Genomic DNA, 41724 nt, shown 5'->3' on the forward strand with positions numbered 1-41724 from the left:
GTCTGCGCCTCGACGCCCTGCGCCGCATCGACCACCAGCAGCGCGCCTTCGCAGGCGGCGAGGCTGCGGCTGACTTCGTAGGCAAAGTCGACGTGGCCGGGGGTGTCCATCAGGTTGAGCTGATAGGTCTTGCCGTCCTTGCCGGTATAGTCGAGCCGCACGGTCTGCGCCTTGATGGTGATCCCGCGCTCGCGCTCGATGTCCATGTTGTCGAGCACCTGCTCGCTCATCTCGCGCTCGGAGAGGCCGCCGGTGTACTGGATCAACCGGTCGGCCAGCGTCGACTTGCCGTGGTCAATGTGGGCTATAATCGAAAAATTACGGATCAGCGAAAGGTCGGTCATCCGCGCCCGTTAGCAGTGTGCGGGCCCCGAGTCATCAGGGCCGTCCGGGAGGGGGTTGACACAGTTGACACTGTCCTGAGGAATAATTGCATTCGATCAGTGGAGCGTTTTTGATCGAGCAGTCCGATCAAAGCCGATTGAGCCCTGGGCGGCAGCGAGAGGGGCCTGGCGAAGCAGAAATTCATCAGCGGAGGATAACAGGGCGCGGCCAATGTAGGACAGTGCTTTGGCGCACAGGGAACGGGGCGGATGCCGCATGGACCCGCCCCGCCCCGGTGCATCAGAAGTCCATCGGCGGCGCCGCGACGGCCTTCTCGTCCTTCGGCAGCTCGGCAATGAGCGCCTCGGTGGTGATCAGCAGGCTGGCGACCGAAGCCGCATCCTGCAACGCGGTGCGCACGACCTTGGCCGGATCGATCACGCCCGCCTTGACGAGGTCTTCATAGGTACCGGTGGCGGCATTGAAGCCCCAGTTGTAGTCGGTGCTCTCGAGCAGCTTGCCGACGATGTAGGAACCGTCCTCGCCCGCGTTATCGGCAATCTGGCGCGTCGGCGCGCGCAGTGCGCGGCGCACGATGTCGATGCCGGACTGCTGGTCGTCGTTGGCGGGCTTGAGGTCGTTCAGCTTCTGCGTTGCGCGCAGCAGTGCGATGCCGCCTCCCGGCAGGATGCCTTCCTCGACCGCCGCGCGGGTGGCGTGGAGCGCATCATCGACACGGTCCTTCTTCTCCTTGACCTCGACCTCGGTCGCCCCGCCGACGCGGATGACGGCCACGCCGCCGGCGAGCTTGGCCACACGCTCCTGCAGCTTCTCGCGGTCGTAGTCGCTGGTCGTTGTCTCGATCTGGGCGCGGATCTGCGAGACGCGCGCGTCGATCTCGCTGCGCGCGCCGGCGCCATCGACAACGGTGGTGTTGTCCTTGTCGATGATGACCTTCTTGGCGCGGCCGAGCATGCCGACGGTGACGTTCTCGAGCTTGGTGCCGAGTTCCTCGCTGACGACATTGCCCGCGGTGAGGATCGCGATATCCTCCAGCATCGCCTTGCGGCGATCACCGAAGCCCGGCGCCTTGACCGCGGCGACCTTGAGCCCGCCGCGCAGCTTGTTGACGACGAGCGTCGCCAGCGCCTCGCCTTCCACGTCCTCGGCAATGATGAGGAGCGGACGGCCCGACTGCACGACCTGCTCAAGCAGCGGGATCAGCGCCTGAAGGTTGGAGAGCTTCTTTTCGTGGATGAGGATGAAGGGATCATCCAACTCGACCTTCAGCTTCTCCGCATTGGTGACAAAATAGGGCGAGAGATAACCGCGATCGAACTGCATGCCTTCGACCGTCTCGAGTTCGGTCGCAAGGCTCTTCGCTTCCTCGACGGTGATCACGCCCTCGTTGCCGACCTTTTCCATCGCTTCGGCAAGGATGCGGCCGACTTCCTCGTCGCCGTTCGCGGAGATCGTCGCGACTTGCGCAATCTCGCTGTTGGCCGAGACCTTCTTGGCATGCGCCTCCAGATCGGCGACGACGGCCTTCACGGCCATGTCGATGCCGCGCTTCACGTCCATCGGGTTCATGCCCGCGCCGACCGCCTTGGCGCCTTCGCGCACGATCGCCTGCGCCAGCACGGTGGCGGTGGTGGTGCCGTCACCGGCCTTGTCGTTCTGCTTGTTCGCAACCTCGCGCAGCATCTGCGCGCCCATGTTCTCGAATTTGTCCTTGAGCTCCACTTCCTTGGCGACAGTGACGCCATCCTTGGTGATGCGCGGCGCGCCGAAGCTCTTTTCGATCACCACGTTGCGCCCCTTGGGGCCGAGCGTGACCTTGACCGCATTGGCCAGCGTATCGATGCCGCGCAGCATCCGCTCGCGCGCTTCGCCGGCAAACTTGACTTCCTTGGCAGCCATTGTGGCCTACCTCCTCTCGGATGGGTTGGACGAAAAGGCGCCTGATCAGGCCGCCTTCTTGAGCTCCGCTGCGGCTTCGATCACGCCGAGGATGTCGCTCTCCTTCATGATGAGCAGGTCCTCGCCATTGATCTTGACCTCGGTCCCGGACCACTTGCCGAACAGGATCCGGTCGCCTTCCTTGACGGTGAGCGCGATAAGTTCGCCAGCCTCGTTGCGAGCACCGGCGCCGACAGCGATGACTTCGCCCTCCTGCGGCTTTTCCTTTGCGGTATCGGGAATGATGATGCCGCCGGCCGTCTTTTCCTCGGCCTCGATGCGGCGGACCAGCACGCGGTCGTGCAAGGGTCGGAAATGCATGCATAACCTCCAGTTGCAAAACAATGTGATGAACGCCTCCCCCGCATGACCGGCAGGAGGCCCCCAAGAGCTAGGTGCGGGGAAAATCGGCTTCAAGGGGCAGCCGCAAATTATTGGCACTCGCCCTACTTAAGTGCCAATATTTCAGATACTTGACGGATGCTTCCGAGTGAGGAAGACTGCCATCTGTCCGGTGCGTGCCGGGGGATGGCCGGGCCGGACCCTTGGATGAAGGGAGCACCTGCCTTGCCTGCCACGCCGCAACTTCCCGCCGTGCCCAGCCCGGATGGAGGCCTGCGCCTCCGCCTCCTCGGCTATGGGCTGACCACCGCCGAAATCACCTACTACCGCCCCGATCATCCGTGGCTGCTCCAGCTCTATGCATGGCAGGAATACGACGAAGCCCCGGACTTTCCGGTGCTCTTCGATTTCCTCGCGTTCTGGCGGCGCGACCTGGGCGCGAAGATCCATTCGGTGCGGATCGCGCATGACCAGCTGATCCGCCCGGCGGAGTGGCGCGCGGTGGACGGGGTGATCGAGCTGCCCGCGCGGCACTAGAGCCGCAAAACTCGTGGACGCCGCCGCAGTCGCCATCTAGCCATGGCGGTCTGTTCCCTGCTGCGGAGACGGCACGCGATGGCCCCTGCCCCCATGTTGACCCGCCGCGCGGCGCTGGCCGGAAGCGCTGCGAGTGCCGCCCTGCTCGGCGCGCCAGCACTGGCGACGACGCCTTTGGTGCGTCGGCCCAACGTGCTCTACATCATGGCCGACGACATGGGGTTCGCGGACCTCTCATGCTATGGCCGCACCGATTACGCCACGCCGCGGATCGATGCGCTGGCGCGCGAGGGGCTGCGGTTTACCAGCGCTTATGCCAACAGCTGCGTATGCACCGCGACACGCGTGGCGCTGATCACCGGGCGCTATCAGTACCGCCTCCCCATCGGGCTGGAGGAGCCGCTGGCCGGGCGCGACGATGTGGGGCTGCCGCCGGGCGAGCCGACGCTGCCCGCGCAGATGAAGGCGGCAGGCTATGCCACATCGCTTATCGGCAAGTGGCATCTGGGGAGCCTCCCCGCGTTCGACCCGCTGAAGAGCGGCTATGACCGCTTCTGGGGCATCCGCAGTGGCGGCGTCGATTATTACACGCACAAGGGGACCGACGGGAAACTCGACCTGTGGGACGGGCCGACGCCGGTGGACAAGGCTGAGTACCTGACCGACCTCTTGGCCGAGCAGGCCATTGCCGGGATCACGGCGGGGGCGCAGCAGGCCAAGCCGTGGTTCATGAGCCTGCACTTCACCGCGCCGCACTGGCCGTGGGAAGCGCCGGGCGATCTGGCGGAAGCGCGGCGGCTGGAAGCTTCGCCCGATCGCGAGGCGCTGATGCATTATGACGGTGGCGCGCTGGAGACTTATGCGAAGATGGTCGGGCGGCTCGACTATCAGGTCGGTCGCGTGCTCGATGCGCTGGCGGCTTCGGGGCAAGCGGACAACACCATCGTCGTCTTCACCAGCGACAACGGCGGCGAGCGGTTTTCCAGCACCTGGCCGTTCAGCGGGCGCAAGACCGAACTGCTTGAAGGCGGCCTGCGCATCCCCGCGATTGTGCGCTGGCCGGGGGTGACAAAGCCCGGCTCCACCAGCGACGCGCAAGTGATCTCGATGGACTGGCTGCCGACCTTTCTGGCGGCGGCAGGCGCGGCGCCCGATGCCGCGCGCGCGCCGGACGGGATCGATATCCGGCCCGCGCTGACCGGCGGCGTGCTACCCGAACGCGCGCTGTTCTGGCGCTACAAGAACCATGGCCAGCAGGCCGTGCGGCGCGGCCGATGGAAGTACCTCAAGATCGGCGAGCAGAGCTACCTGTTCGACGTGGTGGCCGATCCGATGGAACGCGCGAACCTGAAAGCGCGCGAGCCGGAGGTGTTCAAGGCGCTGGCGGCGGCGTGGGCGGCGTGGGACAAGACGATGCTGCCGCTCGATCCCAAATCCTACACGCATGGGATCACCGCGAAGAACCTCGCGGACCACTATGGGGTGGTAGACTAGGCCGCTCCCTGCGCCGCCTTTGCCGCAACGAAGCCGGGGCGCGCGGTGGCCCGATCCCAATAGGCCGCGATTTCCGGGCTGAACTTGTAATCGAGCCCCAGGTCCTTCGCGAGGAGCAGCGCGTAGACGGTGCACAGATCCGCCATGGTGAAGCGCCCGGCGCAAAGCCATTCGCGGCCATCGGACAGCGCGCGGGTGAGGTGCTTGAGGCGCGAGAAGAACCACTGCGTGTAATCGTCGGCGGCCTGCTGCAGGCGGCGCTCTTCGGGTTCGAGACGGGTGTAGCGCAGGATGATGGTCTGCGGGAACGTGAGCGTCGCCTCGCTGCGGTGGAGCCAATCGAGCCAGAGGCCGTAGTCGCGCTCATCCGGGGTGACGGCCAGCGGCGTGGGGCCGTAGCGTGTGGCGAGATACTGCGGGATCGCGCTGGATTCCGTCATCCGCGTGGTGCCGTCGACCAGGAGCGGGATCGTGCCGAGCGGGTTCTGCTCGAGGTATTCGGGCGCAAGGAACCGCGGGGGGAACGGCAGCGTGTGCAGCTTGTAGGCGAGGCCCATTTCCTCCAGCGCCCAGAGCGCGCGGAACGAGCGGGCATCGCGGCAGTGGTAGAGTTCGATCATGGCCCTAGATCAGCCCCCGGCTGATCAGGCATTCCTGCACGGCGCGTTCGCCCATGTCGATCGCGGTGTTGGTGAAGGCGCTGCCGGAGGCATCGGCATTGGCGATGGCGATGCGGCCAAAGGTCTGGCGGCCGATCACGTGGGGGCGCAGTTCATCGGGCACATCGGGATCGCCGAGTGTGTCGTAAGTATAGGCATAGCCGTGCGGCCAGCGGTTGACGGTGATTGCGGCGATATCGCGCGCGGCATTGAATCCGGCGCCGCCCAGCATGCGCTGTAGCTGGCTGCGGATCTCGCGCTCGATCGTGGTGTAGTCCTCGGCCAGCATGGCAGCGCGGCCAAGGCGGTTCTGCTCCTTGCGCGGGAGGCCGGGCTGGTTCGGGTTGCGGGTCATGTGGATCACCACCGGCTCGTCGGGCGTGAGCGCGCTCTTGTACCCTCCGATATCCATCGGCGTATCGAGCGAGGCGCCGATATGGTAGCCGTTGGGCGCAGAGATCGACTTGACGCCGAGCTTGGCCCAGGGGCGCCAGTGCTTCAGCAGCACGTTGGTATACTGCATCGGCACCTTCGAGGCATAGTGCAGCGCGTCCTTCTGTGTCTGCGGCAGATCGGGGACGATGAACGGGATCACCATGTTGAAGCAGGCCATGATGCAGTTGGCCCCCGTCACCGCCACGCGCTTGCCATCCTTCACGTAGACCACCCGCACGGCCTTCTCGGTCTGGCGCGCGGGCTTGCCGATATGTTCGGCGCGGATCACCATGCTGGAGAGGCGGATGCGCGTGGGGTTCGCCGGATTATCAAGCGCGGCGTAGCGCGCGGGCGCGAGGACAACGCTTTCCTGATCGAGCTTGTCTGAAGGAAACACGCCCGGCACCAGCCGGCTGACGAGCAGGCGCGCGACGGTCGCGTTGCCATCGGGCCAGTGGAAATGCTGCGCTTCGGCGGTGATCTGCTGCGGCAGGTCCATCCCCGCAAAGCCCGGCATGCGCCCGCCGAGCGCGGCTTCCCACGCAGGCAGCGTATCGACGCGCTTGTTGTTGCGGAAGTAGTGGCCGGCAAAGAACGGCAGGCTGGCGGGCAGCACGCCCACGTGCTTCACGAGGTAATCCTGATAGCTGATATGGCGCAGATACTCCGCGCGCGCCTCGGGCGACATGTCCGGCAGGTAGTTCTTCTTCTCGGTGTAGAGCCGGGTGAGGTCCGCCCGCACCGCGCCCGTCAGCGGGGCTTCGGCGAAGAACTGCGGCCACGGCTTCTTGCCGGTGCCGGTGACGAGCTTGTCGGCAAGGAAGTGCTCCTTGTCGAAGAAGGTGGCCGAGCCGAGCCCGTCGTAAGCCTTGGTTTCGTAGCGGTGATAACTCGTCAGATCGACGCCGAGATCGGCCAGCAGCTTCTTCGAGGTGAAGCTGTAGGGGAACGGCGATTCGATGCTCATCGTGCCGCCATAGGCAAGGATCTTGCGGCCTTCGTACGTGAACTCGTTGCGCTTGGCGTGGCCGCCGAAATCGTCGTGGTTGTCGATGATGAGGATCTTGCGATCATCCCCCAGCGCCTGCCGGTAGAAATAGGCTGCAGCGAGGCCCGAAATGCCGCCGCCAACGATGACGAGATCATAGTGCTCGCCGCTGTCATCCGCCGCGAGGGTGCCGTTGAAATCGCCGTCGCGCGCCATGTGCGCGGCTTCGAACGAGCCGGGATATTGGCCGCGCAGGCCGGTCAGGCTTGGCGGATAATCGGCAGAGCCAGTCGGCGCCGCCGCTGGTGCCGCTTCGGCCATCGCCTTGGGCGCCGCTGCCAGAGCCGCGCTTGCCGCGACGCCGCCGATGAAATCACGCCGCGCGATCGGCAGATGGAGCCCGAGTTCCTTGTCCGACCATTCGCCCATGCCTGCGTCTCCCGATCCTGTCTGGCGCCTTGCCATGATTTGTAATCGCAAAGTGGCCTTGCGCAATCGCGCAATTTGCGGCCTCTTCTGAGGAACCTCGACAGGAGACCACCGATGTTGCGTCCGCTGCTTGCCGCCACCCTTTTCGCCGTTGCCGCACCCGTTGCGGCGCAGACTGCCGTATCGCCCGCCGATACCTGCCGCAACGATCCCAAGTTCCGCGAGCAGGATTTCACGCTGGGCAGCTGGGACGTCTACACCGGCGAGAAGAAGACCGACGAAGTGACGATGACGCTGATCCTCAACGATTGCGTGATCGAGGAGCACTGGAAGAAGACCGACGGCAGACCCACCGGCAATGGCATCGGCCTGTTCAACTATTCGCGGCTGCTGGGATCGTGGGGCTATACCTGGGCGACCGACGACGGCGCGGCGACGGTGTTTCGCGGCAACCTCGTGAAGCCGGGCGAGATGCGTTACGTAACGGAAAAGCCGCTGCCCGGCGGAAAAGTGCGGCTGCGGCACTGGACGCTCTATGCGATGCCGGATGGCACGGTCCGCGAGCTGGCCATCGGCACCGAGGATGGCGGCAAGACCTGGACGACCGATTACGACCTCAAGTGGGTGCGGAAGAAGTAGCGTCGCTCTTCAGCGCCCCGTGAAGAACGGGAGCGGCGCCCCTGCCCCCGCGTCGAACGCCTGCCAATCCTCGCCCAGCGCGGTGAGGGCGCTGGCGGCGATCTGGTTCTGGCCGAGGCAGGCGCTGCCCAGCGGCGCATCGTGCACGCCGGGACCAATCGCGGCGAACCAGATTTGTTCGGAGCCCGGGAAACCGGCGGGATCGGGAATGGTGAAGCCGGCGGGATCGAGCCGCACCGATTCGGCGCTGCCATGTTCGGTCCAGGCCGCGCCCGGTGCACTGCCGCGGCCATGGTCGGTCGTCACGATCAGCGTGGTCTTGCCGCGATAGGCGGGATCGGCCTCCACCAGCCGCCACAGTTCGGCGAGGAAATCGTCGTTGCGGTTCATCGCGCTCAGCGTGTCGTCATAGCGGCCCATGTGGGCGAATTCGTCAGTATCGCCGAGGCCCACATAAAGCACGCGCGGCTTCTGCACGCGCAAGGCATCGAGCGCGGCGCGCATCGTCAGCGTCTCGGTGGGGTAGCGGCCGGCGAAGCCCGGATTGACCGGCACGCCGCTGCGCTGGTCGTTGATGATGAAGGGGAAGACGTCCCAGTTGCCGAAGGCAAGCACCTTGCCCACGAAACCGGGGCGGCGGGCCAGCCATTCGAAGAACGTAACGTTACGGTTCAGGACCTTGTCGTTGCTGGTGATCGCGGGGTCGGCGCGGCCGGTGAAAATCTCGTTGTAGCCGGGGTAGGAGAACCACATCGCATTGGTGACGGCCATGCACTGGGCTTCATCGCGGTTGCCGACAAGAATGCCGCCCTTCGCTGGCAGACTGTGGAGGAACGGCATGAGCGCCCCGCCTGCGGCCCCCTTCTTCGCGCCGGGCCCGCTGATCCACGCCTTCTCGATGACGTCCTTCATGTCGGGATGGGTGAAGCGCTTGTCGTCCACCAGCGCCTTGTCCGGCCCGCGAAACACATCCTGCCAGCGCGTGCCGTCCATGGTGACGAGGATCAGGCGCTGATCCGCAGCGGGCGCCTCGGCGCGGGCGAGCGCGGGGAGGAGCAGCAGCGCAAGCGCCATAAGCGAACGGATCATCACCCTATCTCCCATCAGAAGCGCCGCCCCACGCGAAAGCTCACAAAGCGGGGGCGCAGCGGGTAGACCACCACCGAGCCGGGTCCGCAAATCGAAATAGCGCAAGTTGCCGTGCGGCTCTGCTGCGCGCGCTTGTCGCCAAGGTTTTCCACGGTGAGCGAAGCGGACCAGGTATCGCGGCTGATGCCGGCCGAGATGTCGACGGTGGAATAGCTGGGCTGGAAGCCGATCAGGCGCGCCTCGTCCACATCGAGCGAGGGGGAGACGCTGGACTGATGGAAGGCTGCGGCCTGCAGGAAATAGTCGAACTTGCCGAGGGTAAACTCGTAGCGCACCAGCCCGGAAAGCTTGAAGCGCGGGCTGCCGGCAAAGCGCGTTCCGGCCGGCGCGCGCAGGGAATTGGGATTGCCCGAGGCGCTGGGGATCGTGCAATCGAACGCGGCATTGGTGTATCTGCACAAGTCCGTGGTGATCACGGCATCGGCATACGTGCCCGAGACCTGGAACGAGAGCCCTTGCGCGGGGCGGACGGTAAGATCGGCCTCGATACCCTTTGATCGCGCGCGGCCGGCGTTGACGATATCGGTGATGCCGTTCTGATCGCTGGTGACGGCAAACTGCGCCTGGCTGAGCTTTTCGAGGAACAGCGCGCCGTTGAACAGCACTTTGCCGCCGAGCCAGCTCGTCTTCCAGCCGATCTCGTAATTGGTGAGCTGCTCCACCGCATAGGCCGGCGCGGTGGGGCGCCGGTTGATGCCGCCGGGGCGGAAGCCGGTGGACCATGTGGCATAGAGCAATTTGCCGGGCGCCGCCTTCCAGCTGAGGTTGAGCTTGTGGCGCACGCCCGAGCCGGTGGCCTTGGCGTTGATGTTGTCGCAGGGGCGCTGCGTTCCATACGAACCGATGGTGCCGGGGAAGCACAGCGCTTCGCCCACCGCGCTGCGAGTGCCATTGAAGCCGAAGAAGCCGATCACGTCGTTATCGTACTTGTAGGCGCGCAGGCCGCCAGTGAGCGTCAGCGTGGGCACGATGTCAAACGCGGCTTCGGCAAAGGCGGCATAGTCGCGGTCGGTGCGCAGCTGGATATTGGCGTAGTTCACCCCCGGCAGGCCGGTGACCGACTGCGCATCGGCAAGGTTCGGCACAGTATAGAGATTGCGCCAGTTGTTGGTCTGGCGCTGGTAGAACAGGCCCGCAACGATCCGCAGCCGGTCGGTCGAGGGCGAGGCGATGCGCAGTTCGTGGCTCTGCTTTGTGAAGCGCTCGTCCTGGCTGACGATCTGCGCCGGATTGATCAGGTCGCCAGCGTTGTTCCTGAAATTGTTGCCGAAATAATCGGGCGAGCTGGCATAGTAGCTATCGTAGAGATAGGCATAGTCCGAATAATCGGAGGTATAGGCCGCCTTGCGTTCGAACCAGGCTCCGGCATAGGTCAGATCGAACGAGCCGAGCTTGCCTTCGATGGCGAGGCTGGCCTGATACCACTCGTCCTTCTGCGCTTCGGGGAAGAACCGGGTGGTCTTGAGATCGCCGACCGAGGGCTTGAAGGCAAACGTGCCGTTCGACGTCTGGCGCTGGCCCATGAGGCCAGCCGTGGCCGTCCAGTTGTCGTCAAGATCGACTTTGAGCGCGGCGCGGCCGCCATAGGCCTCGATCGAGTTCTGGTCCTTGCCGACGAGCGCCGCGTTATCGCGCACCACGCCAGAGGTGGGATAGGTCACGCCCTGCGGCGCGCGCACATTGTCGATATAGCCGCCGTCATACTGGTAGAAGCCGACGACACGCAGCGCCACGCGGCTGGAGAGCGGGATGTTGAGATAGCTTTCGGCGATGCCACCGGCCTTGCCATGCGCAACGGTGTTGGCGGTAAGGTCGACCGAGCCCGAGAAGGCCTTGGTATCGGGCTTGTTGGTGATGATGCGCAAGGTGCCCGCCTCGCTGCTCGCGCCGAACAGCGTGCCCTGCGGGCCGGACAGCGCCTCGACCCGCGCGATATCATAAATGTGGACGTCGACAGTGGAGCCGATCGTGGTGACGGGCTGCTCGTCGAGATAGACGCCCACCGTGGGGAGCGAGCCGGTCGAGAGGCGGTTGCCGTTGGAAAGCCCGCGGAAATAGACTTCCGCCTGACCCGGACCATAGCTCGTGTAAGACAGGCTCGGCAGGAACTTGGCGTAATCGTTGAACGTGCGCACATTGCGCTCGGCAAGCGCTTCGGTGGTGAGCGCGACGATCGAAAGCGGCACGTCCTGCAGCTTCTCGCTCCGCTTCTGCGCGGTGACGACGATCTCGCCCGGCGCGTCCAATGCGGCGGACCCTTCCGATGCCGGTTGGTCCGCCACTTGCGCGTGGAGCGGCTCCGCCGCCGCCAGCGCGATGATGGAAACGTGCCCTGCCCAGATCTTCCCTTTGCTCATCCGCGATTGCCCCCGCCTGATCCGCGTGGTCTATCTACCCGCGATGACGGCGGGATTACAGTCCGCTGTTGCGCTGGCACGGGCTGATGGACATTCCCGCACGGTAGTGGGATCACGGCGGCGCAGAGGGAGATCGCAGCATGAGGACAGGACCCATCCGCGCTGCCGCGCTGGCAGCGGCACTCGCCATCGCGCCGCACGCCGCGCAGGCGGCCAGTGCCCCCGGGTCTGCAGCCACGCCGACCGCGGAGCAGCTCGCCTTCCGCAACTTGTTCCGCGAACTGGTCGAGACCGACACATCGGTCGCCACCGGCAGCTGCACGGCGCTCGCCGGGAAGATCGCCGCGCGGTTCCGGGCTGCGGGGTTCGCCGAGGATCAGCTTACCCCGTTTGCGGACCCTGCCTTTCCGCTCGATGGCGGTCTGGTCGTCACGGTGCGGGGGACGTCGGCCAAGGCAAAGCCGATGCTGCTGCTTGGCCATATCGACGTCGTCAATGCGCGGCGCGAGGACTGGGTGCGCGATCCCTTCACGTTCATCGAGGAAGGCGGATACTTCTACGGGCGCGGCACGAGCGACATGAAAGTGCTCGACGCGATCTGGATCGACACACTGATCCGCATGAAGGCCGAAGGTTTCAAGCCCGGGCGCACGATCAAGCTGGCGCTCACCTGCGGCGAGGAATCGGGCGCGCGGATGAACGGGGCCAAGTGGCTGGCCGAAAACCGGCCCGATCTGATCGCTGCCGCGTTCGCGCTCAACGAAGGCGGCGGCGGGGAGACCGATGGCCACGGCAAAGTGCTCAGCCAGTCGATGCAGACCGGCGAGAAGGCCAACCGCAATTACGAGCTGCAGGCGACCAACCCCGGCGGGCACAGCTCGGTGCCGGTGGACGACAACGCGATCTATGAACTGGCTGATGCGCTGGCGCGGGTGCGCGCGCTGAAGTTCCCGGTCCATTTCAACGATACCACGCGCAGCTATTTCGCCAAGGTCGGCGCGGCGCGCGGGGATGCCCTGGGAGCGGCGATGGTGCGCCTCGCCGCCGATCCGTCGGACCATGCGGCGGAGGCGATCGTGGCGGCGGACCGTACGCTGAATTCGATGCTGCGCACCACCTGCGTTGCCACGCTGCTGGAAGGAGGCCATGCGGCCAATGCCCTGCCGCAGCGCGCCAAGGCCAATATCAACTGCCGCATCGTGCCCGGCGAGGATGGCGATACGACCCGCGCCGCGCTCACCAAGGCCATCGGCGATGCGCGGATGACCGTCACGCCGGTCGGCCGGGTGCGCCCGCTCGCCGTGCCCCCGCCGCTCGATCCGCGGATCATGGGGCCGGCGGAAAAGCTCGTCGCGCGCTACTATCCCGGCGTGCCGCTGGTGCCCGCGATGATGACCGGCGCGACGGATGCGACCTATCTCGGCCCGCTGGGTATCCCGACTTATGGCGTGCCCGGCCCGCTCGGCGATCCCGACGGCAACGGCCTTCACGGCCTCAACGAGCGGCATTCGGTGCAATCAGCCTACGTCGCGCGCGATTTCCTGCACGACCTCGTCAAGGTCTACGCCGCGCAGGATTAGGGCCGCACCAGCAGATTGCCGGTGTGCCCGCCCGCGAAAAGCAGCAGCAGCGCCTCGGCAAAGTGGTCGATGCCTTCGACGACGTGCTCGGGCAGATCGACCTTACCCTCCTGCATCAGCGCGGCGATCTCCGCCTTCGCCTCGGGGAAGCGCGCGGCGTGGTGCGTCACGACGAACCCGCGCATTGTGGCATTGCGTTCGGCGAGCTTGAGGTAGTTCCTCGGCCCGCGGACGTTGCCGAGGTCCGAATACTGCGAGATCGCGCCGCAGATTGCGATGCGTGAATTGGCGGGCGCAAGGTTGGCGAGCGCGATGTCGAGGATCTCGCCGCCGACATTGTCGAAGAACACGTCGATCCCGGCGGGCGCCGCAGCCGCCACTTCGGCAGCGACATCGCCGTTCTTGTAGTCGATGGCGACATCGGCGCCGAGCTTTTCGGTAAGGTAGCGGCACTTGTCCGGTCCGCCGGCAATGCCGATCACCCGCGCGCCGCGCGCCTTGGCGAGCATCACCACCATCGAGCCGACCGCGCCCGCAGCGCCCGAGACGAGCACGGTTTCGGCTGCCTTCACCTCTGCCACCGCGATCAGGCCGACCCACGCGGTAAGGCCAGTGGTGAGGCCGAGCGGGCCGACATAGTCTACAGGCTTGAGGCTGTTCGACAGATCGAGCTTGGTGAGCGCGGCAGCCGGCGCCAGCGCAAGGGTCTGCGCGGCCAGCATGCCATAGACCCAATCGCCAACCGCGAGCGCCGGATCGGCGCTTTCCACCACTTGCCCCACGCCCAGCGCGCGGATCGTGGAGCCCAGCGGTGCGGTCTCGTGGAAGCTGCCCGGGGTCAGCGTGGTGCGGATCCACGCGTCCATCGAAAGCGTATCGACTTTCACCACCACATGCCCGGCAGGCACCTCGGCAATCTCTATATCCTCGATGCCGAAATCTTCGAGGAGCGGCATCCCTTCGCGGTACTGCCGGATGAAGACGCGGCGGTTGGTGTGCGGCATGGGAAGCTCCGTGGTGCGGGGACGTTGTAACCCTGAGCTAGGTGGCGGGCGCAGCCATAACCATTGCCATTTTGACTAGCAGGGCCCGGCAGCGCAGACTGGGCGCGAGGCTGCAACAGGGAACCATGATCATGCGCGCGAGAACAATCTGGCTGGGGATCGCCATCACGGCCCTGGCAACGGGAACCGCAGCGGCGCAATCGGCGCAGGATGCGGGCGACTTGCTGAAACGCATTCTCGGCACGGGAACGGCTGCTCCTGCTGCCACGAGCCCGGAAACGACGACCCCGACAACGACGACCCCGCCTTTGACAACCGCCGCGCCGCCGCCGGGCGTTTCCAGCAGCGAGGCATCGGGCGGGCTGAAGCTGGCGCTGGGCAAGGCGGCGGAGCGGGTGGTCGCGCAGCTCGGCAGACCGGGCGGCTTTGCCAATGATCCGCGCGTGCGCATCGGTCTGCCCGGACCGCTCGGCCGGTTGAACGGACTGCTCGGGACGCTCGACCGTGCCGGCGTCGGCGGCGGGCTTTCGGCCAAGCTCAACGCGGCGGCGGAAGGTGCGGTGGGCAAGGCACTGCCGCTCCTGAAAACCGCGATTACGCGCATGACGGTGACCGATGCGCTGGGGATCGTAACCGGCGGCGACACCTCCGCCACCGACTATTTCCGCCGCACGATGGGACCAGACCTGCAAACCGCGATGACCCCGGTCGTCTCCAGATCGCTGTCGGGGGTGAAGGCGTTTCAGGCGCTCGACCGCTTCACCGCGAAGAACAGCCTGATCGCCGGGCAGTTCGGCGCGCGGGACCTGACGGGTTACGTCACCGAGAAGGCGAGCGACGGGGTGTTTCTATATCTCGGCGAGCAGGAGCGCGAGATCCGGCGCAATCCGCTGGGAACCGGCAGCAAGCTGATTGGCAAGATCTTCGGGCGCGGAGTCTAGGGCCAGTCCCAACCATAAACCCTTCGTCATTCCCGCGAAGGCGGGAATCCAGGGCGCTGCAGCCTCAGCGCCGCGTTGTGGGCTCTGGACACCCGCCTGCGCGGGGGTGACGAAGTGTGGGTGGTTCCGCGCGAAGTCTTCGCGCTCCTTTATCAGCCCACTTTGCGCTGGTTCGCGAGCGGATCGGGCGGCGGCAGGGTGGACTTGATCGCCACGGCGGCGATGCGGCCATCATCGTCAAGCCGCAGCGGCTGCGAGAATTCGACGCCCATGCGGTCGTCGCTCGCCCAGCGGCAGGTGGCGGTGACGGTGTGGCCATCCGAAAGCTGGATGCGGAAGATCGTGCCCGGCGGAACGTTCCACAGCCCCTCGATCAGCGCGCCTGTGAGCGACATGTTGCGCACCGTGCCGTTGTAGCGGTGGCCGCCGTGATCGAGCACCACGCGGCGGAGCATGGCCTGCCGCGTGGCGCGGGCCGAGCGGGGGCCGCGGGCAATCGCCATGAGGCCTGTGGCAAGGCGGGTCTGCGTGGCGGGCGCGGACAGCGGGCGTTCGTAGATATAGCCTTGCACGTGGCTGCAGCCGAGCATGCGCACGAGATCGAGCTCGTCGAGGGTTTCCACTCCCTCAGCCGTCGTTTCCATGCCGAGCGCCTCGGCAAGGCTGACGATCGAGGCAATGATCGCCCCGTTGCGGCTGCCCTGCTGCGTTGCGCCGCGCACGAAGGACTGGTCGATCTTGATCTTGTCGAACGGCGCCCGCTTCAGATAGCCGAGCGAGGAATAGCCGGTGCCGAAATCATCGAACGCGAGGCGCACGCCGATGCCCTTGAGCGAGCGGAACATCGCCTCGGTCGCCTTGTCATCGCCAAGGAAAACGCTTTCGGTGATTTCGAGCTCGAGCCGGTCGGGATCGACACCGGCCGAGGCCAGCGCGCTGGTGACCATCGAAGGCAGCGCCGGATTGGCAAACTGCAGCGGCGAAACGTTGACCGCGACGCGCACGTCATCCGGCCACTTGGCCAGATCCTGACAGGCGGTGCGCAGGGCCCATTCGCCGATCGAGACGATCAGCCCCGCATCTTCCGCGATCGGAACGAACTTGCCGGGCGAAATGAAGCCGTGCTGCGGGTGGTTCCAGCGCAAGAGAGCCTCGAAGCCGGTGATCCGCTCGGTCGCGGTCTGCACGACCGGCTGATAGTAGAGCTCGAGATTGCCGTGGGTGATCGCGTCGCGCAGGTCTTCCTCGAGCTGGCGGCGCTCCTCTGCATCGCTGTGCAGATCGGCGGCGTAGAAGTGATAGCGCCCGCGCCCGGCGTCCTTGGCGGCATAGAGCGCCAGGTCGGCGTTGCGGATCAGCGCTTCGCTGGTGACGCCATCGTCCGGCGCGAGCGCGATGCCGAGCGAGGCGCCGATCATCACGCGGCTGCCTTCGATGGAATAGGCCTGGCTGAGCTGTTCAATGATGCGTTCGGCCAAATGGGCGAGCTGTTCGCGCGCGATCTTGCCGGCAAGGATCACCTGGAACTCGTCGCCGCCAAGACGGCCGACGCGGCCCACAGTGCCGATGATGCGTTCAAGCCGCTGCGCAACCTGCTTGAGCAGCGCATCGCCCGCAGGATGGCCGAGCGTATCGTTGACCTGCTTGAACCGGTCGAGATCGAGGAGGAACACGGCGCAGGCGCGGTGCTGCTCGTTGGGCGCGGTGAGGATCTTCTCCAGCGTCTGCGACATCTGGAAGCGGTTCGAGAGGCCGGTCAGCGAATCGAAATGCGCCAGACGCGAAGCGTGCTCCTGTGAGCGGCGCTTTTCGGTAAGATCGGTGCCCGAGCCGCGAAAGCCCTGGAAATTGTTGAAGGCATCGTAAGTCGGACGGCCCGTGACCGACCACCAGCGCTCCTCGTCATAGACCGCAGCGCGCACCGCCAGTTCGCTGAAGCTGGAGCGGGCCGAGAGGTGGAAGGCCAGCGTGCGTTCGCCCTCCCCCGAGTGCTCGGACAGGTTGAACAGCTCCGCAAAGGGACGGCCGATGCAGTTCTCCACTTTCTTGCCCAGCACTTCGGCAACCGGGCGGGAGATATAGGTGATGAGGCCGCGCCGGTCGGTTTCCCAGAACCAGCCCTGCCCGGTCTCCTCGTAATCGGCGAGAATCTCCTCGGCGCGGGTCTGGATGCGCACGCCTTCCTCGACCGCAATGCGCACCTTCAGGTCGATCTCGCGCTGGCGCAGATAGGCCGCAACCGCGATCACACCGCCGATCACCAGCGAGAGAATGCCGCCGGCAAAACTCGTGACCCAGGTGACGCCCGACCAGATCGCCACTTCAGCGGTAAGCATTCCGGCTAGCCGGCCCGATTCGGTGACAGTGGCCAGCAGCGAGATGGTGACGAGCAGCGCCAGCGCTTGCACCCAGGGGACAACGCCGCTGCTTGCCCACATACCGATGGCATAGCCATAGATGAACAGCGGAATGCCGATCGAGGCGCCCATCAGCGCCATGCGCACCGCAGTCGAGTGATCGCGGCTTTCCTCGTAGTTCGACGTGAAGCGGGCGACGAACAGGAGCGCGGAGGCAAGCAGCGCGAGAACCGGCGCGATGATCGGGCGAATCGAGAAGTTCGCGACCGCGAGGCCGAACACGCCCAGCACCATGGGCAGCGCCATATGCGGCCATTCGCGCGCAATCAGGCCGCGGCCCGGCCCGGTGCCGAACAGGAACGCAGCACCGGCAACATCGGCCCGACTCACCGGCGCCGTCGGCACACGCTCGCGGCGGCGCTGCGTGCGCGCGAAATCGCGCGCGGCGCGCGTCGGTTCGGCCTGCGAAGCGGCATTGTCCCCGGGCGTTTGGCTCATCATGTGTCAATTGCGCTTAACTGCTTTGAGAAACCGTTAAGCGGATTCCCATTGCGGACCTTTTTTCCGCAGATTTCCTTAGGTTTGCTTTTGCTCGTCATGCCCAGATGCTAGGGGGCGCGCCAAGCCTTTGTTTTCCATGAAGCCCAAGGATTTCGCGTGGCCACGACTGCCAACTTCACGATGATCGGCGTCGCCGGACGGCGCTTGCGGGTGGGCCAATGGCATGTCCAGCCGGCGGCGCGCGGCACCTCTGCGCGGCCGGCACTGCGGCCCCTCGTGATCCTCAGCGGCATCGGCATGAACATGGAAATGCTCGAGCCGATCGCCAGCCGCCTGCCCGGCCGCCGCATCGTGAGCTTCGACATGCCGGGCATCGGCCAGTCGCCCGATCCGATCTTCCCTTACACCATCCCGCACATGGCGCTGACGCTGGCCGCACTGCTCGATCGGCTGCGGATCGATTCGGTCGACCTGCTCGGCATCAGCTGGGGCGGCGCGGTGGTGCAGCAGTTCGCCTTCCAGCACCGCGCGCGGACCGGCAAGCTGGTGCTCGCCGCGACTTCGGCGGGCGGGACGATGATCCCGGGCAATACCTCGCTGCTGGGTCAGATGTTTGATCCGATGGCATATTCTGTCGAGAAGACGCTGCGCCGCAACCTTGCCATGGTCTACAACGGCGGCGGCGCGGATCGGGTCTCGCTCAATGCCGCAACCGCGCCCTCGCCGCTCGGCTGGAGCTGCCAGATGGCGGCCTTCGCGGGCTGGAGCAGTGCGCCGTTCCTGCCGCTGCTGAGCATGCCGGTCATGGTCATGGGCGATGAGGACGACCAGCTCATCCCGCCCGCCAACCTGCATTTCCTTCACAACGCGATTCCCGGCAGCAGGCTGGAGATGAGCGACGGCGGCGGGCACTTGTTCATGCTCGCGCGCCCCGATGCCTTCATCGAAAAGCTGACCGGATTTCTCGACGCGTAACCGCGCGGCACCGCAGGCGTTGACCCCGGCGTGATCCTCTGACTTAATCGGGCAGTTAAACGTGACGGCCCTCCGCGATGAGTCGGCTGCACGGGGATAGAGGAGCCTGCTGATGCCGACCTATGACCTGATTGTCCGGGGAGGAACCATCGTGGACGGTACGGGCCGGCCGCGCTTTACCGGCGATGTTGCCGTTCAAGGCGGCCTGATCGCCGCGGTTGGCAAAGTGAGCGGCACCGCCAAGCGCGAGATCGACGCGACGGGCAAGGTCGTCGCACCGGGCTGGGTCGACATCCACACGCACTATGACGGGCAGGCCACCTGGGATCAGGAAATGGCGCCAAGCTCGTGGCACGGCGTGACCACCGTCGTCATGGGCAACTGCGGCGTGGGCTTCGCGCCCGCTGCGCCCGACCGGCACGAGTGGCTGATCGGTCTGATGGAAGGCGTCGAGGACATTCCCGGCACCGCGCTCGCCGAGGGGCTCAAGTGGGACTGGGAGACCTTCCCCGAATACCTCGACGCGCTCGAGCGCCTGCCGCGCAGCGTGGACGTGGCGACCCATGTCCCGCACGGCGCGGTGCGCGCCTACGTGCTGGGTGACCGCGAAAAGCCGGGCGCCATTCCGACTGACGAAGACATTGAAAAAATGTCTAAAATTGTCGAGGAAGGGGTCCGCGCAGGGGCGCTCGGCTTCTCGACCAGCCGCACGGTGATCCACAAGAGCGTAGATGGAGAAGTTGTCCCCGGCACCACCGCCACCGCAGAGGAACTGATCCGCATCGGCCGCGCGATGGGCCGCGTCGGCCACGGCGTGTTCGAAATGGCGAGCGACATGAAGCGCGAATGGGACGAGTTCGGCTGGATGGGCGCGCTGAGCCGCGAGACCGGCCTTCCCGTCACGTTCGCCGCGCTGCAATCCATTGCCAAGGAACTGCCGCTGTCCGAGCAGATCGAGGAAATGACGCGGCAGAACGCAGCGGGCGCCAACATCGTCGCGCAGATCGCGCTGCGCGGCAACGGTATCGTGATGAACTGGCGCGGGACGGTGCATCCCTTCATGTTCCGCCCGACCTGGGCCACGCTCGCGGCGATGCCGCGGGAAGACCAGCTCGCGCACCTCGCCGATCCGGTGTTCAAGAAAATCATCCTCTCGGAAACGAACGTCTATCCCGAGAGCGACATCGTCCACCTCTATCGCGTGATCGGCGAAGGCTGGGCGAACCAGTACGAAATGGACGAAGGCTTCGACTACGAGCCGCAAGCGGACGCCAGCATCGCGGCACGCGCGGCGGCCAGGGGTGTTTCAGCGGAAAGCTATGCCTACGACCTGATGCTGGCGGACGGCGGCACCGGCTTCATCTATCTGCCGATCCTCAACTATGCCGACGGCAACCTCGATTTCCTCGAGGAACTGCAGGCGCGCGACGACTGCGTGAACTCGCTTTCCGATGGCGGCGCGCATTGCGGGACGATCTGCGATGCGGCCTCGCCCACCTTCATGCTCCAGCACTGGGTGCGCGATCGCAAGCGTGGTCAGCGGCTGAGCCTTGAGCAGGCGGTGAAGCGCCAGTGCCACGATACCGCGCGGCTCTATGGCATGAACGACCGCGGTGTGATCGCGCCGGGCGCGCTGGCCGATATCAACGTGATCGACATGGAGGCGCTGAAGCTGGGCAAGCCGTGGCTGGCGTTCGACCTGCCGGCGGGCGGCAAGCGCCTGCTGCAGAAGGCGGACGGCTATCTCTACACGATCAAATCGGGCGAAGTGACGTTCGAGAATGGCACCTGGACGGGCGCGGTGCCCGGCGTACTGGTGCGCGGGCCGCAACAGGCCGAAATGCTGGAGGCCGCAGAATGAGCAATGCCGCGATCCGTATCGGCGCCCCCGCGACACTCGACAGCCTTCATCTGGACCAGTTGCCCGATTGCGGCGATCCCGGCCCGGGCGAAATCCGCGTGCGGCTGCGCGCCTCCTCGCTCAACTTCCATGACTTCGCGGTGGTGACAGGCATGATGCCCGCCGCCGCAGGGCGCATTCCGATGTCGGACGGCGCGGGTGAAGTCGTGGCGGTGGGCGAAGGCGTGACGGCCTATGCGCCGGGCGACCTCGTTGTCTCGACCTTCTTCACCAACTGGGACGATGGCATGCCGCCGGCAACGGCTTTCACCACGGTGCCCGGCGACGGCATCGACGGCTATGCCCGCGAGGAAATCGTCGCACCGGCGGGCTGGTTCACGCGGGTGCCCAAGGGCTATTCGGCGGCAGAGGCGGCCACGCTGACCTGCGCGGGCCTCACCGCATGGCGAGCGCTGTTTGCCGATGGTTCGGTCAAGCCCGGCTCGACCGTGCTGGTGCAAGGGACCGGCGGCGTCTCGGTCTTCGCGCTGCAGTTCGCCAAGGCGGCCGGTGCACGGGTGATCGCGACAAGCTCCTCAGACGCCAAGCTGGAGCGCATGCGCGCGCTCGGTGCCGACGAACTGATCAACTACAAGGAAGTCCCCGATTGGGGCGTCAAGGCGCTGGAGCTGACCGGCGGACAGGGCGTCGACTGCGTGGTCGAAATCGGCGGCGCGGGCACGCTCGATCAATCGATGACGGCGTCGCGGGTGGGCGGCCACGTCGCGATGATCGGCGTGCTGGCGGGGTTTGCCGGGCCGGTTCAGACCGCGATGCTGATGTTCAAGAACCTGCGCGTGCAGGGCCTCACCGTGGGATCACGCGCGATGCAGCTCGACATGATCGCCGGGATCGAGGCGAACGGCATCAAGCCGGTGATCGACAGCCACTTCCCGCTGGCGGGTCTTGCCGATGCCTTCCGCCATCAGGCGAGCAATACCCACTTCGGCAAGATCGTCGTCGATATCTGAAGGTCAGGCGGCATAACGCAAGGGCTCTGCGCCGCCCATATTCGGTTGCGCCAACGCGAAGCGGCCGACGAGCGCGGCCATGCGGTCCGCCTCGCCCGCCAGGTTGCGCGAGGCGGCGGTCGCTTCCTCGACCATCGCCGCGTTCTGCTGGGTCATGACGTCAAGCTCCCGCACGGTCTCGCGGACCTGACCGATGTTGGTGGCCTGCGCGCTAGCGGCGGTTGCAATATTGCTCGCAAGGCCCGCGATCTCGCCGACCTTGCCGACAATCCGCGCAAAGGTATCGCCGGTCTGACCGACGAGCGCGACGCCGCGTTCGACCTGCACCGAGCTCTGGCCGATCAGCGTCTTGATATCGAGCGCAGCCTCCGCCGAGCGCTGGGCGAGCGCACGCACTTCGTTGGCTACGACGGCGAACCCGCGTCCAGCATCCCCCGCGCGGGCGGCTTCGACCCCGGCGTTGAGCGCGAGGAGGTTGGTCTGGAAGGCAATGCCATCGATCACTGCGATGATCTTGCCGATTTCCTGCGCGGAATCGTGGATGTCGGTCATCGCCTGAACCGCTTCTTCAACCACGCCGCCACCAGCCTGCGCGTCACCATGCGCGGCCTGGACAGAATCGTGAAGGTGCGCTGCGTCGTCGGCTGTACTGCCAACGCTGGCCGCGAGCGCAGTCATCGCCGCAGAGGCTTCCTCAAGGCTGGCGGCTTGCTGTTCGGTGCGACGGGCAAGGTCGTCCGAGGCCTGCCGGATCTCCTGCGCGCCGACGTCCACGGCGCGCGAGGTCTGCGTGACATCGCCGAGCGCCGTGCCGACCTGACCGCGCATTGTCTCGAAATCATTGTAGATTGCCGCAAATTCAGGCGGAAGCTTCTCTAGCGGGGTGCTGAAATCGCCATCGGTCATGCGCTGGAGTGCCGCGCCGAGAGCCTCGATCACCGTGCTGCGGCGCTCCTCCTCGACCGCAAAATAGGTCGCGACCGCAATTTCCATGTCAAGCAGCGCCATCTTGACGAGCGTGGCAATGCGCTTTGCCTTGCCGCCCGAAAGCGGGCCGGCCATTGCGGTGATGACCGGTTCGAGCACGCTGGCATAGGCGCCGATGTACCACTGCGGGGAAAGACCGATGCGCGCGTGGACCTTGCCGACGCGTTCGGCACGCTCGAAGTACTCGGCATTGGCGCCGCCGGTGAAGAGAGCCTGCCAATGGGCAATCTGCTTGGCCTTGGCCGAGCCCATGGCCGCTCTCGAAGCAAAGAACCCTGCGGTTTCCGGTGTGGCCGAGATCTGTTCGTAGAGCTTGTCGAGCGCTGCGGGACCGGCACTTGCAACCACTTTCCCAATGCCGGGGAAGCGGGCCTTATCGTCTGCTTTGATCGAAAAGAAGGCCAGCTTCTTTGCGACGTCACGGTTATCCATCGACGTGATCCCATTCGTTTACGTCCGAATCGGATAGACCAGCAACAATTCGTAACCGAGAAATCGTCGATAAGCGTCAATCCCTAGGAGCGCGCAAACGGCGCGACCGGGGACCAGAAAAATCAGCACGCATTTCAACGATATCCGAGCCGCTTGGCAGCGTGCCGGCACAAACATGCCCTTTGGGGCAATTGACCACGCTCCCTGCAAGCAGCCGGTTCGCAGCAGCGGCGTGATACGAGCCGCACCGCCCGCAGTATCAGTGCGGATCAGACCCGCATCGGCATCAGGACATAGAGCGCAGCCGACTTGTCGTCCTTGCGGATGAGCGTCGGTGCGCCGGCGTCGGCGAGGTGGAGTTCCACCATGTCGCCGTCGATCTGGCTGAGGATGTCCTTGAGGTAATTGGCGTTGAAGCCGATCTCGAAGCCCGCCGCGCGGTATTCGGCGGCGATTTCTTCGGCGGCGGTGCCGTTCTCCGGGCTGGTGACCGAAAGCGTGACCTTGTCGTTTTCGAGCGCCATCTTGACCGCGCGGGTCTTTTCCGTGGCGATCGTGGCGACGCGGTCCACACCTTCGAAGAAGCTGCGCGGATCGAGGCGAAGCAGCTTGTCGTTGCCGGTCGGGATCACGCGGCTGTAGTCCGGGAAGGTGCCGTCGATCAGCTTGCTGGTGAGCACGACGCCGTGTTCGCCGCCGAGCGTGAAGCGCACCTTGCTGGCCGAGAGGTCGATCAGCACAGCGGTATCGAGCACGTCTTCAAGCAGCTTGCGCAGTTCGCCCACGCATTTGCGCGGCACGATCACATCCGGCATGCCCTCGGCGCCATCGGGCCGGGGGATCGTGTAGCGCGCGAGGCGGTGGCCGTCGGTCGCGGCGGCCTTGAGCACCGGCTGGGCTTCGTCCGCGACGTGCAGGAAGATGCCGTTAAGGTAGTAGCGGGTTTCCTCGGTCGAGATCGCGAAGCGGGTGCGGTCGATCAGTTCGGCGAGAATGCGCGCAGGCACTTCGAAGCTCGTCGGCAGATCGCCTTCGACGATCACCGGGAAATCATCGCGCGGCAGCGTGGGCAGCTGGAAGCGGCTGCGCCCGGCCTTGACGACCATGCGGCCTTCGGAAGCATCAAGGCTGACCTGGCTGCCATCGGGCAGCTTGCGCGCGATATCGAACAGGAGATGCGCGGAAACGGTGATCGCGCCGGGGCGCTCCACCTCACGCGCGGGCATCGTCTCGATGATCTGGAGATCGAGGTCGGTCGCCATGAGGCGGACCGAACCATCGGGCGAAGCCTCGATCAGCACGTTCGAGAGGATAGGGATGGTATTGCGCCGCTCCACCACCGATTGCACATGGGACAGGCAGCGTAGCAAGGTCGCGCGTTCGATCGTGGCCTTCATTCTCGTCTCGTGTCCCCCGCCCTTGCGGTTCCCGGCAAGGGACCGTTGAGGGCTGTGTAGCTGGCGTCCCCGCGCGCATGGAATCGCTGGCGAAGACGGGTTGTTACTGGACTATCTTCCTTAACGCACGCCCCGCCACGGGCAAGCGCAAGCCGCCTTCGCAGCGGCGAAGCTGTGCATAAATGCAGCGAAAACGGCGCGGTTGCCTCGCAGGGTCAATCGAGCACGCGAAGCGCGTCGAACATCTGCGCGGTGGCGGCGATCCATGCGGTAATCAGGCCCCAGCCGACGGGCGTTACCTTGGCCGGATCCTGCCCCGCCTCGGCCAGCGCGGTGGAGACGCGGCGCAAGTCTCCCTGGGTCACTTGCGTCGCGGGATTGTTGGCATTGCCGGGACCGATATCGAGCGCCTTGTCGATCAGTTCGGATGGCAGCCCTTCCGCCTTGAGCTTCGCATCGAGCCCATCACGCGCCATCCGGCCGTGCACATAGCCGAAATAGGCATCGCGCTGCTTGTCATTGAGGAACTGGTCCGCAGCGCAGCGATCGACCAGGGCATGAAGCGTGTCCATCGCCGGCTTGCTGCGTGCCTCGTCAAGCGTGAGCATGCTGTCGGCCAGCTGCGCGTCGAGCCCTTCGGGCGCCGCGATCACTGCGCAGGCCAGCGCCTGCGGTGGGCGCGCCTGCGCGGAAAAGGGGATGGCGGCTAGCGCCAGCAGGAGCGCGGCGCGCCGCATCACGATCAGGACAGCATCGCCATGCCGCCATTCACGTGCAGCGTCTGCCCGGTGACATAGCCCGCATCGCGGCTGGCGAGATAGGCGACCGCCGCGCCGATGTCCCCGCCCTCGCCCATGCGGCCCATCGGGATGCGGGCGTTGAGCGCATCCTTCTGCGCATCGGGGAGCACGTCGGTCATCGCGGTGCGGATGAAGCCGGGAGCGACGCAGTTCACGGTGATGCCGCGCGTGGCGAGTTCCTGCGCGAGGCTCTTCGACATGCCGACAAGGCCCGCCTTGGCGGCGGCATAGTTTACCTGTCCCGGATTGCCGGTCGCGCCGACAACGCTGGTGATCGTGATGATCCGCCCGAAGCGCGCCTTCATCATCGGCTTGGAGGCAGCGCGCATGAGGCGGAAGGCGGCCTCGAGATTGACCTTGATGACCGCATCCCATTCCTCGTCCTTCATCCGCATCGCGAGATTGTCGCGCGTGATGCCGGCGTTGTTGACGAGGATATCGACCTTCCCGAGCGTATCGATCGCGGCGGGCACGAGATGCTCGACCTGCTCGGTGTTCGAGAGATCGCAGGTGATCTCGACGTGGTCGTGCCCATACGTGTCGTTCAATTCCTCGCGGAAGGAACGCAGCTTGGAGGGGTTGGTGCCGGACAGCGCAAGCCGCGCGCCCTGCCGAGCCAGCGAATGGCTGATCGCCGAGCCGATGCCACCGGCAGCGCCGGTGACGAGGGCGGTCATGCCGGTCAGATCGAAGAGGCGGTGTTCCATGGCTTAGAGCTCCTTCGCGAAGGCTTCGATATCGGCCATGCCGACCACGCTGGCAACCGCTACATCAGCGACCGAACGGTTGATCATCGGGCCGACGACCTTGCCGCCAAGCTCGACGAAGTGCTCGACCCCCGCTGCACCCAGCGCGATCATGCTTTCGCGCCAGCGCACGCGGCCTGTGACCTGCTCGACGAGGAGGCGGCGGACTTCTTCGGGGTCCGTTACCGGCGCGGCGGTGACATTGGCCATGAGGGTGACGCGCAGCGCGCCCGGGGGGGTGCGCTCCAGCGCTTCGGCCATTGCATCGGCGGCGGGCTGCATCAGCGGGCAGTGGAACGGCGCCGAAACGGGGAGCGCGATGCCGCGCTTGATGCCGTGCTCCTTGACCATCGCAATCGCGCGCTCGATCGCGGACTTGTGGCCGGAGAGGACGACCTGCCCCGGATCGTTGTCGTTGGCGACGGTGCAGACTTCACCCTCGGCGGCAGTGGCGGCAAGCGCGGTCGCCTTCTCGATATCGGCGCCAAGCAGCGCGCACATCGCGCCTTCGCCCACCGGTACGGCAGCCTGCATGGCGGACCCGCGCAGGCGCAGCAGGCGGGCGGTGTCGGCAAGGCTGAAGGCGCCTGCAGCACAGAGCGCGGTATACTCGCCAAGGCTGTGGCCGGCGACGAACTGCGCCTTGTCGGCCAGCACAAGGCCGCATTCCTTCTCGAGCACGCGCAGCACGGCCACGGCGTTGGCCATGATCGCCGGCTGGGCATTGGCGGTGAGCGTCAGTTCATCTTCCGGTCCCTCGGTCATCAACGCGAAGAGCTTCTGGCCGAGCGCGTCATCGACTTCCTCGAAAACCTCACGCGCGGCAGCGCTGGCGGCGGCGAGCTCTGCGCCCATGCCCAGCTTCTGGCTGCCCTGCCCCGGAAAAACGAATGCCCGCATCAACACACTCCTGCTGTGAAGCAGCGCGCCTAGTGATTCGCGGGAGGCGCCTCAAGCCCGAATGCGACAATCTTGTTATCAACATCGTGCCCGATATCGGCGCGGCCGAGCCAGGGAATGCCGCTGCGGGCGCACCAGTCGCGCGCGATCGCCTCCTCGTCGGCGCCGAAGGGGACGTCGTTTTCGGGCACATCGCCGACGCGGCCGAGCCGAAGACCGGCAATGCCGCGAAGCTGCGCGGTGACGTGGAAGAACAGCCGGTCCACCGCGTAGAGATGCTCGGAGACTTCCTCGACCATCACGACATGGCCGGAAAGATCGGGTAGCAGCGGCGTGCCGCAGAGCATCGCAAGCGTGGTGAGATTGAACGCGGCGCGGGGGCGATCGTCCTGCACCGGCTCCGTGCCCGAGCGGTCTCCGGCAAGCCAGCGCAGGCTGCGCAGCACAGCCTCCGCACCGCCCTCGCGGCGGATGTCGCCCGGCATGGGGGCGTGGACCGGCTGGCCGACGCGCGCGCGGTAGAGCGCGGCGAGAAGGTAGCCGGTATCGGAATAGCCGAGGTATGCCTTGCCGCGCGCGGCTGGGGCCAGCGCTGCGACGGCGTCTGCGGCGATGCGGTTCGAGCCGTAACCGCCGCGCGCGAACCAGACGGCATCGAAGGCGGGATCATTGGCGCATTCGAGGAACGCCTCCAGCCGCTGCGCATCGGTGCCGGCGAAATGGCCATGCTCGAGGAAACACTGCGGGTGGAACACGAGTTCGAGACCGGGCATTTCGCCCGCGAGCGCGTCCACCGCCGCCGCATCCTGTGGCGTGATCGAGCGGGCAGGCGCGCAGATGGCGATCCGGGGCATGCGCCTTCCTAACCCGGTTGCGCTGCGCCGCAAGGGCGCATACCGCTTGCCGTCATGAGCATGGACCTTACCGCACACCCCTGGTTCTTCTGCGGCATCGGCGGATCGGGCATGCTGCCGCTTGCGCTGATCCTGCAAGGCAAGGGCGCGCAGATCGCGGGATCGGACCGCAGCCGCGATCAGGGGCGCACGCCGGAAAAGTTCGCCTGGCTGGAAAGCCTGGGCTTCGTGCTGCACCCGCAGGATGGCAGCGGGATCACTTCGGCCGAGCAGATCCTCGTCGCCTCGGCGGCGGTGGAGGATACCGTGCCCGAAATGGTGCGTGCGGCCGAACTGGGCTGCCGCCGCATGCGCCGGGCGGACCTGCTTTCCACGCTGTTCAACGCGGCGCCCACCAGCATCGCGGTGGGCGGCACCAGCGGCAAATCGACCGTGACGGGCATGCTGGGGTGGATCCTCACCGCCTGCGGGCGCGATCCCACGATCATGAACGGCGCGGTGATGAAGAACTTTGCGGGGCCCGATGCGCCCTTTGCCAGCGCGCGGGTCGGCGCTCCGGCGGGACCGTTCGTTTCCGAAGTCGACGAGAGTGACGGCTCGATCGCGGCCTACCGGCCAAGCATTGCCGTGCTCAACAACGTCAGCCTCGATCACAAGAGCATGGAGGAACTGCGCGGCCTGTTTGGTGATTTCCTCGCGCGGGCGGGAACGGCCGTGGTCAATCTCGACGACGCGGAAAGCGCCGCGCTTGCCAGCCGCGCGTCGGGCGGTGCGCTCACTTTCGGCATAGGGACCAGCGCGGCGGACATCGGCGTGGTGGAGGGCAGCGTGGCCGAATCGCCGCTCGGCATTTCAGCCATGATCGAACATCGCCGCACCGCCGAGCGTCACGCGCTGGCGCTGAAGGTGCCCGGACGGCACAATCTGTCCAACGCGCTGGCGGCGCTGGCTGCGGCGCAGGCGGCAGGCGTGCCGCTGGGCGACGCGGTGCGGGCGCTGGAGGGCTACGCAGGACTTGCGCGGCGGTTCGACGTCGTCGGCACGAGCCCGGACGGCGTGACGGTGATCGACGACTTCGGACACAATCCGGAAAAGGTCGCCGCGACGCTCGCCACGCTGAAAGCGCATCCGGGCCGGGTGATCGCGTTCTTCCAGCCGCACGGTTATGGCCCGCTGCGCCAGATGGGCACGGAACTGGCCGAAGTGCTGGCCACGCGGCTGGGCGCCGGGGACCGCGCGATCCTGTGCGACCCGGTCTATTTCGGCGGCACGGTCGACCGCTCGGTGGGCAGCGAACGCATCGTCGAGATGATCCGCGCCCACGGCGGCACGGCCGAGCACATCCCGGCGCGCGCCGACTGCGCGGCGCGCATGGCCGAACTGGCCGCGCCCGGAGATCGCATCGTGATCATGGGCGCGCGGGATGACACGCTATCCGCCTTTGCCCGCGACCTGCTGGCGCGGCTGACATAAGCCATCTGGCCTAAGCCATCTGGCCTAAACCATCAGCCCAACGGGCCGATGGCGTCCAGCAGCGATGTCGTGAGGCGCAGGCCGCGCGTGGTCAGGCTCACATAGCGGCGGCGGGCATCTTCCTGATCCGCCACGCGCACAATCAGCCCCTCCCGCTCAAGCCGGGCGATCCAGCGCAGCACAGTGGTGGAAGGCAGGCCCGCGCCCGCGCAAACACTCGAAACCTGCAAGGCCGTCCGGGTCTTGCGGGCAATGAACAAGTCCAGAAGGATATCCCAACCGGGCTCTCCGAAAAGGCCCTTGATCGGGCTTGCCGCATCGCGGCGGCGGCGCGCTTCATAAAGCAATTTCGCAATGCGGAGCGTTTCCGCATCCAAATCGACATGACCGTCCAATGCCAACTCCTCGCATTCCAAGGAACGTTCGCCGCCAAACTCGTTTGCCCCGCCGCTGGGCTGTCGGAACCTGGCGCTGACTGTTTTCGCGGTCAGTCTTATCGTTACGCGACCCTTGGGATTCTCATGATCAATCAACTATCAATCATGCCATATATGTAACCATGTTGCGCAATATTGGTAAGCCTGCTGCGGAGGAATATAGTCCGGATCGGTTGCAACTTTAGTTATTTTTCATAACTCATTGATGGCAGGATGTTGATGCGCCACGAGGTCCTGCTGTCGCCACCTGCCACTTGGCAGCAGGCGGCGGCTGCGGCATGAGCGCACCATGATCGGATTTCGGCGTTCAAAACCTGCGGCCACGGATGCTCAGGCCCTTGCCAAAGTGGGCGAACGTGTGCGCGCGCGGCTCGAGGCTGATCCCAGCGTCTACCGGCTGCCGATCGATGCGATCGAAATCTATGGCGTCGCGGATTTCTTCACCGCGGAGGAATGCGCGCGGCTGATCCGGATGGTGGATGCGGTGGCGCGCCCCTCCCCAACTTATCACAACAATGCCGACAGCGGACGGACGAGCTACAGCGGCGATGTCGACCCCGATGATCCGTTCATCCGCATGCTGGAGCGGCGGATCGACGACCTGATGGGGATCGACCACGCGCATGGCGAGGTGATCCAGGGTCAGCGCTATGAACCGGGGCAGCAGTTCCGCGCGCACTTCGATTACTTCGATACCTCGGCCAGCTACTGGCCGACCGAGGAAGGCCGCGGCGGGCAGCGCACGTGGACGGCGATGGGCTACCTCTCGGACGTGGAAGCCGGCGGGGCGATCGAGTTTCCCAAGGCGCCGATCTCGGTGCCCCCGCAGAAGGGCGCGCTGCTGGTGTGGAACAACATGGGCCGCGACGGGAAGCCGAACCCGCTGACCATGCACGCCGGGCGGCCGGTGGAGCGGGGGGTGAAGTATATCGTGACGAAGTGGTACCGCGCGCGGCCCTGGTATTAGGCCGCAGGCAAGGTACTTGGTTAGAGGAGCGTCCTGTTTCGGCAGGCGATCAATTATGCCTTTTCGTCTGAAATACTTGGTATATTGCATGCTACGATAGGCCAGCCCGTCATCACGGTAGGACGCGAGTCTGATCACTTACGATGTGCGTATATGCGCCACCATCACCGTCAGCGGTGAACTCTATCCCTACCTCGGCCGTTCTCCCGCACAGTTCGATTGGCCATATCTCGGTCCAACGCCCCTTGTAACGAACGCCGAATTGCACTGGTCCAAGGTCAGACTCCTCCGAAGCGATGCGCATAACTCCCACGATTGGCTTCTCTTCTGCGGCGCAGTTCAGACCGTTCCGCTTGAGAGCAATATGCGCACCAAGCAACGCAGATCGGAACGTGTCCGCGATGAGGGATTCCCAAGCATAGGATGTCCCTCTATTCACGCGTATGGTCTTGAGACTGGCATCCGCTTTCTGGAGCACCATAAACCGGACGGGCGCTGTATCGCAGGACGGTATTTGCACAATGACGAACCACGCGTTGCGCAGAGTTCCGCCAACCCGGCCGTTGAAAGCGTAGCGATCCGCCGTCGCGGGCTCCACTTGCCGGACACTAATGTCAGTGGCCCTGCATGCCGGGTTCTGACTGTATAGCACCGCTAAAGAGTTTCGAACCTCGCTCAGTATGATCTGTTCTGCGGGAGCTGGTGCTGCATCGTTCCACTCGGCGAGTTTGCGCAACACGAGGGGATGTTGTGCAAAGGCAGGATTTGACGGCACGAACGTTAAAGTCAGCAAAGCAAAAAGCTGCACACAAAATTTTATCACCGGGCACCCTGCCGTATAATCTGAGTGCCTTATGGTAAATGTTGAATGCCTGACCTACAACTATCGTTGTATCCAGAATGAAAGTTCGCTTCCGGGTATTGAGGGTACACAGATATAGTTTCTACGACGCTGCACGTGCCGCACATCTAATTCGAAACCGCAGCCAAGCCATCACTCCATCGTCAGTTCCACGCCTTCCAGCGCTTCGGCAATCAACCGCCGCGTCCCCGCGATCCCGTAGAGCGCGATGAAGCTGCCCATGCGGGGGCCTTGGGCCGAGCCGAGCAGCGTCTCGTAGAGCGCCTTGAACCAGTCTCGCAGGCTTTCGAAGCTGTAGTGCGGGTCCTTGCCGATCTCGTAGACGATGTTCTGCAGCAGTTCCGCCGTTGCATCGTCGCTGGTCGCGGCAAGTTCCTCGTCCAGTGCGGCCAGCGCGCGGGCTTCGTTGGGCTCGGGCTTGCGGCGCTTCAGCGTCGGGGCGACGAAATCGCGGTTGTATGCCAAGGCTGATGTGACGAGCGCGTCGAGCGCGGGGTGCGCGGCGGGATCGGCGTTTTCGACATAGTTGCCGAGGTACGACCAGACCTGCGCCCGCGTCGCAGATGCACCCAGCACGCCGACAAGGTTGAGCAGGAGGCCGTAGGTGACGGGGAGCGTATCGCCATCGCCGCCATGGTAGCCGTTGGCGCGCAGCAGGTGCCAGACCGGGTTGCCGAGCTGCTGTTCGATAGGCTGCGAGGGCAGCTTTTCGCGGAACTGCCAGTATTCATCGACCGCGCGGGGGATCACCCCGGCGTGGAGCGACTTGGCGCTCTTGGGCTCGCGAAACAAGTAGAAGCCGAGGCTTTCCTCGCTGCCATACTCCAGCCACTGCTCGATGGTGAGGCCGTTGCCCTTGGACTTGGAGATCTTCTCGCCGTTCTCGTCGAGGAACAGCTCGTAGATCAGGCCTTCCGGGCGGCGGCCGCCGAGGACTTGCGCGATGCGGCCCGAATAGAGGTGGCTGTCGGTCAGGTCCTTGCCGCACATCTCGTAATCGACGCCAAGCGCGGTCCAGCGCATGCCCCAATCGACCTTCCACTGCAGCTTGGACTTGCCGCCGAGCACCGACTGGACGACCACTTCGCCCTGATCCTCGAAGCGCACGAGGCCGGCTTCGGCATCGACGACTTCGAGCGGCACTTGCAGCACTTCGCCGGTCTTCTCGCTGATCGGCAGGACCGGCGAATAAGTGCGGCGGCGCTCTTCACGCAGGGTGGGGAGCATGATGTCCATGATCGCGCCGAAGTTGCGCAGGACGTTCTTCAGCGCATCGTCGAACGCGCCGGAATTGTAGCGGTCGCTGGCCGAGACGAATTCGTAGTCGAAGCCGAACTGGTCAAGGAACTGGCGCAGCATCGCGTTGTTGTGGTGCGCGAAACTTTCGAACTTCTCGAAGGGATCGGGAATACGGGTGAGCGGGTGGCCGAGCTTTTCGGCCAGTACCTGCTTGTTGGGCACGTTGTCCGGCACTTTGCGCAGGCCGTCCATATCGTCCGAGAAGGCGATCAGGCGCGTGGGGTGGCCGCCCGTGAGCGTCTCATAGGCGCGGCGCACGAGCGTGGTGCGCAGCACTTCCTGGAAGGTGCCGATATGCGGCAGGCCCGAGGGGCCGTAACCCGTCTCGAACAGCACGGGGACGAGATCACCCTTCGCATCGCGCTTGCCGCCGGGGAAGCGTTTCACGATCTTGCGCGCTTCCTCGAACGGCCAGGCCTTGGAGGTCTGGCTGGCGGTGAAGACATCAAGCGGTGCGGGGTTTTCTGCGTTTTCCATAGCGCCGACCCTTTTGCGGAAGGCCCCCGCCAGCGCAAGGAAAAGCTTGTGCGAAAGGCAGCGGGGTCGCTACCGATCCGCCAAACAGGGTTTGGGAGACAGTATGGAATACGATGAGGTCATGCTCGGGCGGCGCAGCATTCGGGGATACAAGCCTGATCCGGTGCCGCAGAAGCTGATCGAGGAAATTCTGACGATCGCGATGCGCGCGCCGACCTCGATGAACACGCAGCCCTGGAATTTCTACGTGATCACCGGCGAGCCGCTGGCGCGTATCCGGCAGGGCAATACCGAGCGCATTCTGGCGGGCTTCCCGGATAGCCGCGAGTTCCGCAAAGGCCAGCCCTTTGCCGGCGTGCACCGGGAGCGGCAGATCGGCGTCGCCAAGCAGCTCTTCGCCGCGATGGGGATCGCGCGCGATGATGCGGAGATGCGGCAGGACTGGGTGCTGCGCGGCTTCCGCCAGTTCGACGCGCCGGTCTGCGTGATCGTGACCTATGACAAGGTGCTGGAAGGCAGCGACGACACCCCGTTCGATTGCGGCGGTGTGGTCAATGCGCTCGTCAATGCGGCGTGGTCGCGCGGGCTTGGCACGGTGATCAACAGCCAAGGCATCATGCAATCGCCGGTGGTGCGCGAGCATGCCGGGATTGCGAACGATCAGGTGATCATGAAAAGCATCGCTTTGGGCTGGCCGGACGAGAGCTTCCCGGCGAACGCGGTCGTCTCGGAGCGCAAGTCGGTGGCCGAGGCGGCGACGTTCGTCGGGTTCGAATGAGGCTGTAACGCCCTCCTAACCGGCGCGTGCGACAATCGGCGGCATGGAAACGCTGACGACACCGCCTTCGCCCGAGCTCGAATCGATCCTGCGGCGCGAACTGATGACCGGGGAACGCCTGCTGTGGAGCGGCAGGCCGGACCCCTCGCGGCTGCGTGCCGTCTTCGCGATCTGGTTCTTCGCGGTGCCGTGGACGGCCTTTGCGCTGTTCTGGGAAGCGATGGCCCTGCTGCCGTGGATGGCGAGCTCGCACACGCCGCTTGGCATCCAGTGGAGCTTCGGGATCATCTTCCCGCTGTTCGGCCTGCCCTTCATCGGCATCGGCCTTGGCATGCTGTGGATGCCCTTCAAGGCGCGCCGCAAGGCCGCGCAGACGATCTACGGCCTTACCGATCGGCGGATGCTGCGCGTGACCGCTGGTACCAAGCGCGAGAGCGCCAGCGTACTGATCAGCCAGATGGGCCCGATAGACGTGACCGCCGATGCCGACGGTTACGGAAACTTGCGCATCCAGACCGGGACCCGCATCGACAGCGACGGCGACAAGATAACCGAGCGCTTCGAGGTCTTCGGCGTGCCAGGCGTGAACCAGTTGGAAAGCTTGCTGCTGGAGCAGAAGACCCCAGCCTGAGCTCAACCCGTCCTCTCCCAATCCTCTCCCCTGCAGGGGAGAGGACTAGAACTTACTTCAGCAGGGAAAGCACGTTCTGCTGGGCCTGATTGGCCTGCGCGATCATCGCGGTCGAGGCCTGGCTCAGGATCTGCGCCTTGGCCATCTGCGTCGTCTCGGCCGAATAATCGGTATCGAGAATACGGCTGCGTGCGTCCGAGAGGTTCGTCACGTTGTCGGTAAGGTTGTTGATCACCGATTCGAGACGGTTCTGGCCCGAACCGAATTCGGCGCGCGCGGCGTTGACCGCAGTCAGCGTGGCATCAACATTGTCCATCGTGGTGCCGGCCTGAGCGGGCGTCGAAACATCGATCGCCTGCGGAGTCGTCGCCGGATCATAGGTGGTGTTGGCGCCGCCGAAGAGCTTGGTGCCGTCAATCGCCCTGCTGCGCAGATCCACGGTGTCGGTCGTGTTGCTTCCGGTCTGGATCGAGAAGGTCGTGTCGTCCGAACCATCCGCTGCAGGAGCGGCACCGGTCACGGTGAACAGCTTGGTGCCGTTGAACGTGGTCTTCTCCAGCACTTCGCTGATCTGCGAGGTGAGGTTCGCAACTTCCGACTGCATCGAAGTGCGATCGGTAGTGGTGTAGGTTTCCGACTTGGCCTGAATCGCCAGTTCGCGGATGCGCTGCAGCATTGCGGTGACTTCGTTGAGCGCACCATCGGCGGTCTGAGCGAAGCTGATACCGTCGTTGGCGTTGCGGATACCCTGGCCCATGCCCTTGATCTGCGAGGTCATGGTGGTGGTGATCGCGAGGCCGGCGGCATCGTCCTTCGCGCCGTTGATGCGCTTGCCAGTCGAAAGCCGCTCCATTGCCACACCAGCCATCTTCGAGGCGTTGGTTGAGGCATTGGATGCGCGGATTGCGCTGATATTCGTGTTGATAACTGCCATGATGCCCATTCTCCACTATGGGTTGAGGCGTGTGGCCCCATGCATGTCCCGGAATGCCAGAACGGCCGAACCTTGCCGGGTTTAAGGCAAGCACCCTGCAACCCTATGTGTTGCCCCATGGGGGGAGCACGTAAGGCCCCGGCTTGCCCAGCACCGGGCTTTGCTCTCTAGTGCCTGGGCCATGGCTGCCCCCTCCCTCCCCGCAATCCATGCCAGCCACAGCGGCTGCTGGCTGCGCGACCTTGCCGGCACGCGTCCGGTGGGCAAGGGCGAGGCGATCATGGCTGCGGCCGATACGCCGCTGCTGCTGCTCAACGCGCCACTGATCGCGAGCCGGCTGGGCTATCCAGACCTCTCCGGGCTCGATCTGCTGGAGCTTTTCGCCTTCGTGCACCCTGCCCGCTTCATGGTGCCGACGCCCAAGGGCCTCGCGCAGGCGCTGGGGCTGGCCGAACCGGCGAGCGACGATGGCGTGCCCGCGCTGTTGCAGGCCGCCGCCGAGGCGCTGCTCGCCGTGTGTGAGGACCCCGTCTGGCCCGAGCGCGAGGGGGCGTGGAGCGCGCTGCAATCGCTGGTGCGGCTGCGCTGGCCCTGGGCAGGGCTGCTCGCGCCGAAGATTGCCCAGCCGCAGCGGGCGGAGCGCTGGCTGTTTTCCCGCCTGCCCGAATGGGAGGAAGCGCCCGAGCGGCCGCAGCCCGCGCAGATCGTGCTGGGCGACGATGCGATCACGGCGCGGCTCGCCGAATTGACGGGCAGCGCGGCGGAGCTGCGCCCCGCTCAGCAGGCCTATGCGCGGGCGGCGGGCGCGATGTTCGCACCGCGCGGGGGGCAGCGCCAGCCGCATGTGGTGCTGGCGCAGGCGGGCACCGGGACCGGCAAGACCTTCGGCTATCTCGCCCCCGCCTCGCTCTGGGCCGAGCGTTCGGGCGGCACGGTCTGGGTTTCGACCTATACCAAGGCGCTGCAACGGCAGCTGCGGCGCGAAAGCCGCGCGGCCTTCCCACCGGAGCGCGCGGTGCAGGCCGGGCGTGTCGGCCCGCCGGTGGTGGTGCGCAAGGGGCGGGAAAACTACCTCTGCCTGCTCAATCTGGAAGACGCGCTGCAGGGCGGCTTTACCGGGCGGCCGGCGATCATGGCGCAACTGGTCGCGCGCTGGGCGGCATACTCGCAGGACGGCGATATGATCGGCGGCGATCTGCCGGGCTGGCTTGGCACGCTGTTCAGGAAACGCGGGATCACCGCGTTGACCGACCAGCGCGGCGAATGCGTCTATGCTGGGTGCCCGCATTTCCGGAAGTGCTTTATCGAACGGGCAGCGCGCGCTTCGGCAGGGGCCGAGCTGGTGATCGCCAACCATGCGCTGGTGATGATCAATGCGGCCCGCGCGCGGGAGCAATCGCAGCGGCCCACGCGGATCGTGTTCGACGAAGGCCATCACGTGTTCGAAGCGGCGGACAGCACCTTTGCCGCGGCGCTGACCGGCGCGGAGACGGTGGAACTGCGGCGCTGGGTGATCGGGCCCGAGGGCAACCAGCGCGGGCGGCGGCGGGGCCTTGCGGCGCGATTGGCGGATGTCGCGAGCTATGACGATGAAGGCGCCCGCGCGATTGCCGATGCGCGCGAGGCGGCAAGTGCGCTGCCGGGTGATGGCTGGTTGGCGCGGGTCGTCGAAGGCGCGCCCTTCGGCCCCATCGAGGACCTGCTGGCCGAAACGCGTGAACTCGTGCTCGCGCGGGATGAGAGCGGCGGGCAGGAAGCGGGTTACGGGCTGGAGACCGAGGCGGCACAACTCGGCGGCAGTTTCATCGAAGTGGCGGGCCGCGCGCAGGAAGCGCTGGAGGCCTTGCGCCAGCCGCTGATGCGCCTTGCCTTGCGGCTGGAAGCGCTGATCGAGGACGGGCCGGACTGGCTTGATGGCCCGGCGCGGGCGCGGATCGAAGGCGCGCGGGGAGCGATTGGCTGGCGCACCGATCTGATTGCGGGATGGATCGCGCTGCTGGCGCGGCTCGGGGGGCCGGGCGATCCCGTATTCGTCGACTGGCTGGCGCTGGAGCGCTCCGAGGGGCGCGAGTGGGATATCGGGCTGCACCGCCGCTATCTCGATCCGATGAAGCCCTTTGCCGAAGCAGTGCTGGCGGGTGCGCACGGGGTGATGATGACCTCCGCTACGCTGACCGACGGTGCGGAGACGCAGAGCGGCGAATGGGGCAGTGCTATCCAGCGCAGCGGCGCGCCCTATCTCGATGTGAGGCCGCAGGTGTTCGCGGCGGCAAGCCCCTTCGACTATGCGCGCAATGCCGAAGTGCTGATCGTGACCGACGTGCCCAAGGGCGATATCCCCGCGCTCGCCAATGCCTATGGACGGCTGATCGAGGCCTCGGGCGGCGGAGCGCTGGGGCTGTTCACCGCGATCCGGCGGCTGCGCGCGGTCTATGGCCGGATTGCCGACCGGCTGGCGCGCGGGGGCCTGCCGTTGTTTGCCCAGCATGTCGATCCCATCGATACCGGCACCTTGGTCGATATCTTCCGCGATGATCCGCGCGCCTCGCTGCTCGGCACCGATGCCCTGCGCGACGGAGTGGACGTACCGGGCCACTCGCTGCGGCTGGTGGTGATGGAGCAGGTGCCCTGGCCCAAGCCTTCGATCCTACACCGTGCGCGGCGGCTGGCGCATGCGGAGAAGTTCGGAGGCGGCGGGCAGGCGCATGACGACCGCATCATCCGCGCGCGGCTGGCGCAGGCCTTCGGGCGGCTGATCCGCACAGGTACGGACCGGGGGCATTTCGTGGTCCTATCCTCGGCCTTTCCGTCCCGCCTCCTCACCGCATTTCCGCCGGGCACGCCGGTGCGCCGCGTGACGCTCGATGCGGCTTTACAAAGCGTCGCAGGCCGTGTTTCAGACGAGGCAAGCGCAGCCGCGCAGCCCAGTCAGACTGACGAGTCCCGCCTTTGAAAACGCTCGCTCTTCTGCGCCACGCGAAGTCCGACTGGTCCGACGCGCGGGCCCGCGATTTCGACCGGCCCCTCAATGCGCGCGGGGTGCGCGGGGCGCGGGCGATGGGCGAATACATCAAGAGCACCTGCTTACGCTTCGACCGGATCATCGCCTCACCCGCAGTGCGCGTGGCCGAGACGATCGAGGAAGCAAGCAAGGCCTGGGGACACACCTTCCCGGTCGAATGGGACCGGCGCATCTACCTCGCCAGTTCCGCGACGCTGATCGACTTGCTACGCGAGCTATCGGGCGAGCCGGAAAGCGTGCTGATGATCGGGCACAATCCGGGGCTTGAAGACCTGATCTTCGACCTCGTGCCCGACGACGGCACCAGCCCGCTGCGCGAGGAAGTGGAAGTGAAGTTCCCGACCGCAACCTTTGCCGTGATGGAACTCGCCATCGAGCGCTGGGCCGATCTGGAGGAGCGCTGCGGGAAGCTGGTTTCGATGAAGCGCCCGCGCGATCTGGACCCGGATTTGGGACCGACGCTGAACGATTAAGCTTGAAAGGGTTTCTCGCAGAGACGCAGAGGAAAAGAAGATCGCCGAGTTTTTAGACTTGGCACGATCGCACCGCAGTTTCGCAATGCCCTTTTTCAATATCAATCACGGTCAATATGCAGAGAAACAGTTTTCAGAACATTCTTCATAAACATAATTGAATATAATATTAAAATTGATAGAAATAAATCAACAAAAATACCTTTATCAATTGAATTAGAAATTCCTGAATAAAAATAGAATAAATCTCTTGTGACAATAATTGTTACAACAAAGGCATAAAATGTAATAATAACAAGCATAATGTCAAGAAATGGAATAACATATCTGGCAAAAACTCGAAATTGCTGAGGTCTTCTTTTCCAAAAACCCAAGGGACCTTGCCACATAAAAACCCCCAGTTACGTCACGCTTGGCCACTACTTTGAGGCAAAACCGTCAGCCAAACCGCTTCCAGTCACGCAGGAATCAAAAACTGCAAGGTCTGGAAAGATATAAAGCCCTCGGCTCGGCGGAGCATCTCTGCGCCCTTCTTTTCCTCAGCGTCTTTGCGAGAAACCCCTTTCCGCCCCCTCAATCCTTCAAAGCATCCGCCAGCCTTCCCCGAATCGTTTCGAGGTGGCGGCGCAGGACGCGGATGGCGGCGATGATTTCGTCTTCCGCAGGCATCGGGGCAGCACTCGCTGGTGCAGACTCAGCCATTGGCTCGGGCGCGGCGGCTGGCGCAGGCCTCGCCCCGCCCTTCCCCGCAAGCGCCTGCCTTGCGCCGCGGATGGTGTAGCCTTCGCGGTGGAGGAGCTGGTCGATCCGCGCGACGAGCGCGATGTCTTCAGGCCGGTAGTAGCGGCGGCCGCCGGCGCGGGTCAGCGGGCGGAGCATGGGGAACTGCTCTTCCCAATAGCGCAGGACATGCTGCTTGAGGCCGAGCGCGTTCGCGACTTCGCCGATCGTGCGCAGGGCATCCGGCGCCTTGCCGTCCTGAAAGGCAGGAGCGGTGCTGGGCGCGGTTCCCGGGGTATCAACTGCTGGCAGCAATCCTGTCCTTCAGCATCTGGCTTGCGCGGAACGTCATGACGCGGCGCGGGGTGATGGGCACTTCCACACCGGTCTTGGGATTGCGACCGATGCGTTCAGCCTTGTCCCGTAGCAGAAAGGTTCCGAATCCGGAAATCTTTACGTTTTCACCCTCAGCCAGCGCCTCGCACATATGATCGAGAATGGACTCGACCATGCCCAGCGAGTCTGCACGAGACAGGCCGACGCGGCGATTGATGCTCTCTGCAAGATCTGCGCGAGTAAGAGTTCCCACCGAACGCATCCTCGATTCCCCCGATAAAAAAGCGACAAGCTAGCTTGACACAATACAGTGTCCGCCGCGCTTTACAATCCGCTTTCCACATTATTTTATCGGCCAATCCATTGGTCCGCAACGAAAACTGTTGCCACCCACGCTCAGGATTGGGGAAATCAGACGCGGAGGAGGCTGGCGCCCCACGTGAATCCGCCGCCCATCGCCTCGAACATGACGAGATCGCCGGGCTTGATCCGGCCGTCGCGCACGGCGGTATCGAAGGCCAGCGGCACCGAAGCGGCACTGGTATTGGCATGGCGATCGACGGTCACGATCACCTTGTCCTCGGGCAAGCCGAGCTTGCGCGCGGTGGCATCGAGAATGCGGGCATTGGCCTGATGCGGCACGACCCAGTCAACATCGGCCGACGTGTAACCGGCGGCTTCCAGCACTTCCTCCAGCACGGCGGCGAGGTTCACGACAGCATGGCGGAACACCTCGCGGCCCTTCATGCGCAGCTTGCCAACCGTGCCGGTGGTCGACGGGCCGCCGTCCACGTGGAGCAGATCGTTGTAGGCGCCATCGGCGTGGAGCCGGGTGGCGAGAATGCCGGGCGCAGCGGGATCGTTTTCGTCCACCTCCACCGCTTCGAGCACCACCGCACCCGCGCCATCGCCGAAGAGCACGCAAGTGGTGCGGTCTTCCCAATCGAGCAGGCGGCTCATCGTCTCGGCGCCGATCACCAGCGCGCGCTTGGCAGCGCCCGTGCGCAGCAGCGCATCGGCGGTGGCGAAGGCATAGAGGAAGCCCGAGCAGACCGCCGCGACGTCGAATGCGATGCCGCCGCGGCAGCCAAGCGCGTTTTGCACGATGGTCGCGCTAGCGGGGAAAGTCTGGTCCGGGCTGCAGGTGCCCAGCACGATGAGGTCGATCGAGGCCGCGTCAATCCCGGCGGCTTCCAGCGCCTTGCGGCAAGCTTCGGTCGCGAGCGTGGCGGTCGTCTCGCCCTCCCCCGCGATGTAGCGGTTGCGGATGCCGGTGCGCTCGACGATCCATTCGTCGGTCGTATCGACCATCGTCGCCATCTCGGCATTGGAAACGGCGCGCGCGGGCAGCGCGGACCCGCTGCCGCGAATGACGGAACGCAGGGTCATGCCGACGTCTCCGGCGCGGGCCGGACGCGGGTTGCCGCGCTGCGCATGACATCCTGGCCGACTTCGGCAAGGTCAGCCGCGATGCGCTCGGTCAGCCGTTCGGACAGGAGCCGCGCCGTCACCGCAACCGCATGGGCGACGCCGAGCGCCGATGCACTGCCATGGCTTTTCACGACTACACCGTTGAGACCAAGGAACACCGCGCCATTGTGATTGTTGGGATCGAGATGATGCTTGAGCAGCTCGGTCGCCGGTTTGGAAATGAGGAA

At 65.3% G+C, this 41724-nt stretch carries 36 protein-coding genes and 1 pseudogene; 14 read left to right on the plus strand and 23 right to left on the minus strand.

Annotation, left to right across the window (positions count from 1 at the left end; translation table 11 throughout):
- From K5Q19_RS14550 to groES, 3 genes are all read right to left on the minus strand, one after another.
- Positions 1–344 (minus strand): GTP-binding protein (locus K5Q19_RS14550; protein WP_292946506.1); only part of this gene is annotated, 344 nt, incomplete at its 3' end.
- Between the two features lie 280 nt (positions 345–624).
- Positions 625–2244 (minus strand): chaperonin GroEL, encoded by a 1620-nt coding sequence (gene groL / locus K5Q19_RS14555; RefSeq protein ID WP_292946509.1) that lies wholly within the window; start codon positions 2242–2244, stop codon positions 625–627.
- A gap of 45 nt (positions 2245–2289) precedes the next feature.
- Positions 2290–2604, minus strand: a complete 315-nt coding sequence (groES, locus tag K5Q19_RS14560) for a co-chaperone GroES (RefSeq protein ID WP_072379048.1) — start codon at positions 2602–2604, stop codon at positions 2290–2292.
- A gap of 228 nt (positions 2605–2832) precedes the next feature.
- Between groES and K5Q19_RS14565 the strand changes: the two genes are divergently transcribed.
- The gene (locus K5Q19_RS14565) at positions 2833–3162 is read left to right on the plus strand and encodes a protein usg (protein ID WP_292946517.1); all 330 of its coding nucleotides are present in this window, start codon (positions 2833–2835) and stop codon (positions 3160–3162) included.
- 78 nt (positions 3163–3240) lie between these two features.
- Entirely contained in the window at positions 3241–4656 is a 1416-nt protein-coding gene (locus K5Q19_RS14570; RefSeq protein ID WP_292946520.1) for a sulfatase-like hydrolase/transferase, read from the plus strand.
- On the opposite strand, the gene K5Q19_RS14575 is transcribed toward K5Q19_RS14570, so the two are convergent.
- Positions 4653–5276 carry a glutathione S-transferase family protein gene (locus K5Q19_RS14575; RefSeq protein ID WP_292946522.1) on the minus strand — a complete coding sequence of 208 codons (624 nt, stop codon included), beginning with the start codon at positions 5274–5276 and terminating at the stop codon, positions 4653–4655. The two genes, K5Q19_RS14570 and K5Q19_RS14575, sit on opposite strands and share 4 nt — an antisense overlap.
- Positions 5277–5280: 4 nt before the next feature.
- Positions 5281–7167, minus strand: coding sequence for an NAD(P)/FAD-dependent oxidoreductase (locus K5Q19_RS14580; protein ID WP_292946525.1), 1887 nt, complete (start codon positions 7165–7167; stop codon positions 5281–5283).
- A gap of 114 nt (positions 7168–7281) precedes the next feature.
- Here K5Q19_RS14580 and K5Q19_RS14585 point away from each other — a divergent pair, with 114 nt between their 5' ends.
- A complete protein-coding gene (locus K5Q19_RS14585) occupies positions 7282–7806 on the plus strand; it encodes a hypothetical protein (protein ID WP_292946528.1) in 525 nt (174 codons plus the stop codon).
- A 9-nt stretch (positions 7807–7815) separates the two neighbouring features.
- Here the strand turns inward: K5Q19_RS14585 and K5Q19_RS14590 are convergent, their stop codons facing one another.
- Positions 7816–8895, minus strand: a complete 1080-nt coding sequence (locus K5Q19_RS14590) for an alkaline phosphatase family protein (RefSeq protein ID WP_292946531.1) — start codon at positions 8893–8895, stop codon at positions 7816–7818.
- A gap of 14 nt (positions 8896–8909) precedes the next feature.
- Positions 8910–11312 (minus strand): TonB-dependent receptor, encoded by a 2403-nt coding sequence (locus K5Q19_RS14595; protein WP_292946534.1) that lies wholly within the window; start codon positions 11310–11312, stop codon positions 8910–8912.
- A gap of 140 nt (positions 11313–11452) precedes the next feature.
- Between K5Q19_RS14595 and K5Q19_RS14600 the strand changes: the two genes are divergently transcribed.
- Complete coding sequence (locus K5Q19_RS14600; RefSeq protein WP_292946536.1) at positions 11453–12892, plus strand: M20/M25/M40 family metallo-hydrolase; 1440 nt, start codon at positions 11453–11455, stop codon at positions 12890–12892.
- On the opposite strand, the gene K5Q19_RS14605 is transcribed toward K5Q19_RS14600, so the two are convergent.
- A complete protein-coding gene (locus K5Q19_RS14605; RefSeq protein ID WP_292946540.1) occupies positions 12889–13896 on the minus strand; it encodes an NADP-dependent oxidoreductase in 1008 nt (335 codons plus the stop codon). The two genes, K5Q19_RS14600 and K5Q19_RS14605, sit on opposite strands and share 4 nt — an antisense overlap.
- Positions 13897–14027: 131 nt before the next feature.
- On the opposite strand from K5Q19_RS14605, the gene K5Q19_RS14610 reads away from it, so the two are divergent.
- Positions 14028–14837: a DUF4197 domain-containing protein gene (locus K5Q19_RS14610; protein WP_292946543.1), complete on the plus strand. Its 810-nt coding sequence runs from the start codon at positions 14028–14030 to the stop codon at positions 14835–14837.
- Between the two features lie 152 nt (positions 14838–14989).
- On the opposite strand, the gene K5Q19_RS14615 is transcribed toward K5Q19_RS14610, so the two are convergent.
- Positions 14990–17692: an EAL domain-containing protein gene (locus K5Q19_RS14615; RefSeq protein WP_292946545.1), complete on the minus strand. Its 2703-nt coding sequence runs from the start codon at positions 17690–17692 to the stop codon at positions 14990–14992.
- Between the two features lie 159 nt (positions 17693–17851).
- On the opposite strand from K5Q19_RS14615, the gene K5Q19_RS14620 reads away from it, so the two are divergent.
- From K5Q19_RS14620 to K5Q19_RS14630, 3 genes are all read left to right on the plus strand, one after another.
- Entirely contained in the window at positions 17852–18670 is an 819-nt protein-coding gene (locus tag K5Q19_RS14620) for an alpha/beta hydrolase (RefSeq protein WP_292946547.1), read from the plus strand.
- Between the two features lie 112 nt (positions 18671–18782).
- Entirely contained in the window at positions 18783–20531 is a 1749-nt protein-coding gene (locus K5Q19_RS14625) for a D-aminoacylase (RefSeq protein WP_292946550.1), read from the plus strand.
- On the plus strand, positions 20528–21541 hold the full coding sequence (locus K5Q19_RS14630) for an NAD(P)-dependent alcohol dehydrogenase (RefSeq protein WP_292946553.1): 1014 nt from the start codon (positions 20528–20530) through the stop codon (positions 21539–21541). The genes K5Q19_RS14625 and K5Q19_RS14630 overlap by 4 nt, the downstream gene beginning before the upstream one ends.
- A 3-nt stretch (positions 21542–21544) precedes the next feature.
- Here the strand turns inward: K5Q19_RS14630 and K5Q19_RS14635 are convergent, their stop codons facing one another.
- From K5Q19_RS14635 to K5Q19_RS14660, 6 genes are all read right to left on the minus strand, one after another.
- Entirely contained in the window at positions 21545–22960 is a 1416-nt protein-coding gene (locus K5Q19_RS14635) for a globin-coupled sensor protein (RefSeq protein WP_292946555.1), read from the minus strand.
- A 269-nt stretch (positions 22961–23229) separates the two neighbouring features.
- Positions 23230–24357 carry a DNA polymerase III subunit beta gene (gene dnaN, locus K5Q19_RS14640; protein WP_292946558.1) on the minus strand — a complete coding sequence of 376 codons (1128 nt, stop codon included), beginning with the start codon at positions 24355–24357 and terminating at the stop codon, positions 23230–23232.
- 215 nt (positions 24358–24572) lie between these two features.
- Entirely contained in the window at positions 24573–25094 is a 522-nt protein-coding gene (locus K5Q19_RS14645) for a hypothetical protein (RefSeq protein ID WP_292946603.1), read from the minus strand.
- Between the two features lie 5 nt (positions 25095–25099).
- Positions 25100–25864 carry a 3-oxoacyl-[acyl-carrier-protein] reductase gene (fabG, locus tag K5Q19_RS14650; protein ID WP_292946561.1) on the minus strand — a complete coding sequence of 255 codons (765 nt, stop codon included), beginning with the start codon at positions 25862–25864 and terminating at the stop codon, positions 25100–25102.
- Between the two features lie 3 nt (positions 25865–25867).
- Complete coding sequence (gene fabD / locus K5Q19_RS14655; RefSeq protein ID WP_292946564.1) at positions 25868–26803, minus strand: ACP S-malonyltransferase; 936 nt, start codon at positions 26801–26803, stop codon at positions 25868–25870.
- Between the two features lie 29 nt (positions 26804–26832).
- The gene (locus K5Q19_RS14660) at positions 26833–27657 is read right to left on the minus strand and encodes an LD-carboxypeptidase (protein WP_292946566.1); all 825 of its coding nucleotides are present in this window, start codon (positions 27655–27657) and stop codon (positions 26833–26835) included.
- Positions 27658–27717: 60 nt separating this feature from the next.
- Here K5Q19_RS14660 and K5Q19_RS14665 point away from each other — a divergent pair, with 60 nt between their 5' ends.
- Positions 27718–29130: a Mur ligase family protein gene (locus tag K5Q19_RS14665; protein WP_292946569.1), complete on the plus strand. Its 1413-nt coding sequence runs from the start codon at positions 27718–27720 to the stop codon at positions 29128–29130.
- 32 nt (positions 29131–29162) lie between these two features.
- Here the strand turns inward: K5Q19_RS14665 and K5Q19_RS14670 are convergent, their stop codons facing one another.
- Complete coding sequence (locus tag K5Q19_RS14670; RefSeq protein WP_292946572.1) at positions 29163–29525, minus strand: winged helix DNA-binding protein; 363 nt, start codon at positions 29523–29525, stop codon at positions 29163–29165.
- Positions 29526–29856: 331 nt separating this feature from the next.
- On the opposite strand from K5Q19_RS14670, the gene K5Q19_RS14675 reads away from it, so the two are divergent.
- Complete coding sequence (locus K5Q19_RS14675; RefSeq protein ID WP_292946575.1) at positions 29857–30534, plus strand: 2OG-Fe(II) oxygenase; 678 nt, start codon at positions 29857–29859, stop codon at positions 30532–30534.
- 994 nt (positions 30535–31528) lie between these two features.
- Here K5Q19_RS14675 and K5Q19_RS14680 read toward each other — a convergent pair.
- Positions 31529–33172, minus strand: coding sequence for a lysine--tRNA ligase (locus K5Q19_RS14680; RefSeq protein WP_292946578.1), 1644 nt, complete (start codon positions 33170–33172; stop codon positions 31529–31531).
- Positions 33173–33275: 103 nt separating this feature from the next.
- Here K5Q19_RS14680 and K5Q19_RS14685 point away from each other — a divergent pair, with 103 nt between their 5' ends.
- Entirely contained in the window at positions 33276–33950 is a 675-nt protein-coding gene (locus tag K5Q19_RS14685; protein ID WP_292946581.1) for a nitroreductase, read from the plus strand.
- A gap of 43 nt (positions 33951–33993) precedes the next feature.
- Positions 33994–34581 (plus strand): hypothetical protein, encoded by a 588-nt coding sequence (locus tag K5Q19_RS14690; RefSeq protein WP_292946584.1) that lies wholly within the window; start codon positions 33994–33996, stop codon positions 34579–34581.
- 52 nt (positions 34582–34633) lie between these two features.
- Here the strand turns inward: K5Q19_RS14690 and K5Q19_RS14695 are convergent, their stop codons facing one another.
- The gene (locus tag K5Q19_RS14695) at positions 34634–35515 is read right to left on the minus strand and encodes a flagellin (RefSeq protein ID WP_292946587.1); all 882 of its coding nucleotides are present in this window, start codon (positions 35513–35515) and stop codon (positions 34634–34636) included.
- Between the two features lie 181 nt (positions 35516–35696).
- On the opposite strand from K5Q19_RS14695, the gene K5Q19_RS14700 reads away from it, so the two are divergent.
- Complete coding sequence (locus K5Q19_RS14700; protein ID WP_292946589.1) at positions 35697–38468, plus strand: ATP-dependent DNA helicase; 2772 nt, start codon at positions 35697–35699, stop codon at positions 38466–38468.
- The gene (locus tag K5Q19_RS14705) at positions 38465–39010 is read left to right on the plus strand and encodes a histidine phosphatase family protein (RefSeq protein WP_292946592.1); all 546 of its coding nucleotides are present in this window, start codon (positions 38465–38467) and stop codon (positions 39008–39010) included. Before K5Q19_RS14700 ends, K5Q19_RS14705 begins: the two co-directional genes overlap by 4 nt.
- A gap of 101 nt (positions 39011–39111) precedes the next feature.
- Here the strand turns inward: K5Q19_RS14705 and K5Q19_RS14710 are convergent, their stop codons facing one another.
- From K5Q19_RS14710 to K5Q19_RS14730, 5 genes and pseudogenes are all read right to left on the minus strand, one after another.
- On the minus strand, positions 39112–39399 hold the full coding sequence (locus K5Q19_RS14710; protein ID WP_292946595.1) for a hypothetical protein: 288 nt from the start codon (positions 39397–39399) through the stop codon (positions 39112–39114).
- A gap of 184 nt (positions 39400–39583) precedes the next feature.
- On the minus strand, positions 39584–40042 hold the full coding sequence (locus tag K5Q19_RS14715) for a MerR family transcriptional regulator (protein WP_292946605.1): 459 nt from the start codon (positions 40040–40042) through the stop codon (positions 39584–39586).
- Complete coding sequence (locus tag K5Q19_RS14720) at positions 40029–40328, minus strand: integration host factor subunit alpha (protein ID WP_292946597.1); 300 nt, start codon at positions 40326–40328, stop codon at positions 40029–40031. Before K5Q19_RS14720 ends, K5Q19_RS14715 begins: the two co-directional genes overlap by 14 nt.
- A 149-nt stretch (positions 40329–40477) precedes the next feature.
- Positions 40478–41455 (minus strand): beta-ketoacyl-ACP synthase III, encoded by a 978-nt coding sequence (locus tag K5Q19_RS14725; RefSeq protein WP_292946600.1) that lies wholly within the window; start codon positions 41453–41455, stop codon positions 40478–40480.
- Positions 41452–41724, minus strand: a pseudogene (locus tag K5Q19_RS14730) (phosphate acyltransferase); the annotation flags it as partial. The gene K5Q19_RS14725 and the pseudogene K5Q19_RS14730, both read right to left, overlap by 4 nt.

This window comes from Novosphingobium sp., from assembly GCF_019748365.1.
Classification (GTDB): Bacteria; Pseudomonadota; Alphaproteobacteria; order Sphingomonadales; family Sphingomonadaceae; genus Novosphingobium.

Excerpts from the sequence above, each read along its gene's own strand:
- K5Q19_RS14600 (WP_292946536.1), top strand. The coding sequence starts at position 11,453 with ATGAGGACAGGACCCATCCGCGCTGCCGCGCTGGCAGCGGCACTCGCC.
- K5Q19_RS14605 (WP_292946540.1), bottom strand. The coding sequence starts at position 13,896 with ATGCCGCACACCAACCGCCGCGTCTTCATCCGGCAGTACCGCGAAGGG.
- K5Q19_RS14565 (WP_292946517.1), top strand. The coding sequence starts at position 2,833 with ATGAAGGGAGCACCTGCCTTGCCTGCCACGCCGCAACTTCCCGCCGTG.
- K5Q19_RS14625 (WP_292946550.1), top strand. The coding sequence starts at position 18,783 with ATGCCGACCTATGACCTGATTGTCCGGGGAGGAACCATCGTGGACGGT.
- K5Q19_RS14570 (WP_292946520.1), top strand. The coding sequence starts at position 3,241 with ATGGCCCCTGCCCCCATGTTGACCCGCCGCGCGGCGCTGGCCGGAAGC.
- K5Q19_RS14575 (WP_292946522.1), bottom strand. The coding sequence starts at position 5,276 with ATGATCGAACTCTACCACTGCCGCGATGCCCGCTCGTTCCGCGCGCTC.
- K5Q19_RS14580 (WP_292946525.1), bottom strand. The coding sequence starts at position 7,167 with ATGGGCGAATGGTCGGACAAGGAACTCGGGCTCCATCTGCCGATCGCG.
- K5Q19_RS14665 (WP_292946569.1), top strand. The coding sequence starts at position 27,718 with ATGGACCTTACCGCACACCCCTGGTTCTTCTGCGGCATCGGCGGATCG.
- K5Q19_RS14680 (WP_292946578.1), bottom strand. The coding sequence starts at position 33,172 with ATGGAAAACGCAGAAAACCCCGCACCGCTTGATGTCTTCACCGCCAGC.
- K5Q19_RS14610 (WP_292946543.1), top strand. The coding sequence starts at position 14,028 with ATGCGCGCGAGAACAATCTGGCTGGGGATCGCCATCACGGCCCTGGCA.
- fabG (WP_292946561.1), bottom strand. The coding sequence starts at position 25,864 with ATGGAACACCGCCTCTTCGATCTGACCGGCATGACCGCCCTCGTCACC.
- fabD (WP_292946564.1), bottom strand. The coding sequence starts at position 26,803 with ATGCGGGCATTCGTTTTTCCGGGGCAGGGCAGCCAGAAGCTGGGCATG.
- K5Q19_RS14645 (WP_292946603.1), bottom strand. The coding sequence starts at position 25,094 with ATGCGGCGCGCCGCGCTCCTGCTGGCGCTAGCCGCCATCCCCTTTTCC.
- groES (WP_072379048.1), bottom strand. The coding sequence starts at position 2,604 with ATGCATTTCCGACCCTTGCACGACCGCGTGCTGGTCCGCCGCATCGAG.
- K5Q19_RS14695 (WP_292946587.1), bottom strand. The coding sequence starts at position 35,515 with ATGGCAGTTATCAACACGAATATCAGCGCAATCCGCGCATCCAATGCC.
- K5Q19_RS14690 (WP_292946584.1), top strand. The coding sequence starts at position 33,994 with ATGGAAACGCTGACGACACCGCCTTCGCCCGAGCTCGAATCGATCCTG.
- K5Q19_RS14615 (WP_292946545.1), bottom strand. The coding sequence starts at position 17,692 with ATGAGCCAAACGCCCGGGGACAATGCCGCTTCGCAGGCCGAACCGACG.
- K5Q19_RS14635 (WP_292946555.1), bottom strand. The coding sequence starts at position 22,960 with ATGGATAACCGTGACGTCGCAAAGAAGCTGGCCTTCTTTTCGATCAAA.
- K5Q19_RS14660 (WP_292946566.1), bottom strand. The coding sequence starts at position 27,657 with ATGCCCCGGATCGCCATCTGCGCGCCTGCCCGCTCGATCACGCCACAG.
- K5Q19_RS14710 (WP_292946595.1), bottom strand. The coding sequence starts at position 39,399 with ATGTGGCAAGGTCCCTTGGGTTTTTGGAAAAGAAGACCTCAGCAATTT.
- K5Q19_RS14675 (WP_292946575.1), top strand. The coding sequence starts at position 29,857 with ATGATCGGATTTCGGCGTTCAAAACCTGCGGCCACGGATGCTCAGGCC.
- K5Q19_RS14630 (WP_292946553.1), top strand. The coding sequence starts at position 20,528 with ATGAGCAATGCCGCGATCCGTATCGGCGCCCCCGCGACACTCGACAGC.
- K5Q19_RS14700 (WP_292946589.1), top strand. The coding sequence starts at position 35,697 with ATGGCTGCCCCCTCCCTCCCCGCAATCCATGCCAGCCACAGCGGCTGC.
- K5Q19_RS14585 (WP_292946528.1), top strand. The coding sequence starts at position 7,282 with ATGTTGCGTCCGCTGCTTGCCGCCACCCTTTTCGCCGTTGCCGCACCC.
- K5Q19_RS14725 (WP_292946600.1), bottom strand. The coding sequence starts at position 41,455 with ATGACCCTGCGTTCCGTCATTCGCGGCAGCGGGTCCGCGCTGCCCGCG.
- groL (WP_292946509.1), bottom strand. The coding sequence starts at position 2,244 with ATGGCTGCCAAGGAAGTCAAGTTTGCCGGCGAAGCGCGCGAGCGGATG.
- dnaN (WP_292946558.1), bottom strand. The coding sequence starts at position 24,357 with ATGAAGGCCACGATCGAACGCGCGACCTTGCTACGCTGCCTGTCCCAT.
- K5Q19_RS14720 (WP_292946597.1), bottom strand. The coding sequence starts at position 40,328 with ATGCGTTCGGTGGGAACTCTTACTCGCGCAGATCTTGCAGAGAGCATC.
- K5Q19_RS14590 (WP_292946531.1), bottom strand. The coding sequence starts at position 8,895 with ATGATCCGTTCGCTTATGGCGCTTGCGCTGCTGCTCCTCCCCGCGCTC.
- K5Q19_RS14685 (WP_292946581.1), top strand. The coding sequence starts at position 33,276 with ATGGAATACGATGAGGTCATGCTCGGGCGGCGCAGCATTCGGGGATAC.
- K5Q19_RS14595 (WP_292946534.1), bottom strand. The coding sequence starts at position 11,312 with ATGAGCAAAGGGAAGATCTGGGCAGGGCACGTTTCCATCATCGCGCTG.